52 protein-coding genes (1 of these 52 cut by a window edge) are annotated in these 57671 nt (G+C 45.4%); 27 read left to right on the forward strand and 25 right to left on the reverse strand.

The window, feature by feature from the left end; all coding sequences use genetic code 11:
• Nucleotides 1-282: 282 nt before the first annotated feature.
• From recC to recD, 3 genes are all read left to right on the forward strand, one after another.
• Nucleotides 283-3759, forward strand: a complete 3477-nt coding sequence (gene recC / locus QMY49_RS01875) for an exodeoxyribonuclease V subunit gamma (RefSeq protein ID WP_283314026.1) — start codon at nucleotides 283-285, stop codon at nucleotides 3757-3759.
• 612 nt (nucleotides 3760-4371) lie between these two features.
• Nucleotides 4372-8010, forward strand: a complete 3639-nt coding sequence (gene recB / locus QMY49_RS01880) for an exodeoxyribonuclease V subunit beta (RefSeq protein ID WP_283312594.1) — start codon at nucleotides 4372-4374, stop codon at nucleotides 8008-8010.
• Nucleotides 8010-10187 carry an exodeoxyribonuclease V subunit alpha gene (recD, locus tag QMY49_RS01885; protein WP_283312595.1) on the forward strand — a complete coding sequence of 726 codons (2178 nt, stop codon included), beginning with the start codon at nucleotides 8010-8012 and terminating at the stop codon, nucleotides 10185-10187. The genes recB and recD overlap by 1 nt, the downstream gene beginning before the upstream one ends.
• 33 nt (nucleotides 10188-10220) lie before the next feature.
• Here recD and QMY49_RS01890 read toward each other — a convergent pair whose 3' ends face one another.
• Both QMY49_RS01890 and argA read right to left on the reverse strand, forming a co-directional pair.
• Nucleotides 10221-10406 (reverse strand): hypothetical protein, encoded by a 186-nt coding sequence (locus tag QMY49_RS01890; RefSeq protein ID WP_005450921.1) that lies wholly within the window; start codon nucleotides 10404-10406, stop codon nucleotides 10221-10223.
• Nucleotides 10407-10658: 252 nt separating this feature from the next.
• Complete coding sequence (gene argA, locus QMY49_RS01895) at nucleotides 10659-11996, reverse strand: amino-acid N-acetyltransferase (protein WP_283312596.1); 1338 nt, start codon at nucleotides 11994-11996, stop codon at nucleotides 10659-10661.
• A gap of 164 nt (nucleotides 11997-12160) precedes the next feature.
• Here argA and QMY49_RS01900 point away from each other — a divergent pair, with 164 nt between their 5' ends.
• The 4 genes from QMY49_RS01900 to csdE all read left to right on the forward strand — a co-directional run bounded on the left by QMY49_RS01900 (nucleotide 12161) and on the right by csdE (nucleotide 15349).
• Nucleotides 12161-12616 carry a DUF2850 domain-containing protein gene (locus QMY49_RS01900; RefSeq protein ID WP_005450924.1) on the forward strand — a complete coding sequence of 152 codons (456 nt, stop codon included), beginning with the start codon at nucleotides 12161-12163 and terminating at the stop codon, nucleotides 12614-12616.
• A 265-nt stretch (nucleotides 12617-12881) separates the two neighbouring features.
• The gene (mltA, locus tag QMY49_RS01905; RefSeq protein WP_005450926.1) at nucleotides 12882-13988 is read left to right on the forward strand and encodes a murein transglycosylase A; all 1107 of its coding nucleotides are present in this window, start codon (nucleotides 12882-12884) and stop codon (nucleotides 13986-13988) included.
• A 102-nt stretch (nucleotides 13989-14090) separates the two neighbouring features.
• Nucleotides 14091-14900, forward strand: a complete 810-nt coding sequence (gene tcdA / locus QMY49_RS01910; protein ID WP_005427322.1) for a tRNA cyclic N6-threonylcarbamoyladenosine(37) synthase TcdA — start codon at nucleotides 14091-14093, stop codon at nucleotides 14898-14900.
• A 20-nt stretch (nucleotides 14901-14920) separates the two neighbouring features.
• Complete coding sequence (gene csdE, locus QMY49_RS01915) at nucleotides 14921-15349, forward strand: cysteine desulfurase sulfur acceptor subunit CsdE (RefSeq protein WP_239970012.1); 429 nt, start codon at nucleotides 14921-14923, stop codon at nucleotides 15347-15349.
• Nucleotides 15350-15450: 101 nt separating this feature from the next.
• Here the strand turns inward: csdE and csdA are convergent, their stop codons facing one another.
• The 4 genes from csdA to QMY49_RS01935 all read right to left on the reverse strand — a co-directional run bounded on the left by csdA (nucleotide 15451) and on the right by QMY49_RS01935 (nucleotide 19056).
• Nucleotides 15451-16662: a cysteine desulfurase CsdA gene (csdA, locus tag QMY49_RS01920; RefSeq protein WP_050932571.1), complete on the reverse strand. Its 1212-nt coding sequence runs from the start codon at nucleotides 16660-16662 to the stop codon at nucleotides 15451-15453.
• Entirely contained in the window at nucleotides 16662-17261 is a 600-nt protein-coding gene (locus tag QMY49_RS01925; RefSeq protein ID WP_005450930.1) for a DJ-1 family glyoxalase III, read from the reverse strand. The genes csdA and QMY49_RS01925 overlap by 1 nt, the downstream gene beginning before the upstream one ends.
• A complete protein-coding gene (panE, locus tag QMY49_RS01930; protein ID WP_283312601.1) occupies nucleotides 17258-18148 on the reverse strand; it encodes a 2-dehydropantoate 2-reductase in 891 nt (296 codons plus the stop codon). The genes QMY49_RS01925 and panE overlap by 4 nt, the downstream gene beginning before the upstream one ends.
• A gap of 107 nt (nucleotides 18149-18255) precedes the next feature.
• The gene (locus QMY49_RS01935) at nucleotides 18256-19056 is read right to left on the reverse strand and encodes a nucleoside-specific channel-forming Tsx family protein (RefSeq protein WP_015297182.1); all 801 of its coding nucleotides are present in this window, start codon (nucleotides 19054-19056) and stop codon (nucleotides 18256-18258) included.
• A gap of 323 nt (nucleotides 19057-19379) precedes the next feature.
• On the opposite strand from QMY49_RS01935, the gene QMY49_RS01940 reads away from it, so the two are divergent.
• From QMY49_RS01940 to QMY49_RS01955, 4 genes are read left to right on the forward strand one after another with little or no spacing between them, the layout of a single operon-like run.
• Nucleotides 19380-19976, forward strand: a complete 597-nt coding sequence (locus tag QMY49_RS01940; protein ID WP_005450933.1) for an LON peptidase substrate-binding domain-containing protein — start codon at nucleotides 19380-19382, stop codon at nucleotides 19974-19976.
• Nucleotides 19973-21310: a DUF4397 domain-containing protein gene (locus QMY49_RS01945; protein WP_029790421.1), complete on the forward strand. Its 1338-nt coding sequence runs from the start codon at nucleotides 19973-19975 to the stop codon at nucleotides 21308-21310. Before QMY49_RS01940 ends, QMY49_RS01945 begins: the two co-directional genes overlap by 4 nt.
• Before the next feature lie 44 nt (nucleotides 21311-21354).
• The gene (locus QMY49_RS01950; protein ID WP_005450938.1) at nucleotides 21355-21939 is read left to right on the forward strand and encodes an RNA polymerase sigma factor; all 585 of its coding nucleotides are present in this window, start codon (nucleotides 21355-21357) and stop codon (nucleotides 21937-21939) included.
• On the forward strand, nucleotides 21936-22598 hold the full coding sequence (locus QMY49_RS01955) for a ChrR family anti-sigma-E factor (protein ID WP_029790422.1): 663 nt from the start codon (nucleotides 21936-21938) through the stop codon (nucleotides 22596-22598). Before QMY49_RS01950 ends, QMY49_RS01955 begins: the two co-directional genes overlap by 4 nt.
• A 58-nt stretch (nucleotides 22599-22656) precedes the next feature.
• Here the strand turns inward: QMY49_RS01955 and QMY49_RS01960 are convergent, their stop codons facing one another.
• The 4 genes from QMY49_RS01960 to QMY49_RS01975 all read right to left on the reverse strand — a co-directional run bounded on the left by QMY49_RS01960 (nucleotide 22657) and on the right by QMY49_RS01975 (nucleotide 26392).
• On the reverse strand, nucleotides 22657-24009 hold the full coding sequence (locus QMY49_RS01960; RefSeq protein WP_009698664.1) for an AmpG family muropeptide MFS transporter: 1353 nt from the start codon (nucleotides 24007-24009) through the stop codon (nucleotides 22657-22659).
• A 71-nt stretch (nucleotides 24010-24080) separates the two neighbouring features.
• Entirely contained in the window at nucleotides 24081-24626 is a 546-nt protein-coding gene (locus QMY49_RS01965) for a peptidylprolyl isomerase (protein WP_005450945.1), read from the reverse strand.
• Entirely contained in the window at nucleotides 24626-25195 is a 570-nt protein-coding gene (locus QMY49_RS01970) for a YajG family lipoprotein (RefSeq protein ID WP_047512771.1), read from the reverse strand. Before QMY49_RS01970 ends, QMY49_RS01965 begins: the two co-directional genes overlap by 1 nt.
• Nucleotides 25196-25234: 39 nt before the next feature.
• The gene (locus QMY49_RS01975) at nucleotides 25235-26392 is read right to left on the reverse strand and encodes a methyltransferase (protein WP_045488889.1); all 1158 of its coding nucleotides are present in this window, start codon (nucleotides 26390-26392) and stop codon (nucleotides 25235-25237) included.
• 205 nt (nucleotides 26393-26597) lie between these two features.
• On the opposite strand from QMY49_RS01975, the gene bolA reads away from it, so the two are divergent.
• The 9 genes from bolA (at nucleotide 26598) to nqrM (ending at nucleotide 34647) form a co-directional block, all read left to right on the forward strand.
• Nucleotides 26598-26906 carry a transcriptional regulator BolA gene (gene bolA / locus QMY49_RS01980; RefSeq protein WP_005436644.1) on the forward strand — a complete coding sequence of 103 codons (309 nt, stop codon included), beginning with the start codon at nucleotides 26598-26600 and terminating at the stop codon, nucleotides 26904-26906.
• Nucleotides 26907-27377: 471 nt separating this feature from the next.
• Nucleotides 27378-28718, forward strand: coding sequence for a Na(+)-translocating NADH-quinone reductase subunit A (locus QMY49_RS01985; RefSeq protein ID WP_005450950.1), 1341 nt, complete (start codon nucleotides 27378-27380; stop codon nucleotides 28716-28718).
• Nucleotides 28719-28721: 3 nt separating this feature from the next.
• Nucleotides 28722-29963, forward strand: a complete 1242-nt coding sequence (locus QMY49_RS01990; protein WP_005427308.1) for an NADH:ubiquinone reductase (Na(+)-transporting) subunit B — start codon at nucleotides 28722-28724, stop codon at nucleotides 29961-29963.
• Nucleotides 29953-30738: a Na(+)-translocating NADH-quinone reductase subunit C gene (locus tag QMY49_RS01995; RefSeq protein ID WP_005450952.1), complete on the forward strand. Its 786-nt coding sequence runs from the start codon at nucleotides 29953-29955 to the stop codon at nucleotides 30736-30738. The genes QMY49_RS01990 and QMY49_RS01995 overlap by 11 nt, the downstream gene beginning before the upstream one ends.
• Nucleotides 30738-31370: an NADH:ubiquinone reductase (Na(+)-transporting) subunit D gene (locus QMY49_RS02000; RefSeq protein ID WP_005450954.1), complete on the forward strand. Its 633-nt coding sequence runs from the start codon at nucleotides 30738-30740 to the stop codon at nucleotides 31368-31370. Before QMY49_RS01995 ends, QMY49_RS02000 begins: the two co-directional genes overlap by 1 nt.
• Before the next feature lie 7 nt (nucleotides 31371-31377).
• On the forward strand, nucleotides 31378-31974 hold the full coding sequence (nqrE, locus tag QMY49_RS02005) for an NADH:ubiquinone reductase (Na(+)-transporting) subunit E (RefSeq protein ID WP_005436652.1): 597 nt from the start codon (nucleotides 31378-31380) through the stop codon (nucleotides 31972-31974).
• 33 nt (nucleotides 31975-32007) lie between these two features.
• Complete coding sequence (gene nqrF / locus QMY49_RS02010; RefSeq protein ID WP_005450955.1) at nucleotides 32008-33231, forward strand: NADH:ubiquinone reductase (Na(+)-transporting) subunit F; 1224 nt, start codon at nucleotides 32008-32010, stop codon at nucleotides 33229-33231.
• 155 nt (nucleotides 33232-33386) lie between these two features.
• Nucleotides 33387-34391, forward strand: coding sequence for an FAD:protein FMN transferase (locus tag QMY49_RS02015; protein ID WP_017817737.1), 1005 nt, complete (start codon nucleotides 33387-33389; stop codon nucleotides 34389-34391).
• Nucleotides 34392-34413: 22 nt separating this feature from the next.
• Nucleotides 34414-34647, forward strand: coding sequence for a (Na+)-NQR maturation NqrM (gene nqrM / locus QMY49_RS02020; protein ID WP_005436655.1), 234 nt, complete (start codon nucleotides 34414-34416; stop codon nucleotides 34645-34647).
• A gap of 105 nt (nucleotides 34648-34752) precedes the next feature.
• Here the strand turns inward: nqrM and QMY49_RS02025 are convergent, their stop codons facing one another.
• On the reverse strand, nucleotides 34753-35967 hold the full coding sequence (locus QMY49_RS02025; RefSeq protein WP_005450957.1) for a diguanylate cyclase: 1215 nt from the start codon (nucleotides 35965-35967) through the stop codon (nucleotides 34753-34755).
• Nucleotides 35968-36144: 177 nt separating this feature from the next.
• Between QMY49_RS02025 and dinB the strand changes: the two genes are divergently transcribed.
• The gene (gene dinB / locus QMY49_RS02030; protein ID WP_029790427.1) at nucleotides 36145-37209 is read left to right on the forward strand and encodes a DNA polymerase IV; all 1065 of its coding nucleotides are present in this window, start codon (nucleotides 36145-36147) and stop codon (nucleotides 37207-37209) included.
• Here the strand turns inward: dinB and QMY49_RS02035 are convergent.
• The gene (locus tag QMY49_RS02035; protein WP_009698657.1) at nucleotides 37206-39131 is read right to left on the reverse strand and encodes a RecQ family ATP-dependent DNA helicase; all 1926 of its coding nucleotides are present in this window, start codon (nucleotides 39129-39131) and stop codon (nucleotides 37206-37208) included. The genes dinB and QMY49_RS02035 overlap by 4 nt on opposite strands.
• Nucleotides 39132-39207: 76 nt before the next feature.
• Here QMY49_RS02035 and QMY49_RS02040 point away from each other — a divergent pair, with 76 nt between their 5' ends.
• The gene (locus QMY49_RS02040) at nucleotides 39208-39687 is read left to right on the forward strand and encodes a GreA/GreB family elongation factor (RefSeq protein ID WP_283312609.1); all 480 of its coding nucleotides are present in this window, start codon (nucleotides 39208-39210) and stop codon (nucleotides 39685-39687) included.
• A 60-nt stretch (nucleotides 39688-39747) separates the two neighbouring features.
• A complete protein-coding gene (locus QMY49_RS02045) occupies nucleotides 39748-40491 on the forward strand; it encodes a YggN family protein (protein ID WP_283314028.1) in 744 nt (247 codons plus the stop codon).
• A gap of 77 nt (nucleotides 40492-40568) precedes the next feature.
• On the opposite strand, the gene QMY49_RS02050 is transcribed toward QMY49_RS02045, so the two are convergent.
• Nucleotides 40569-43109 carry an Ig-like domain-containing protein gene (locus QMY49_RS02050; protein WP_283312611.1) on the reverse strand — a complete coding sequence of 847 codons (2541 nt, stop codon included), beginning with the start codon at nucleotides 43107-43109 and terminating at the stop codon, nucleotides 40569-40571.
• A 370-nt stretch (nucleotides 43110-43479) separates the two neighbouring features.
• Here QMY49_RS02050 and QMY49_RS02055 point away from each other — a divergent pair, with 370 nt between their 5' ends.
• The gene (locus QMY49_RS02055) at nucleotides 43480-44844 is read left to right on the forward strand and encodes a sodium-dependent transporter (RefSeq protein WP_005446225.1); all 1365 of its coding nucleotides are present in this window, start codon (nucleotides 43480-43482) and stop codon (nucleotides 44842-44844) included.
• 93 nt (nucleotides 44845-44937) lie between these two features.
• On the opposite strand, the gene QMY49_RS02060 is transcribed toward QMY49_RS02055, so the two are convergent.
• The 5 genes from QMY49_RS02060 to tsaA form a co-directional block, all read right to left on the reverse strand.
• Entirely contained in the window at nucleotides 44938-45129 is a 192-nt protein-coding gene (locus QMY49_RS02060) for a DUF4250 domain-containing protein (RefSeq protein WP_009698654.1), read from the reverse strand.
• Nucleotides 45129-45335: a YaeP family protein gene (locus QMY49_RS02065; protein ID WP_005446221.1), complete on the reverse strand. Its 207-nt coding sequence runs from the start codon at nucleotides 45333-45335 to the stop codon at nucleotides 45129-45131. The genes QMY49_RS02060 and QMY49_RS02065 overlap by 1 nt, the downstream gene beginning before the upstream one ends.
• A 113-nt stretch (nucleotides 45336-45448) precedes the next feature.
• Nucleotides 45449-46117, reverse strand: coding sequence for a tellurite resistance TerB family protein (locus QMY49_RS02070; RefSeq protein ID WP_283312613.1), 669 nt, complete (start codon nucleotides 46115-46117; stop codon nucleotides 45449-45451).
• A 171-nt stretch (nucleotides 46118-46288) separates the two neighbouring features.
• Entirely contained in the window at nucleotides 46289-48004 is a 1716-nt protein-coding gene (locus QMY49_RS02075; RefSeq protein WP_005446216.1) for a proline--tRNA ligase, read from the reverse strand.
• A 111-nt stretch (nucleotides 48005-48115) separates the two neighbouring features.
• Complete coding sequence (gene tsaA / locus QMY49_RS02080) at nucleotides 48116-48811, reverse strand: tRNA (N6-threonylcarbamoyladenosine(37)-N6)-methyltransferase TrmO (RefSeq protein WP_009698652.1); 696 nt, start codon at nucleotides 48809-48811, stop codon at nucleotides 48116-48118.
• Between the two features lie 122 nt (nucleotides 48812-48933).
• Here tsaA and QMY49_RS02085 point away from each other — a divergent pair, with 122 nt between their 5' ends.
• The 3 genes from QMY49_RS02085 to QMY49_RS02095 all read left to right on the forward strand — a co-directional run bounded on the left by QMY49_RS02085 (nucleotide 48934) and on the right by QMY49_RS02095 (nucleotide 51138).
• Nucleotides 48934-49194 carry a type B 50S ribosomal protein L31 gene (locus tag QMY49_RS02085; protein ID WP_005446212.1) on the forward strand — a complete coding sequence of 87 codons (261 nt, stop codon included), beginning with the start codon at nucleotides 48934-48936 and terminating at the stop codon, nucleotides 49192-49194.
• Nucleotides 49195-49197: 3 nt separating this feature from the next.
• The gene (gene ykgO, locus QMY49_RS02090; RefSeq protein WP_004744821.1) at nucleotides 49198-49323 is read left to right on the forward strand and encodes a type B 50S ribosomal protein L36; all 126 of its coding nucleotides are present in this window, start codon (nucleotides 49198-49200) and stop codon (nucleotides 49321-49323) included.
• Nucleotides 49324-49551: 228 nt separating this feature from the next.
• On the forward strand, nucleotides 49552-51138 hold the full coding sequence (locus QMY49_RS02095) for an AbgT family transporter (RefSeq protein ID WP_005446209.1): 1587 nt from the start codon (nucleotides 49552-49554) through the stop codon (nucleotides 51136-51138).
• A gap of 56 nt (nucleotides 51139-51194) precedes the next feature.
• Here the strand turns inward: QMY49_RS02095 and QMY49_RS02100 are convergent, their stop codons facing one another.
• From QMY49_RS02100 to QMY49_RS02130, 7 genes are all read right to left on the reverse strand, one after another.
• Entirely contained in the window at nucleotides 51195-51920 is a 726-nt protein-coding gene (locus QMY49_RS02100; RefSeq protein WP_283312618.1) for a MipA/OmpV family protein, read from the reverse strand.
• A gap of 164 nt (nucleotides 51921-52084) precedes the next feature.
• On the reverse strand, nucleotides 52085-53197 hold the full coding sequence (locus tag QMY49_RS02105) for an ATP-grasp domain-containing protein (RefSeq protein ID WP_283312620.1): 1113 nt from the start codon (nucleotides 53195-53197) through the stop codon (nucleotides 52085-52087).
• Nucleotides 53185-54453, reverse strand: coding sequence for a F390 synthetase-related protein (locus QMY49_RS02110; RefSeq protein WP_283312621.1), 1269 nt, complete (start codon nucleotides 54451-54453; stop codon nucleotides 53185-53187). The genes QMY49_RS02105 and QMY49_RS02110 overlap by 13 nt, the downstream gene beginning before the upstream one ends.
• The gene (locus QMY49_RS02115; RefSeq protein WP_005446204.1) at nucleotides 54441-55304 is read right to left on the reverse strand and encodes an MBL fold metallo-hydrolase; all 864 of its coding nucleotides are present in this window, start codon (nucleotides 55302-55304) and stop codon (nucleotides 54441-54443) included. The genes QMY49_RS02110 and QMY49_RS02115 overlap by 13 nt, the downstream gene beginning before the upstream one ends.
• Nucleotides 55273-56259: an NAD-dependent epimerase/dehydratase family protein gene (locus QMY49_RS02120; RefSeq protein ID WP_026138227.1), complete on the reverse strand. Its 987-nt coding sequence runs from the start codon at nucleotides 56257-56259 to the stop codon at nucleotides 55273-55275. Before QMY49_RS02120 ends, QMY49_RS02115 begins: the two co-directional genes overlap by 32 nt.
• Entirely contained in the window at nucleotides 56256-57245 is a 990-nt protein-coding gene (locus QMY49_RS02125; protein WP_026000230.1) for a ketoacyl-ACP synthase III, read from the reverse strand. Before QMY49_RS02125 ends, QMY49_RS02120 begins: the two co-directional genes overlap by 4 nt.
• A 196-nt stretch (nucleotides 57246-57441) precedes the next feature.
• Nucleotides 57442-57671: the 3' portion of a YaiI/YqxD family protein gene (locus QMY49_RS02130; RefSeq protein ID WP_005446198.1), read on the reverse strand. It continues 220 nt past the right edge of the window; the window shows 230 of its 450 coding nt (coding positions 221-450); its start codon lies beyond the right edge, outside the window; its stop codon occupies nucleotides 57442-57444.

Below are 57671 nucleotides of genomic sequence, written 5' to 3' on the forward strand. Positions count from 1 at the left end.
CTCCAATTGTTGGTTTCAAACCAATATTCAATATGATGGGTATTGTTATAAAAATTTGTGATGATTATAAAACAGTGTTTTTTATCATGAAATACTTGTGACTGATGTCACGCTTTGTATTTGCATGTAAGACGTTGCTTACAAATGTCAGTTGTTGGTTATTTGAGCACAGTTTGAGTGTTCTCTAACCTTTTGTTATTTAAGCTATCGAGATCGCTCTAGGAATAAATGCGGCTGTGCTAAGCTTGCTAGCAGTTTCCATTGGCATTCGGTGCACTTACTTTGTTTACTGTCTATCACTCCAATCAGGTCGATGTTCTCAAATCACTTCTTGTTGAACTGATTCGCATCAACCCATTAGAAAACCCATTCGAAAAAGAGCAAATTCTGGTGCAGAGCCCGGGTATGTCTCAGTGGTTAAAAATGGAATTGGCGAAAGAGTTTGGTGTTGCGGCAAACCTAGAGTTTCCGCTGCCAGCGACCTTTATCTGGGAAATGTTTACCCAAGTATTGGCTGATGTGCCAAAACGCAGTGCCTTCAACAAAGAAGCCATGACGTGGAAGCTGATGCACTTGCTTCCGGGTTTGTTGAACGAAGCGTCATTCGAACCTTTGGCACGTTATCTTCAAGACGACAGTGACAACTCCAAGCTGTATCAATTAGCAGAGAAAATTGCCGATATCTTTGATGGCTATTTGGTGTACCGACCAGAGTGGATTGCAAGCTGGGAAGCAGGAGAAACGGTGCCTGAACTTGAAGACGAGCATCCATGGCAGCCGATTTTGTGGCAGGCATTGTACGACCACACGGTTACCCTTGGGCAATCGCCTTATCATCGTGCCAATTTGTACGAACACTTCATTGATACGCTCGAAAACTTCAACGGCAATTTTGATCATCTGCCGAAGCGTCTGTTTGTGTTTGGTATCTCTTCACTGCCACCACGTTACATGGATGCGCTAAAAGCTATTGGTGAACATATTGATGTCCATCTAATGTTTACTAACCCCTGCCGTTATTATTGGGGTGAAGTACGCGACCGTAAATTCCTAGCTCGCTTAGCAGCAAAACATCGTCAGCACGTGGTGTGGCAAGAAGACCATTCTGAAGTGCAAGGTGAGACTGAGCAGCTAAAAGGTTCACTAGAAGAAAACGTGGTGGATGAGCTGCATACCGATGTGGTGGGTAACAGTTTGTTGGCTTCGATGGGCAAACTTGGACGCGATAACATGTATCTGTTGTCGCAGCTTGAATCCCATGAGATAGAAGCTTTTGTTGATGTTGAGCGCGACAGTCTGCTCCATCAACTTCAAGCTGACATTCTTAATTTAGAAGAGCACCAAGACGACGAGCAAATCGACAGCAGTCAGCACAAACAAGTGGTGAGTTTGGGTGATAAATCTCTGAGCTTGCACTCTTGCCACAGCCCAATGCGAGAAGTGGAAGTGCTACATGACCAGCTTCTGGCGATGTTCGATGCCGATCCGACACTGAAACCGCGCGATATTATTGTCATGGTGGCAGACATCAATGCCTACAGCCCTGCGATTCAGGCGGTGTTCGGCAATGCGCCGGGTGAGCGATTTATTCCTTACTCGATTTCAGACCGAACGGCCGATCAAGAAAGCCCAATTTTGGCGGCTTTCATGCAACTTGTTAATTTACCGAATACACGTTGTTTGGCTTCTGAATTACTTGAGTTGTTAGAAACGCCGGCGATTTTGAAGCGATTCGACTTAAGCGAAGATGATTTCCTTCAAGCCAAACTATGGGTGGAAGAATCTGGTATTCGCTGGGGGCTAGATAGCCATACGGGCAGCGAATTTGAACTGCCAGAAACACGCCAAAATACATGGCAATTTGGTATTCAGCGTATGTTATTAGGCTACGCGATGCCAGAATCTGCCGGTTTGTTTGAAGCGCAAGAAGGTAGCCTCTCACCATACAATGAAGTGCAAGGCATGGGCGCAGAACTTGCTGGTAAGTTAGCCCACTTTATTCAACAAATTAGCCAATATCGCCGCAAACTTTCCCATGTTCAGTCGATTGATGCATGGCGTGAAACCTTGGTGGCAATGTTGGATGACTTCTTCTCTGTTGAGTTAGAAGGGGAAATGGCGCTTAAGTCGATTCGAGATACCCTGAGCCAACTGAAAGAACAGCTAGCTGATGCGGCATTTGATGATGCCTTGTCGCCTTCCATTGTTAGCCAGTATCTACAAAACAAGCTGTCAGGGACGCGGGTCAGCCAGCGCTTCCTTGCTGGACAAGTGAACTTCTGTACGCTGATGCCGATGCGCTCGATCCCATTTAGAACCGTATGTTTACTCGGTATGAACGATGGTGTGTACCCGCGCTCAATGCCACCAGAAGGTTTTGACCTAATGACAGGGCGTACTAAACCGGGCGACCGTTCACGTCGAGACGATGACCGTTACCTATTCTTAGAAGCCGTGCTGTCTGCACAGCAAAGTTTGTACATCAGTTATGTTGGACGTTCTATCCAAGACAACACTGAGCGCGTGCCGTCTGTGCTGGTGTCGGAGTTGATGGAATATTGCCACCAGAACTACTGCTTAGATGGCGATCAAGACCAGCCTGTTGATGACTCCGGAGATAAACTACTCAACGAGTTAGTGAACGTACATGCCATGGTGCCATTCAGCCCAAGCGCATTCCAAGGTTCTCATTCAAGCTATGCCAAAGAGTGGATTCCAGCTGCGTTGACCCAAAGCAATCAATCGCAAGGTCATGCGCGTGGCGAGTTTAACCGCGCATTGGATGATTACTTACTTGGCGCAACCTTCCCAATCGAATTGGACTTGGTGGAATTACAACGCTTCTGGCGTTTGCCTGTACAGTATTTCTTTAACCGTCGTTTGAAAGTGATGTTCGAGCCGCCGTTACCTGTGATGGAAGACGATGAGCCGTTTGTTTTAGGTGGCTTAGAAAGCTATCAGATGCGCGATGAGTTATTAGAAACCTTGCTCGAAACCGCCATTACTCAACCGTCCGCAAAAGCAGACGTACTCAAGCACTTCATGAGTGAGCAACGCGCGCAGGGCAAATTACCGGTTGGCGCATTTGGTGATATCGAGTTTGAAACCAACCGCGTGCAAGCGGAAGAGTTGGTGGATAAGTTGGCGTTTTTATCCGGTGCGCCGCAAGACGATTTAGAAATCGACCTTACCTTCGATGTGCTTGGTGAAGGAAAAAACATCCGTCTAACCGGTTGGCTAACTCAGTGTTATCAGTCTGGGTTGATTCGCTACCGAAGCGGTAAAATTCGTGCGCAGGATTATCTTGCTGCATGGATTGATCATCTTGCTATGTCTGCCTCTGGTCAGGCTAGAAAGACCCACGTTATCGGTTATGACCGCAAGGAAGGCGCGGTGCATTTAGTTTACCCTGCAATGGCAGACGCTGATCAAGCGAAACAATTTCTTGCTGAATTAGTACGTCTGTTTTTTGAAGGCATGACTAAGCCATTGCCATATTTCCCGAAAACAGCACTGGCGTGTGTCGAGGCGGGCTTTAGTCGTGGCCACTGGGCTGATGACGAAGAGAAATCGCTGAAGAAAATGGCGGACGCATTCAATGATGGGTACATGAGCCCAGGCGAAGGAAACAATGCGTATATTTCGCGTATTTGGTCTGCTTGGAATGATGAGCTTGCAGCAGAAGTTCGCACACTGACTGCATTGGTTCTTCAAGGCGCAAGATTGACGGCGATGGATGCTGAAAGTATACCCAAGTAACCTCAAGATGCTTGGTTCAGCGAGATTGACTTGGCTTGTAGGCGAGGCGATGATTTGAAGATCTAGTGGCTCTAAATTAAAAATCGTCAACGAAGTATACGAGCCAAGACAACTCGCCCTTCGGGAGCGTGTCACTGAAGCAATTTCATCGTCAAACAACTTGGAAAGAGTAATCTATTACACAGCGTTGTTTTCCTTGCTTATTTTCGATAAACAGGGAATCAGTGACAACGCTCTGAATCCTGTATCTTGAAGTCACTTGGGTATAAGAATAAGTTGGATTATTTAGATAAAGAAGAGAGTAGGGTGGCCGCCAGAAAATCATTATTTTTTGTAGGGCGTTCGCTGTACGGCCACAAGGTCAGAGGGACCATGATTCGTTTGAGTGTAGCCGCCTGAATGGCTTGGCTTATCTCGTGAGGCGCATACTAACGGTACTCCGTAATGATAACCGTGAGTGAGATCCCACAAAGGTTTAAATATTCCAACCTATTAGACTCATTAATAAAATTTTTAACGATAGATCACATTATAGGGTTTGTTGATCTTTAGATGCGAAACGCCTTTGAAGATCTACATGTCCTTGTTGAATACTTGGAGAGATTCAGCGTTATGGCGCAAATGTCAGTTCCAACTCCACTGCAAACCATGACTTTTCCGCTGCATGGTGCAAGGCTAATTGAAGCATCTGCGGGTACGGGTAAAACCTTTACCATCGCGGGTTTGTATCTGCGACTCCTACTAGGGCATGGCACGACTGATACCAAACATCGCGTGCCGTTGACTGTGGATCAAATTCTGGTAGTGACTTTTACCGAAGCCGCAACTGCAGAGTTACGTGATCGTATTCGTGCGCGTATTCACGACGCGAGGATCGCATTCGCTCGCGGACAAAGCTCAGATCCTGTGATTCAACCTTTGCTGGAAGAAGTCGAGGATCATAAGCAAGCCGCTGAGATCCTATTGCAAGCAGAGCGCCAAATGGATGAAGCCGCGGTGTACACCATTCACGGTTTCTGTCAACGCATGCTGACGCAAAACGCATTTGAATCTGGTAGTCGTTTCAATAATGAGTTTGTGACAGACGAAAGCCATCTTAAAGCGCAAGTGGTTGCCGATTACTGGCGTCGTAACTTCTATCCTCTGCCATTCGCTTTGGCAGGAGAAGTGCGTCAACTATGGGGCTCGCCATCGGATCTACTTTATGACATCAGTAACTACCTCACGGGTGCGCCGCTAAGTCTCTCTGTTCCTGCAATGCAAGGTAGCCTTGCCGATTTGCATGAGCAAAATTTAAAGCAAATTGATGCTTTGAAAGCCCAATGGTGTGATAGCCAGGAGGATTTCCTCGCACTGATTTCTGATTCCGACGTCAACAAACGCAGCTACACCAAAAAGTCTTTACCGACATGGTTAGAAGCGGTCAACGTATGGGCTTCGACAGAAACCACGGGCTATGACTATCCAGATAAACTGGAGAAGTTCGCGCAGAATGTGTTATTTGAGAAAACCCCGAAAGGCACTGCGCCACAGCACCCGGTGTTTGAGGCGATAGAAGCCTTCCTTGCCAACCCAATCAGCTTAAAAGCGCCATTGTTAGCTCATGCGATTGAGCATTGTCGCGTGATGCTGGCAAAAGCAAAAAATCAGAAACAATGGTTGTCATTCGATGACTTGCTGACTCAGCTTTCTGCCTCGATTGATACCGATGAAACCGCACTACTGACAGAGCGTATCCGTACGCTTTATCCGGTTGCGATGATCGATGAATTCCAAGATACCGACCCACTGCAATACAGTATTTTCAGCCGCATTTATTTGGATAATCCTGAGTGCGGTTTGTTTATGATCGGTGACCCGAAGCAGGCGATTTACGGTTTCCGTGGGGCGGATATCTTTACCTACATCAAGGCGCGTAACCAAGTTAGTGCTCACTACACGCTTGGTACCAACTGGCGCTCAAGTGCCGATATGGTATTGGCAGTGAACCAGATTTTTGCTCTGCCAGATAGCCCGTTTATTTATGACTCTGACATTCCATTCCATTCTGTGGATTACAGCCCAAGTGCCGACAAACGCGTTTGGACCATGGGTGGTCAAAAACAGCCTGCACTGACTTATTGGCTGCAAGAAGCGGAAGATAAACCTCTGCCAAAAGGTGACTACCTCACCGCTATGGCAGAGGCGACAGCAAGCCAAATTCAAACCATTTTGACCTCCGCGCAACAAGGCCAAGCGTGTCTGGTCAATGGCGAGAAGCAGAAGCCAGTTAAAGCGGGCGACATTGCAGTATTGGTGCGAACGGGTAGCGAAGGTCGCATGGTCAAGCAGGCGTTAGCAGACCAAGGCATTGCCAGTGTGTACCTTTCTAACCGCGATAGCGTGTTTACCAGTTCTGTGGCGCAAGACTTACAGCGTTTGCTGCAAGCGGTGTTAACGCCAGAAAACGACAGAGCATTACGCGCCAGCCTAGCATCAGAATTATTTGCTCTGGATGCAGCCAGCTTAGACGCCCTCAACAACGATGAAACCGTGTGGGAAAACGCGGTTAACGAGTTCAAAGAATACCGTAAGCTTTGGGTGCAACGTGGTGTGCTTCCTATGCTGCGAGCAGTGATCAGTAAGCGTCATATTGCTGAGCGTTTGCTAGAAGAAGGGGCGAGCTCGCAAAGTGAGAACGGTGAGCGAGTACTTACCGATTTGATGCACATTGGTGAACTATTGCAGCAAGCGAGCAACGAATTAGACAGCGACCACGGTTTGCTGCGTTGGTTAGCGCAATCCATCAGCGATGCAGAACATGGCCTAGGTGGCAGTGATGACCAAATTCAGCGTCTGGAATCAGAGCGTAACTTGGTGCAAATCGTCACCATTCACAAATCTAAAGGTCTGGAATATGACTTGGTCTTCTTGCCATTTGTGTTCGGTTACCGAGAAGCGAGTGAAGCCAAATACTACGACGCAGAGAACGATCGCACCGTACTCGATATCACTGGCAATGATGCGTCGTTAAAACAAGCAGATAAAGAGCGCCTTGCTGAAGACTTGCGTCTTATATACGTAGCGCTAACGCGAGCCGTGTATGCCTGCTTTATTGGCGCTTCGCCGCTACGCAATGGTCGCTCAACCAAAGAGCCAACCGGCGTGCATCACAGTGCGATTGGTTACTTGGTGCAAAATGGTCAAGAGGGTGGCATCAACGACCTGTTTGTTGGGTTGAAGAAGCAACAAGAGAATCTTGATAACGTCGCGATTTGTGATCCTCCAAAGCAACACGACGAGATGTATGTTGCGGAGCAAACCGAGTTGGAAGCGTTGACAGCTAAAGAGCTGCAAAACCCAATTGATAGAAACTGGCGAATCACCAGTTACTCGGGCTTGGTTAAACAAGGTTCTCATCATGCTGAACATGACGCGACGATTGAAATCATTGGCTTTGATATCGACTCTTCAGAAGAGCAAGATGAAGCTGAATTGGTTGAGCCAGAACGCTCTATCTTCAACTTCCCGCGTGGCGCACGTCCGGGTACTTTTCTGCACAGCTTATTTGAGGAAATTGAGTTTACTCAGCCCGCGACAACGGAAGAGAACACCCAAATCATCCTCGGCTTGATGGAAAGTGAACAGCTTGATGAAGAGTGGCTGCCAATCCTGCAACAGTTGATTGATACCGTGCTGGCAACGCCGTTGGATAGCAAAGCCCTGCTGCTCAATCAAAAAGGTCCGGCGCAACGTTTGGTTGAGATGGAATTCTTATTGCCGATTGAAGTGTTGTCTGCACCTGCATTGAACCGCGTGATTCAACGTCATGATCCGCTGTCTGCCAAAGCGGGCGATTTGGGTTTCCAAACCGTGCAAGGCATGTTGAAAGGCTTTATTGACTTGGTGTTTGAGCACCAAGGCAAATACTACGTCCTCGACTGGAAATCGAACCACTTAGGTGATGATGTATTCCATTACCATGGCGATGCGTTGAAGTCGGCGATGGCGGATCATCGCTACGATCTGCAATACCAAATCTACGCTTTGGCGCTGCATCGTTTCTTGCGTAGCAGATTGCCAAATTATGATTATGAACAGCACTTTGGCGGCATTTATTACCTGTTCTTGCGTGGCATGGATGGGCAAAGTGATCATGGTGTTTTTTCTGCCAAGCCAACCTTTGAATTTTTACAAGAGATGGATCATTTGATTGATGGTCAAGCACCTGACACGCGATCCAGCGAATCGGGTCAGATGGAGTTAATTTGATGAAAACCAATGATCTTCTTTCTGAGCAAAACAGCCTTGTGGCAACACGAGATCTAGCGGCAACACCAGATCTATTGGCAACTTTAGAATCGTTAGCAAATAAAGGGGCGATTCGCCAGTTGGATTTCCAGTTCGCGCGCTTTATCTATTCGCAAGTTGAGCAACAAGCGAACAGCCAAGAACTGGCATTTATTGCTGGCGTGGTCAGCAGTGAGTTGGGGAAAGGACACATCTGTTTGCCTCTGTTTGATAGCCAAGGGCAACCAGCGGACCTTGCCAGTAAGCTTGGTCTGTTTGGTGAATCTGCGTTAGCGCTTAATACTCGGCTGCAAGGTGTTAACTGGGTTGAGCTTTTGCAAGCGTCAGCCTTGGTTGGTGCTCAAGGTGAAGCCTTGCCAATGATGTTTGATGGTGAGCGTCTCTACTTACATCGTTACTGGCACTATGAAGTGACGTTGGCGGACAAGCTCAATCAACTCAGCGCGGCTGTAAATCTACAGCCTCAAGAGTTCACACGTTTGTCTGAGTTGCTGCATCATTTATTCGCTCGTCAGTACCACTTTCTGTTCAATGCATTAGCCAAAGCGGCAGAGGCAGGAACCAGTAACCAAGTTCTACGCCAGCAATTAGTTTGTGACCATTTGGATGTGGTTACTGTAGACAGTCTCGATTGGGCTGCCATTGATGCGGCAGTCTGCCAAGCGAAACAAGTTCACGATCTACAAGTGCTGGACAAGCTTGTACCATTATCGGCTTGTGTTAACTGGCAGAAAGTCGCTGCTGCGGTGGCACTGACGCGTCGTTTTGCGGTGATTTCCGGTGGTCCGGGTACGGGTAAAACCACTACGGTAACCAAACTGCTTGCCGCATTGATTGAGCAAGCAGGACAAGAGAAAAACCTCACCATCAAGCTGGTGGCGCCAACAGGTAAAGCGGCAGCGCGTTTGACGGAATCTATTGGTAAAGCGATTCAAGAGTTGCCAGTGGAGCCTGAGCTTAAAGCGAAGATTCCAACCGAATCGAGCACTTTGCATCGCCTGTTGGGCGCGATCCCGAACAGTGCAGAGTTTCGTCACAACAAACAAAATCCGCTGCACCTCGATATTTTAGTGGTGGATGAAGCCTCCATGGTCGATCTGCCGATGATGTACAAAGTCGTCGATGCGCTGCCAAAGCATGCACGTTTGATTCTACTGGGAGATAAAGACCAGTTGGCATCGGTAGAGGCAGGTGCGGTGCTAGGTGATATCTGTTCGTTCCACGCATTTGGCTTCAGCAAAGAGCAGGCGTCTGCAGTCGCGAAGTTAACAGGCTTTGACACCTTGGCGTACAGCACCAACAGTAATGCTTCGATTGCCAATAGTTTGTGTATGCTGCAAAAGAGTTACCGATTCGATGCCCGTTCTGGTATCGGTCAGCTAGCGAAAGCGGTCAATGCAGGCTCAGCCGCAAAAGTAGACGACGTTTGGAATCGTGATTTTACTGATATCGAGCATTTCGCACTGAGTAGCCAAAACTACAATCAGATGATGCAGACTTTGGTTGCCGAATATGGTCGTTATTTAAAACGCATCGGACAGCAAGAGATTGACCAGAAGACTGGGGAGCCAGAAACACTGACCCACAAAGCCAAAGCCGTGTTGGATACCTTTAATCAATGCCGATTATTGTGTGCCATTCGTGAAGGTGACTTTGGTGTGACGGGTTTAAACCAACGCATTGAAAAAGCACTAGCAGCACGTAAGTTGATTCAAACCCAAGATGAACTTTGGTATCACGGTAGACCAGTAATGGTCACGCGTAATGATCATGGCTTGGGGTTGTATAACGGTGACATCGGCATTTGTATGCGAGATGACAGCGAAGGTGAATCGCGTCTTAAAGTGTTCTTCGAATTGCCGGATGGTAGCGTGAAGTCGGTGCTGCCAAGCCGAGTGCCTGAGCATGAAACCGCATATGCGATGACCATTCACAAATCACAGGGCAGTGAGTTTGAATACACGCTAATGATTTTGCCGCCAGATTTCAGTCCAATCCTCACTCGCGAGCTGATCTACACAGGAATTACTCGCGCGAAAAAACGCCTTGCGATGTACGCTGAGATGAATGTCCTCAAGCGTGGTATTAAGGTGAAAACTACCCGATCGAGTGGGTTAGTATCTCGCTTGTCTAGTTAAAACAAAAAGACCGAGCACCATGCTCGGTCTTTTTTAATTTTGTGTAAACGCATTGGTAAATGACACGCTGCGAATTTTGTACTGCTGCTGATAAGCCAAGATAAAATCTCTGATGGCATCATTGACGGGGAACACGCAATGGACATCAAGCCCTTCCAAAAACTGGTTGTCTGCCATATCCCAAAAGCTTTGAAGCGAATTGCAAATAATGGTTCTCATAACAGTGCTCATCTTATTCATTTTAAGAGTAACAGCTGTCCTTGATGTATCGTGCTGAGTTGTCAAAGCTCTCAGCACTTTAGGGTGAAGAACGTTCACCTAGATCCATACTGTTGATTGATTAAAGCTCAATCAAACATTGAACAGAGTATAACCAACAGTATGTATATTGAAAAGGTTAAATTGCGACCAGTGTCAATGTAATGCTTTGCATAATAAGATATGTAGTTTTCGTGCCCTTGCTCGTTGTTTCTACAGATCTAAAGCTAAGATTTTTGACTTGCGCTGGAAGTTATACAAACCTTGCTTTGCTCCTGGTAGGTAATCGACGCCTACTTCATAAAAGCCTTGTTCTCTGAACCAATGTAAGCTGTGCGTAGTGAGCACAAAGATTTGGTTGATGTCGTCAGACTTAGAGCGATGCTTCATATAATTCAGCAATAACAATCCTCGATTGCCATCGCGATAGTCTGGGTGGATCGCCACACAAGCCATCTCCGCTTTTTGCTCCTCAATATATGGGTACAAAGCTGCGCAACCGATGATCAGGCCATCTTTCTCGATGATGGTGAATTTATTAATTTCTTGCTCAAGTTGTTCGCGAGAACGCCTTACTAGCACGCCTTGCTCTTCTAATGGGCGAATTAGATCTAAAATACCGCCAATATCGTCGATGTCCGCTTCACGTATCTGTTCGGCACTGGCCATCACTACTTGTGTACCGATACCATCAAAAGAGAACAATTCTTGGATAAGTGCGCCATCCACCTTGTAACTAATAAGGTGGCTTCGAGGTACTCCAGCTCGGCAAGCTGCAATCGAACCGTTAAGAAAACGCAGAGTTCCAGAGTGGTAATCGCTGTCTGGGGATGTATTTTCAGTGAGTTTTTTAATGACATGTTCGGCTTCGATAGGGAATAATTCCGCCACCGCATTGCCATTGTCATCAATGACCCCTTGTTCTGAACAGAACCCAATCAATTTATCTGCTCCTAACTTGATCGCAAGTTGAGTCGCCACTTCCTCAGAAAGCAGATTAAAACATTCACCAGTTACTGAGCTGGCAATAGGACCGAGTAACACAATCGAACCTTGATCGAGTGTACGGTGAATAGCATCGGTATCGATTCGACGGATACGACCGCTATGGCAATAGTCGACGCCATCATCAACACCAAGAGGTTGAGCGATGACAAAGTTACCGCTTACAACGTTGAGTTGCGTGCCTGCCATTGGTGTGTTGTTAAGGCTCATAGATAAGCGTGCGGTAATGGCTAGCTGAAGTTGTCCCGCTGCTTGCATAACTACCGAAAGTGCGGCTTCGTCGGTGATCCTGATATTCTTATGATATGGCGTAGTAAGGTCTTGTTTTTCCAGCAGTTGATTGATCTGTGGTCTAGCGCCATAGACGATGACGACTTTGATGCCAAGGCTGTGCATCAATGCAATGTCATTGATAATGTTGCCAAAGTTCTTATCAGCAACCGCTTCGCCACCTAACATCAGCACCATGGTTTTTCCACGGTGTGCGTTTACATAGGGCGTGGATTGACGGAATCCTTTAACCAGAGCAGTACTACGAATTTTCACTACAGCCATTCCTTGTGTTTATTTATGCTCTAATATTGTCTTTTTATTCAATTGTTGGCAAGGCAATTTTTTGGAATAGAGTCCAAACATCGAGAGTATGATACTTGGTTCTGTTTGGGCGAAGAGGGTACAATGCTCCGGTCTAGTTTAATTACGTGAGCCTCATGTCTTCAGTTGTAAATAAGAATGCTGCGATCACTGCTCAAACCGAGCAAAATTCATCAACCAAATCGACATTACGCAAGTGGACAGAGCGTTCTCTGATGTTAACTGCGCTTGTTGGGACAATTGCCGTTCTTTTGATGTACGGCGACTTAATTACGCGCTATGTAAATCCGCCGATTCCTAAATCTACCGTTTATGGCAAGTGGGTGGAGCAAGATGTTGCACCTTATGCCCGCGAAGAGTTCATCCTGAGTGAACGAGGGGTGATGGTTCGTGGCTCCACGGTCGCTACTGACTTTGAGTTCGATGGTGATAGCTTGTCTTATAAAGTGGGTTCAACTGTTCGCACTTTTGAGTTTGTCGGGCAGCACTATGCCGAGATGAAATTAGATGCGAATGCCCATTATCTGCCCGTTTTTCATTTAGAAGGACACTCTAACTTAGCGGTTCGATAACCCACTCTTTTAAAGCGCGATTCGTTGCATGATGGCAGGGCGTCGCGTTTTGTCACATCTTTATGTTCTTGCGACTTTTCACAAACATTTTCCGGACAATCGTTTGATTCCATTGCTGTTATTATTCTCAACCCAGTTTAAATGGATAAATTGACAGCAAACAGAGCATTTGCCTTAGCGCTGATACACTTTGTCGCAGCTTTTCAATTGCGTCGTGTGCATTTGTTTGCCATCCTTTTGCTATCTTCTTTTATGGAAAAAACACGTGCTTAAAAAACTCCTTCCTATCGTCTCTTTAGCTTTGCTATTTGGTTGTGCCGCCGATCAAAACGATCGCGCTCAACAATATTTAGATGGCGAGTTTCCAAACATCCTAAATAAAACGGATGTGGTGGAATCAAACAAACCGCAAGACTTTACTGAATTCAATAAGCAAGCAGAGCAGGTGGTGATTAACTCTCCTTCAATGGCAAAAATGTACCAACCGTTGTATGAAAAATTGAGCGAGTGGGCATTGCAAAGTGGCGATACGACAGCTTTGAGTGCATATGGCATTCAGGCTGCGCAGCTTGGTGGTGGGGATAAAAAGGGTAACGTGTTGTTTACTGGATATTTCTCTCCGGTGATGGAATTACGCCATGAGCCAAATGAAAAGTTTAAATACCCAGTGTATGGCAAGCCGACGTGTAGCTCAGATTGTCCGACTCGTGCCGAAATCTACAACGGTGCACTAGAAGGGCAAGGGCTTGAGTTGGGTTACGCGCCAAATATGATCGACCCATTTATGATGGAAGTGCAGGGCAGCGGTTTTGTTCACTTTGAAGATGATGACACGTTGGAATATTTTGCTTATGCAGGCAAGAACAACAAAGCCTATGTGAGCATTGGTCGAATTTTGATTGAACGTGGAGAAGTACCACGTGAAAAGATGTCATTAAAAGCAATCAAAGAATGGGTAATGGCAAACGATGAAGCAACGGTTCGTGAGTTGCTTGAGCAAAATCCGTCTTATGTCTTCTTCGCGCCACAAGCGGATGCGCCGGTAACGGGTTCTGCAGGTATCCCTCTATTACCAATGGCATCGGTGGCGGGCGATCGCTCGATTCTTCCTATGGGTACGCCAATTTTGGCAGAAGTACCGTTACTTAATAAAGACGGTACATGGAGTGGTGCGCACCAACTCCGCCTTCTCATTGTGCTGGACACTGGCGGAGCGGTAAAACAAAACCATCTCGACCTGTACCATGGTATGGGGCCACGTGCAGGTACCGAAGCGGGTCATTACAAGCACTTTGGTCGAGTATGGAAGTTGGGTTTGGAAAACACACCAACGCAAGCGCCTTGGGCTTTACCACCAGAGAAGTTACAATAAGCGCCTAGTGAGAGGAATCACCTCTCATCATCTAGACATTTCCTCAAAGAGTGCGTATAAATCGCACTCTTTGTTTTTCTATCGATCATCTGGAACTTCAATATGCGTGAACTCGATACTCCGGCATCTGACAGCTACAACCAACGTTTTGGTGGCACTCGTCGTCTCTACGGCAACAGCGAAGTAGAAATTCTTCGTGCTGCACACGTGTGTGTGATTGGTATTGGCGGTGTTGGTTCATGGGCGGTAGAAGCGCTGGCACGTACTGGTATTGGTGAGTTGACGCTTATCGATATGGATGACGTGTGTGTGACTAACATTAACCGTCAAATTCATGCGATGACTGGCACGGTTGGTCAAAGCAAAATTGAAGTAATGGCAGAGCGCGTTAAGCTGATTAACCCTGAGTGTAAGGTCAATCTGATTGACGATTTCATCACGCCAGATAACCAGCACGAGTACTTGAGCAAAGAGTTCGATTACGTGTTGGATGCGATCGATAGTGTAAAAGCAAAAGCGTCGCTATTGGCTTACTGCCGTAGTAACAAGATTAAAGTGATCACAACCGGCGGTGCTGGTGGTCAAATCGATCCAACCCAAATCATGGTGGCAGATCTGACCAAAACAATCCAAGATCCACTGGCTAAGAAGATCAAAGACACATTGCGTCGTCATCATAACTTCCCGAAAAATCCAGCACGTAAGTTTGGTATCGATTGTGTGTTCTCTACCGAGCAATTGAAGTACCCACAAGCCGATGGTTCAGTATGCGGCGTGAAATCGACAGCAGAAGGTCCAAAACGTATGGACTGTGCGAGTGGTTTTGGCGCAGCGACGGTTGTAACAGCAACGTTTGGTTTTGTTGCGGTATCTCGTATTGTTGAAAAGCTGATCCAAAAGCATAAGAAGTAATTCAGAGAAGAGAGCGCATCATGACTGATTTTCCTGTTTCGCCGTTTGGCACTGACATTACCAGTGAAGACATCGCTGCAACCATGCAGCAATTTAAAGGTTGGGAAGACCGTTACCGTCAGGTAATTCAATGGGGTAAAAAGTTGCCTCAAATGCCTGAAGAGCTTAAATCAGAGCAAGTTACGGTATCTGGCTGTGAAAGCCTAGTATGGCTGGTGAGCAAAGAGCAAGACGGTGTATGGCACTTCTGTGCTGATTCTGATGCGCGTATTGTACGTGGTTTGATTGCCTTGGTGATGGCGGCTTACGACGGTAAAACGGCAGAGCAAATTCAAGTGTTTGATATTGATGCTTACTTTGAAAAACTCGGTTTAATTGCTCACCTAAGCCCATCGCGTGGTAATGGTTTGAAAGCGATTGTTGAGCAGATCAAAACACAGGCTCAGTAGTTGGCGTTAGTTAAAATCGCGCAAAGAACAAAACAAAGAAAAGGATTGAAGCCAAGTGGTTTCAACCCTTTTTCTATGTATCTAGATTGGTATCTTGATTGTTAAAGCATATCGACCGCTTTCTCGACTGCTGCAATCAGCTTCTCAACATCCTCTGACGTATTGTAGATACCAAAAGAAACACGCACCGTGCCTTTGACGTTAAGTGCATCCATCAGAGGGTGAGCACAGTGATGCCCGGCGCGAACAGCGATACCTTGTTGATCAAGCAGCGTGGCAATGTCTTGGTGGTGAACGCCATCCATCACAAAGGTAAGCACTGAAGCGCTCGGTTGGTAACCGAGGATTTGAATGTCATCCAATTGGCTTAGTGCTTGGTAAGCTTTGTTCTGCAGAGAATGCAGATGTGCCTCGACTGCGGCTTGGTCGAAGCCTTGGTACCAATCGATGGCTTTCGCTAGAGCAATCGCGCCGGCGACGTTTGGTGTGCCTGCCTCAAACTTACCCGGCAAGGCAGAGAAGGTGGTTTTCTCAAACGAGACTCTTTCGACCATTTTGCCGCCGCCATGCCATGGTGGCATTGCTTCTAAAAGTTCAAGTTTGCCATACAGTACGCCAATCCCAGCGGGTGCATACAGTTTGTGACCGGAGAAAACATAAAAATCAACATCAAGCTCTGCCAAGTTCAACGGTTCATGAACGATACCTTGTGCACCATCAACAACAACAACCGCACCTGCTGCATGTGCCGTTGCGATGATTTTCTCGATAGGTTGACGAGAGCCAGTGACGTTGGTGATTTGTGCACACGCCACGATTTTACAGCGCTCCGACAACAGTGCTTCAAACGCATTGATATCGAACTGGCAATCGGAGGTCATCGGAACTTTAACGATTTTCGCGCCCGTTTGCTCCGCGACAATTTGCCAAGGCACGATGTTCGCGTGGTGTTCCATTTCACTGATCAGGATTTCATCACCGGCTTGGAGTGTGCTGCGAGCATAAGTTTGTGCGATTAGGTTTAGTGCTTCGGTTGCGCCTCTAGTCCAAATGATTTCTTTTGAACTGCTTGCTCCTATGAACTTCGCAACGGTTTCACGAGCCGCTTCAAATTGACTGGTCGCGTTGGCTGTTAAGCTGTGACTGCCACGGTGCACGTTAGCATTTTGTGCACTGTAGTAACGGCTAATCACATCGATCACGCACTGTGGCTTTTGTGTTGTTGCTGCGCTATCAAGGTAAACCAAAGGCGATTGGTTGACGTCTTGATTTAGGGCTGGGAATTGTTCGCGTACAGCGTTTACGTCAAACATTATTCGTCACCGAGTTCGTGATAATGCAGTGTTGGGATAGTGACTAACGGCTCAGCAACCATCCATCCATGTTCTTTACCGGAAAGTTTGATAATGATTTCCATCGCGAACTCAAGTGCAGTTCCTGGTCCCTGACTTGTCAGTAGGTTGTGATTCACATCCATGGTGACACGTTTAGCTCGCCATTTGTCTTCAGGAATATGAGATTGGAAGCTTGGATGACATGTCATCAGGGCTTCAGGGTAAAGGTTGTGATGTTGCAAAACCAAAGCTGGCGCTGCACAAATCGCGGCAACCAGTTTTCCTTCGTACATATGTTGTTTCAGAATCTCAATCATGATGGTGCTATCACGGAAGGTTTCTGCGCCGCCAACACCACCAGACAGAACAATTGCATCAAACTCATCGTCAGCAATATCAACCAATTTACAATCCGCTGTCAGTGTTACACCGCGAGAGGCTTTCATTGTAAGGGCACCATCGAAGTCTGCGCTTGCTACCGTCACGTCATAACCAGCACGAACCATCATATCGATAACGGTTACCGCTTCCATTTCCTCTGTGCCCGGAGCGATAGGTACTAAGATCTTTTTGTTCATTGTTCTGTCCAGCTTTGTTCAATCTGTTTGATGTGTTGATAGAGTTTTGCGTTCTCTGGCGTACTAATTTGGTGTTTTTCGGCAGCTTGCAGCAAATAACCAGTAATAAAGTCTATCTCGGTACGACGTTGGTGAAAGACATCTTGTCTCATAGAAGAGTAGTTTGCAGCTGTAGCGTTAACCACCTGCATAATTGTGGCATGTAAAGAGTCAAAATCGATCTTTATCTCTTCTTTGTTCATGACTGCTACCAACTCATAAGTGATGCTTTTTAATGTCACTGCAAACTCAGGAGCAGCAAGATCACCATTTTTGCATTGATGGATGGCCGTCAGGGGGTTGATTGCACAATTGATCGCAAGCTTGGTCCACAGCGCAGTATTGATGTTTGGGTTCCAACTGACTTCTGGTAAAGCGTGGTTCATCACTTGCGCGAGAAATTCGCATTGATTGCCTTTGGTATTAAAACCACCTAATTGGGTGTGACCATGACCAGTATGAAGAACCTGTGCTTTGCTTGGTTTATAGGCACCGTGTGTGGTGGTTGCAATCACGATAGGGTTATCAGTGAGCTTTGTTTCCAAAAGTGGTGCTGTTCCCATGCCATTGTGCATCAGCATTACAATGGTATCAGTGTTGATATACGGCAAAAGAGGGGTTATCGCTTCGTCTACTTGCCATGCTTTTACTGTCACAACAATCAGGTCTGCGGCTTGTACAGAAGGAAGGTGTTGATTAGCAAAATTAATTGCAGGAGAGTCATCAAGTTGAAGCAGTTGCTTACTATCTGAGGTTCTTCCCCACAAGGAGACGTTGTGTCCGGCAAGTTGGAATTTGGTCGCCCAGAGTGAGCCAACGGCTCCAGGTCCAAGGATAAGAATATTCACCAAACGCTCTCATTAAAAAGGTTTGCTGCAAGGATAATGAGGGAAAAAAGGAAAGCAAATAAAAATGGCGCCAGAAGGCGCCATTTTTGGGGAACTTATGGGTTCTATTAGAACTTGTAAGTTACAGCTACGTAGTGACCAAAGCCAGTTGACTTAAGTGCGTCAGAGTCTTTGATACCGTAAACGTCTTTGTAGCCTTTTAGACCGTAACCCACTGCGAAGCGGTCAGAGTGCCAGTAGATACCGTTGAACATTGCGCCACCGTTGCTAGCACTTGAGTATTTCTCTTTCATACCAAATTGGTAATCGATGTAACCTTGGTAAGAAATGAAAGAACCGTTCTCGAAGAAGTAGAATGGTTTGAACCAGTTAGTCGAGATTTGGAAACCGTTCCAATCTTTTTGGTTACCTTGGTAAGTACCGTATAGGTTAACACCTACTTTACCAAACCATGGAACCATTACGTCAGAACCGATACCAACTTTTTGGTTGTTTACTGAGAATGGGTTAGTTTTGTAATCAGTACCATCCCACTCAAATAGTGTTGCAACGTAAAGTTCTTGAACTGGACCGAAAGACAAGTCTTTACCAGTTAGACCGTCGATAGACATACGTGGAGCAAACTTCATGAAGATCTTAGGATCGCCAACTTTGTCGCTGCCTTTGTCTGACGCTAGGTTGAATACGTCAACGTAACCGTATAGGTCGAAGATACCAGAGCGACCGCCAAATTCCATTTCTAGGTAGTCGTGTGAAGACTCACCTGGAAGTTCGTCAAATGCACCCATTAGGTTGAATTGCATCCACTTGTAATCGTTCTTGTGGATGTCGCCGTCTGAGTAGTCAGCAGCCATTACAGGAGCTGAAGTAGCCGCTAGAAGGCTAAGAGCTAAAAGTGATTTACGCATAAGGGGACTCTCTATGTTTGTAATGATTCAGAACACGCAATCTTTGCTGCGCTTTCCAATTGGCGGGAATAATAGCGATAAAAATCCCAAATGAAAGTGATAAAGGATGCAAAAATGAAGGTTTTTAGTGAAGCTCGTCACGAAATAAGTTTATTTCACGGAACTTTTTGTTTGTTGCATCGTTTTGCAATAAATATGTGACGCATGTCGTTTGCGTAAACGTTTTTATGACTTTTTAAGCCAGTCGATTAACCAACATAAATCGTTAGTGATCTCTCCAATACACCGTTCGTATGAGTTTGGGAATCAAAGAGGACGATTTAATGAAAGAAGTCATGTTATTCCCTTTAACCTCGGTTGTACTGCCAGAAGGAAAAATGAATTTGCGCATTTTTGAGCCACGGTATCAACGCATGGTGAAAGAATGCAGCGTTCAAAATGTCGGGTTCGGCGTTTGCCTTGTTGGTAGTGGAGAGGATCCAAAAGCAGTAGGGAATGTGTCGTCTATTGGTACTTTGGTCACCATTGTTGATTTCGAAACACTGAGTGATGGGCTTCTTGGTATCACCGTTGTTGGTGAAAAGCGTTTTACTGTCACGCGCGTACGAGCAGATTCAGATGGTCTTCGTCATGCTGAGGTTGAGTGGATTGAAAATTGGTGCGAACCAACGCCCACTCCCAATTTTCTTTATTTGAGCAAGCAGCTCGATCATATATATGAACAGTTTCCTCAGGTGGGCAGGCTCTACCAGCATCGTTTTTATGATGATGCTTCGTGGGTCACCCAACGTTGGCTTGAATTACTGCCGCTCGACAGTGCGTTGTTTGAGAAGCTGGTTGGTGCAAAAGATTGTCTGCCAGCATTGGAATTTCTCAATCAAGCCATAGACGCCCCACCGAAAAGAGAGACTAGGATATGAAAGGACTAACTAAAACCGCAGTAACTTTGGTTGCTGTGCTAGGGATTGCTGCGTGTGGTTCAGACAGCGACTCGATTGAATATTCGAATTTACAAGCGGTACACGCGTCGGCAGATGCCCCTTTAGCAAATGTTTGGATTAACGACCAAGCAGCGTTAACTGGGGTAGATTACGGTGTGGGTTCAGGCTACGTAAAACTGCGCGAGGGTACAAACTCGGTTCAAGTTGACGTACAACTGCCAGGTGGTGAAGTTGCAACCGTGGTTGATAAGACGTCGTTGGATTTAGACTCAGACCTTAAATACACCGCATTTGTTGTTGGTGATGCTGCAATGGGGTCGGCTAATCCAGTGGAGCCATTGATCGTGACAAGAAGCGCAATGTCGATGGCTGATGAAAACAGTTTGGATGTACAAGTTGTGCATGCGGCGGCTGGTGTAGGTGATGTTGACCTGTATGTAACAGCCCCGGGCGCAGACCTTGCTTCTTCTTCGCCTATTACCACTCTTGGGTATAAAGACTCGACAGACGTCCTCAATATTGCTGCAGGTGATTACCAAGTTCGTCTTGTTGCAGGTGGTAACGTTGCTTTTGACTCCGGTACCATACCGCTCCCTGCAAACGCAGATTTGACTATTGCTGCCATTAAAACCGGCGGTACGATCTCGGGCTCACCAGTCAAGCTACTAGTGCTAGATGGTATGGGGTCGTCTATTATTTTAAATACAGGCAGTAAATCTGAGTTGAGAGTAGGGCATCTTGTCGATGGTGCACCAAATGTGGACGTCGCGCTGGATGGCAATGTCGTACTTAACGACGTGATGTTTAAAGATATCTCTAATTACCTTTCGGTTGATGCAGGTACCTACAATGCAACAGTTGATGCGGGGCTAGCTGACCCTATTATCGATGCTGATGTAACTTTGGATAGTGGCATGTCTTACAGTGTTTACGCTGTGGGTACAGCGGTACCACTTGCGGTAGAGCCTCTTGTGGTATCGGACAACAGAAGATCGATTGCGACAAGCGCGGTACTGAATGTCACTCACGCAGCAGCAAATCCAGCAGCCGCAAGTGTGGATGTTTATCTAACACCGTCGCAAGATATTTCTCAAAGTGATCCAGCATTAGCTAACTTTGCGTATAAACATAGTGCTCAAAATGTTTACGTCACTGCTGGCGATTACTTTGTAACCGTAACAGCGCCAGGTGATAAAACTCCGGTCATTGGTCCTGCGCCTTTGCCTACACTAGAAAATGGCATGGTATATCAGGCGATTGCAATTGATGACAATGGTGGTTTTGGTCTGCTTGTTGGTGACATTACCAAGTAACATAGGATGGGAGGGGCAACTCCTCCCAACAATTAAGGCTGATTATGATGAGTGAAAGCCCACAAAAATTGGGGCGAAGCGAATGGAATGAATACATGAATAAAGTGAAAGCGCGTGATAAAGACGCTTTTGCTTTCGTATTTCGTTTCTATGCACCAAAGCTTAAGCAGTTCGCCTACAAACATGTCGGTAACGAGCAAGTTGCGATGGAGATGGTGCAAGAAACCATGGCAACGGTATGGCAAAAGGCTCATTTATACGATGGTACCAAGAGTGCTTTGTCGACATGGATTTACACCATTATCCGTAACCTTTGTTTTGATTTACTAAGAAAGCAAAAGGGTAAGGACCTACACATCCATTCTGACGACATTTGGCCATCAGATTATTATCCGCCTGATTTGGTGGACCATTATTCGCCAGAGCAAGACATGCTCAAAGATCAGGTGGTGAAGTTTTTAGACATCCTGCCGAAGAATCAAAGAGACGTTTTGCAGGCAGTATACCTCGAAGAGTTGCCACACCAACAAGTCGCTGAGTTGTTCGACATACCTTTGGGGACCGTGAAATCACGATTGAGACTCGCGGTAGAGAAGTTGAGGCATTCAATGCATACGGAGCAATTATGAACAAACATCCAGATAACAACTTGTTAGAAGCTTACGCTTCCGGAAGTATTGATGCAGTTTCTGGTCTGGTGGTTGCCACACATCTAGAAAACTGTTCCAAATGCCGAGCGTATGTAAATCAGTTAGAAGCTGCACAGGCGAATGCTGTCGTTGATGACATTTCACCAGAATACGATGCAGAGTTTGACAGTATGTTTAACGACATTATTACGGCAGAGCCCAAACCAGATAGCATTATTATTAAAGATGTAGCGAAGGTGGCGGTTGCGGGTAAAGATTTCAAGCTTCCGAAAACGCTCAGTCGCTTTTCAGATTTAGTGGGGGAGTGGAAGAGTTACGGTGGAAAAGTGTATAGCGCTCAATTGGATTTAGGGGAAGATGCGCGCGTTAACCTTATGTATATAAGCGAAGATGTTCGTATTCCACAGCACACGCACAAAGGACAAGAATCGACACTTGTACTCCATGGTGGATTCAGTGATGAAGATGGTCACTACGAAGTGGGAGATATGCTGGTAAGAGATGCGTCAGTAAAACATAGCCCTTTTACTAAGCCCGGTGAAGACTGCTTATGTTTGACAGTACTGACCGAGCCAATGATATTCACACAGGGTGTCGCGAGAATCTTCAATCTGTTTGGTAAAGGCATGTATCCATAAGCTAGGAACTCGAACAAAAAGCCACCTTATCTCGGTGGCTTTCTTCATCATCTTTTCTTTAATTTCTTTGTCTTGCCTTTTCCAGCAACTCAGTAAAGTAGTGTCGCAATGAATAGAGCATGATCAAGCTTGGCACAACCATTACGGCAGTAATAACGAAGAATGTGGTCCAATCATTCAGATAATCGACCAGTTCGCCACTGAATGACGCCAATGTTGTTCGCCCAAAGTTACCTAGCGACGCCAACAATGCGTATTGAGTCGCCGAGAAAGCTTGACCGGTCAATATCGTCAAGAATGATACAAACGCCACTGTCGAGAATGCCGTCGTGAAGTTATCAACAATGATCGTCGCCAAGAACAAGTGTTCATTTGGTCCGACTTTCGCGATCCAAGCAAACATCAGGTTGCTTGCTGCCATTGCAATACCACCAATCATCAAGCCACGTACAATACCAAACTTAACGTTGAACATACTGCCGACAAAGGTGAACAGCATGGTCGCGCCCCAGCCAATGAGTTTAGAGTAGTAACCGATTTGCTCGTTGCTAAAACCTATCTCTTTATAGAAAGCGATGGACATACGACCTAAGAATGCTTCCCCAATCTTGAATAGGAAAACAAACAATAAAAGCGTGATGGCAACACGAACACCATTTCGATTGAAGAAATCTAAGAAAGGTTCTACAACGGTAACGGTAAACCAAGCGACTAATTTAGAGCCAACTACTTCTTTATGGCGCTGCTCTGCTTCCGATTGAAGCTGTTCACGTTGTGTTTTCGGTTCACCTACCAGCAAAGTGAAGAGCATCAAAATGATGACAATAAAAGCCATGCCGTAATACACGCCATTCCAACCGACACTGTCTGCATTGATGAATGCCAAGTAACCAGGTAAAGAGTAGCCAGTCCACCAACCAATTACTGCCATTGCGGAGGCTTGCGGTAATTTCGAATCTTCTGATTTTGGAAAGCTATCAATACGGAATGCATCAATCGCAATGTCTTGTGTTGCTGACGCGGTGGCAATACACAGTGCGAGCAGTGAGGTGAAAACTAGGTTTTCCGCTGGGTTTACACCTGCAATAAATAGAGTCGCGACCAGCACGACACTTTGGCATAGAAAGATCCAGCTACGACGCTGCCCTAGCAAGCGATGTAATACAGGCAGCTTGACGCGATCGACCAAAGGAGCCCACATAAAGTTGATTGCGTACACCGCAAATACACTGCCGAAGTAGCCAATAGCAGACAGAGTGAGACCTGCATCTTTCAGCCAACCCGACATATTTGAACCAATAAGTACCCATGGGAAGCCACTGGAGCAACCCAACATGAAAACCCAAAGCAGGCGTTTATCAAGGTAACTTTTTACCGTTTCCAACCAAGTGATGGAAGGCAATGAAGACATAAATCAATCCGTTAAAATTGAGCCACTAAAAGAGAAAGCCCTTCGAATATTCAAAGGGCTTATGAGTTTGGCTATTTGAGCAGTGTTGCTTTGGTGATGACGATTTGCGTATCAGGGACATCGCGCATGCGACCGACAGATTTGGTTGGCTGTTGTGCCATCTTTTGAATGACGTCAAAGCCTTCAGTGACTTCGCCAAACACAGCGTAACCCGGTGGGCGAGCGCCATAGTTCAAGAAGTCGTTATCTACTAGGTTAATGAAAAACTGGCGAGTAGCAGAGTCTGGAGCGTTGGTACGAGCCATCGCGATAGTAGCACGGTCATTGTTTAAACCATTGTTACCTTCGTTTTTAATTGGAGCGTATGTCTTCACCATTTGCATATCTTGGTTGAAGCCGCCGCCTTGTGCCATAAAGCCAGGGATCACTCGATGGAAAATGGTGCCCTCGTAGCTACCGTCTTCGACATATTTAAGGAAATTAGCGACAGTAATTGGCGCTTTTTCCTCATTTAACTCAACGGTGAAGTTACCCAGTGTTGTTTCAAACGCAACTTTCGGACCGGCGAAAACACTGCAGCTCAATAGCGCGAGAGAAAGAATAACTTTGCGTAGCATTAGAATCGCTCCTGCATGTATTGACGAAGCTCAGGGTCATTCGCGATTTCTTTCAATGTTAAAGCAACAACATCATTTAATGTTTGCTCAATATCTGCATCTGAAGCGCTTAATGTTCCCGAACGTTTAGCTGTACCAGTATAGGTCTTAACAAGCTTGCCTTGCGGAGTTTCCGCCGTGATCTCTAGTACCACTTTTGCATCCATTTGATTTTCCATCACTGAATGCTTCACGTTCACCAACGCTTCTTGAACTTGCAGCTCAATCGAATTGTCGCTGTTTAGATCAGAGTGGAAGCCCTGAGAAGAGAACTGCTTCTCTAGCGCTTCTTCAAGAGAAATGCGTAGGTTTTGCTTTGCATGAAGAGGCAAAATGTTTGAACGACCGTTGTCAACAAGTGCAACGTATTGTGCTGCGCGTACATCTTTACTGGTTAGGCTATAGCTCTTACCTTGTACGATAGGGTTTGTGCTTAATGTCGTTTCAGGCATCAGATTCAGTTGAGGTTGTTGTGGCGCTGAACATGCAGCAAGCAAAGCAACCGAAGCCGCGAGTACCAGTTTTTTCATCTTATTATTCCTTTTAAACATTTTGCTAAAGTCAGGACTTTATTGCTTTGCGCCTAATTTAGCAGGATTTTTCGTTGCCTGTAAAATCACGAACTTATTGTTAGAAGCGACTAATTTCACATTTTTGTCGCCAAATAGACGTTTTAGCTTCGCATCGTAACCAAGGTGACGGTTTCCTATGACCAATAGTTTGCCATCTTGGTTCAGTATTTGTTTGGCATCGCAGAACATTTGCCATGCAATGTGATCAGTAATCGCTTGCTGCTGGTGGAAAGGCGGGTTACACATCACCATACAAGTACTGCTTGATTTAAATCCATCCAAACAGTTGTTGGCAATGCACTGAATATCACGCTCTTCTCCTAAATTCGCCAATAAGTTTTGTTTCGCAGACTCGACAGCCATAAAGCTCTCATCGACACAAGTCAGGCGTGCTTGGGGATTCAATTGCCCCATCTTTACGGATAGAACACCATTACCACAACCAAGATCGATGACGTGTTTTAGCTCCGAATCTTGAGGGAGGTGTTGAAGCATAAAGCGTGCCCCCAAATCCAGGCTTTCACCAGAGTAAACATTTGGCAGGTTTTTGAGTTCGATGTTTTCACCGTCAACTCCCCATACTGTCATTGGGTCTACTTCCATAACAGGTTGCGCATTTGCGTGTGAGAAGACTAGACGGTGTTTTTTCCATGCTAGAGAGGTTTTTGTCTCGCCTAAGTATTTTTCGAATAATTTCAGTGTCGAAGTATGGATCTCTTTCGCTTTATTGACCGCAATAATAGGGCAGGTCGCGGGCAACGTTTTACGCAATTGACTCAACAGCCAAACAAGATGTCGGTTGCTTTTAGGTAGCTGTAACAAAACCAAGTCTGCATTCGCAGGAATCTCATCCATGGTGGTGAGAAATGCGACCTTGTTGCCACCATTTTGCTCTAGGTTTTGTTGTGCTCCCTTGTGGGAGATAAAAGAATCACTGATTAAAGTGACATTGTGTTTGTCTGAAAACCAGCAAGCCAACGCACCAAAGTTATCGTTAATAACCACGATATTTTGATTGTCAGGCAGTGCAAGTTCTTCCACGTGATTGATGAGGTATTCATCACCTGCGTCCCATGCTTGAAGAGTCTCGTTAGAGCGTATTGGGAAACGATGTAGGGTCAGGCTACGATCATGAAGATTCAATTCGGTTTTCATAACTAAACGTAAGTAGATTCGGAAATTAGTGATTATTGTCGCAAATGATGAAGATTCAAGATACAAAAAGCTGTCAAATTTACTGATTTTCACAGGCTTTTAGCGAACTACCTGGCGTTGAAGAACTCGCAGCGGGGCGTTTCGTTGATTTCATTTAGTAAACTAGAGTATATACTTACCGGATTGGCATCAATGAGGACTGAATATGATCCAAGAAATCATAGAAAAGAAACTGCACAGTGAGCTGCAACCTAATTATTTGAAAGTGATCAATGAGAGCTATATGCATAACGTTCCGCCGGGTTCTGAAAGTCACTTCAAAGTGATTGTGGTGAGTGATGCATTTGCGGGTCAGCGCCTTATTGGACGTCACCGTCAGGTACATACTGTATTGGCTGATGAGCTCGATAATCACATTCATGCATTAGCGATCCACACTTACACCAACGAAGAGTGGAAGCTTGAACAAGATGGGGCACCAGATAGTCCTATGTGTATGGGTGGCGGTCGCTAGAGCGCGATTAAAACTCTGATTTAAAAAGATGGTTTCGGCCATCTTTTTTTGTTTTACATCTTTTCGGGACAAAAATGTGGCACAAATAAAGGTTATAAAAAGTGTTAACAGTGTTTCAACAAATGAATGAAAATTAATGCATGTTTCAAAGCATGAATGTTTTTATTCCATATCAAATATATGGGAATTGGCATTTGTGCGTTCGGTCAAACTTATGACTATTCTTTAACCTTTTAGACCTTGTTCTACCGAAATAAACCCTCCTTTCCTAAGATTGGTCATGGCATCAAGTTCCTAAAAAATGCTAGACTACGGCACCTGATAAATCTCGCCTAATATTTGTGACGAGATAATTAATAGGATGTTGCGATTTTGATGTTTTAAACAACATCAAAACCGGACACTGATGTCGTGTCTAAAAGTTACGCAATCAAAAGAATCTTTTTCCCGATAAAAGTAGTGCAAGTGCGTATGATTACAATAAAGAAGGGCTTGGATCTTCCTATCGCAGGAGCTCCATCCCAGGTGATTAATGATGGTAAGACCATCAAAAAAGTCGCCTTGCTTGGCGAAGAGTACGTTGGCATGCGTCCTACCATGCATGTCCGCGTTGGCGATGAAGTGAAAAAAGCGCAAGTTCTTTTTGAAGACAAAAAGAACCCTGGCGTGAAGTTCACTGCTCCAGCAGCCGGTAAAGTGATCGAAATTAACCGTGGCGCTAAGCGTGTACTTCAATCAGTAGTGATTGAAGTAGCAGGCGAAGAGCAGGTTACATTTGATAAGTTCGAAGCAGCTCAACTAGCAGGTCTAGATCGCGAAGTGATCAAGACTCAATTGGTTGAATCTGGTCTTTGGACCGCTTTACGTACTCGTCCGTTTAGCAAGGTTCCAGCAATCGAGTCTGCTACTAAGGCTATTTTCGTAACTGCAATGGATACTAATCCACTAGCAGCACAGCCTGAGTTGATCATCAATGAACAACAAGAAGCATTCGTTGCCGGTCTAGACATTCTTTCAGCCCTGACAGAAGGCAAGGTTTACGTATGTAAGTCTGGCACTAGCTTGCCACGCTCTTCTCAGTCAAACGTAGAAGAACACGTCTTCGATGGCCCTCACCCAGCAGGTCTTGCTGGCACCCACATGCATTTCCTATACCCAGTGAATGCAGAAAATGTGGCATGGAGCATCAACTACCAAGACGTTATTGCGTTCGGTCAGCTTTTCCTAACTGGTGAGCTTTACACTGATCGTGTTGTGTCTCTAGCTGGTCCTGTTGTGAACAACCCACGTCTTCTTCGTACAGTTGTTGGTGCTTCTCTTGAAGACCTAACTGACAGCGAGTTGATGCCTGGTGAAGTTCGTGTGATTTCAGGCTCGGTACTTTCTGGTACTCAAGCGTCTGGTCCACATGCCTACCTAGGTCGTTACCACCAACAAGTTTCTGTGTTACGCGAAGGTCGTGACAAAGAACTGTTTGGCTGGGCTGTTCCTGGTAAAAACAAGTTCTCAATCACGAAATCTTTCCTTGGTCACATCTTCAAAGGTCAGTTGTTCAACATGACAACAACGACTAACGGTAGTGACCGTGCAATGGTTCCAATCGGCAACTACGAGCGCGTAATGCCGCTTGATATGGAACCGACACTGCTACTTCGTGATCTATGTGCAGGCGATACTGATAGTGCTCAAGCACTTGGTGCGCTTGAACTGGATGAAGAAGATCTAGCATTGTGTACCTTTGTATGTCCTGGTAAATACGAGTACGGTCTGTTACTTCGTGAATGCCTAGATACCATCGTGAAGGAAGGGTAATCCATGCTTAAGAAATTCATTGAGGATATCGAGCATCATTTTGAACCAGGCGGTAAGCACGAAAAGTGGTTTGCACTGTACGAAGCAGCAGCAACACTATTCTACACGCCAGGTCTAGTAACAAAACGTAGCTCGCACGTTCGTGATAGCGTTGACTTAAAACGTATCATGATCATGGTTTGGTTCGCAGTATTCCCAGCAATGTTCTGGGGTATGTACAATGCGGGTGGCCAAGCTATCGCAGCACTTAACCACATGTACGCTGGTGACCAACTAGCGACAGTTATCGCAGGTAACTGGCACTACTGGCTAACAGAAATGCTTGGTGGCACCATCGGTGCGGAAGCTGGCGTTGGCAGTAAGATGCTACTAGGTGCGACTTACTTCCTACCAATCTACGCAACAGTATTTATTGTTGGTGGTTTCTGGGAAGTGCTTTTCTGTATGGTGCGTAAGCACGAAGTTAACGAAGGTTTCTTTGTAACTTCTATCCTGTTCGCACTTATCGTTCCACCAACGCTACCTTTATGGCAAGCGGCACTAGGTATCACATTTGGTGTTGTTGTTGCTAAAGAGATCTTCGGTGGTACAGGTCGTAACTTCCTGAACCCTGCTCTTGCAGGTCGTGCTTTCCTATTCTTCGCTTACCCAGCGCAAATCTCGGGTGACGTAGTATGGACTGCGGCTGACGGCTTCTCTGGTGCAACTGCTCTTAGCCAATGGGCTCACGGCGGTAGCGGCGCATTGATCAACAACATCACTGGCGCTCCTATCACTTGGATGGATGCATTCATCGGTAACATCCCAGGCTCAATTGGTGAAGTATCAACGCTTGCTCTAATGATCGGTGCAGCGATGATCGTTTACATGCGAATCGCTTCATGGCGCATCATCGCAGGTGTAATGATCGGTATGATCGCAGTATCGACACTATTCAACGTGATCGGTTCTGACACCAACCCAATGTTCAACATGCCATGGCACTGGCACCTAGTTCTAGGTGGTTTTGCATTCGGTATGTTCTTCATGGCAACTGACCCAGTATCAGCTTCATTTACTAACGGTGGTAAATGGTGGTACGGCATCCTAATCGGTGCAATGTGTGTGATGATCCGTGTAGTTAACCCGGCTTACCCAGAGGGTATGATGCTGGCGATTCTATTCGCGAACCTGTTCGCACCTCTGTTCGACCATGTAGTTATCGAGAAGAACATCAAGCGGAGACTAGCACGCTATGGCAAGTAATAACGACAGCATTAAAAAGACGCTGGGTGTTGTTGTCGGGTTGAGCCTTGTTTGTTCAATCATCGTATCAACAGCAGCAGTGGGTCTGCGTGACCAGCAAAAAGCTAACGCTGTACTAGATAAGCAATCTAAGATCATCGAAGTTGCGGGTATCGACGCTGAAGGTAAGAAAGTTCCTGAGCTATTTGCTGAGTACATCGAACCTCGTCTAGTTGACTTCAAAACTGGTGATTTTGTAGAGAAAGCTGAAGACGGCTCTACAGCAGCTAACTACGACCAACGTAAAGCAGCTAAAGATCCTGCTGAGTCTATCAAGCTAACGGCTGATGAAGACAAAGCTAAGATCCTACGTCGTGCTAACACAGGTATCGTTTACCTAGTGAAAAGTGGTGATGACATTTCTAAAGTTATCATCCCAGTTCACGGTAACGGTCTATGGTCTATGATGTACGCATTCGTTGCGGTTGAAACTGACGGTAACACTGTGTCTGGTATTACTTACTACGAGCAAGGTGAAACTCCTGGACTTGGTGGTGAAGTAGAAAACCCAGCATGGCGTGCTCAATTCGTTGGTAAGAAACTATTCGACGAGAACCACAAACCAGCAATCAAGATTGTTAAAGGTGGTGCTCCAGAAGGTTCTGAACACGGCGTTGATGGCCTATCTGGTGCGACACTAACTGGTAACGGTGTTCAAGGTACATTTGACTTCTGGTTAGGTGACATGGGCTTTGGTCCTTTCCTAGCAAAAGTTCGTGACGGAGGTCTGAACTAATGTCTAGCGCACAAAACATTAAAAAGAGCATTATGGCGCCGGTGTTGGACAACAACCCGATCGCGCTGCAGGTTCTTGGTGTATGTTCTGCTCTTGCAGTAACAACTAAACTAGAAACAGCATTTGTAATGACACTAGCGGTAACTTTCGTAACTGCATTGTCTAACTTCTCTGTTTCTCTGATCCGTAACCACATTCCTAACAGTGTGCGTATCATCGTTCAGATGGCAATCATCGCATCGCTAGTAATCGTGGTAGACCAAGTGCTTAAAGCTTACCTATACGATATCTCTAAACAGCTATCTGTATTCGTAGGTCTTATCATCACGAACTGTATCGTAATGGGTCGTGCTGAAGCATTCGCAATGAAATCTGCGCCAATCCCATCGCTAATTGATGGTATCGGTAACGGTCTAGGTTACGGCTTCGTTCTTATCACTGTAGGTTTCTTCCGTGAACTATTCGGTTCAGGCAAGCTATTCGGCATGGAAGTTCTACCTCTAGTGAGCAACGGTGGTTGGTACCAGCCAAACGGTCTGATGCTACTAGCACCATCTGCATTCTTCCTAATCGGCTTCCTAATCTGGGTAATCCGTATTCTGAAACCAGAACAAGTAGAAGCGAAGGAGTAAGGGCGTCATGGAACATTACATCAGTCTGCTAGTTAAATCGATTTTCATCGAAAACATGGCACTGTCTTTCTTCCTAGGTATGTGTACTTTCCTTGCCGTATCTAAGAAAGTTAAGACCTCTTTCGGTCTAGGTGTTGCAGTAGTGGTAGTACTAACTATCGCGGTTCCTGTGAACAACCTAGTTTACAACCTAGTTCTGAAAGAGAACGCGTTAGTTGAGGGCGTAGACCTTAGCTTCCTAAACTTCATCACCTTCATCGGTGTAATCGCAGCACTTGTACAGATCCTAGAGATGGTTCTTGACCGTTTCTTCCCACCTTTGTACAACGCGCTAGGCATCTTCCTACCGCTGATCACAGTAAACTGTGCGATCTTCGGTGGTGTATCTTTCATGGTACAACGTGACTACAACTTTGCTGAATCTGTTGTTTACGGTTTCGGTTCTGGTGTGGGCTGGATGCTAGCGATCGTCGCTCTTGCAGGTATCCGTGAGAAGATGAAGTACTCAGATGTACCTCCAGGTCTACGTGGTCTAGGCATCACGTTTATCACTGTAGGTCTTATGGCGTTAGGCTTTATGTCTTTCTCTGGTGTTCAACTGTAAGTCGGGTAAACCGCAACAATTAAGGAATAGTCAATGGACATTATTCTTGGTGTAGTGATGTTTACTCTGATCGTACTTGCGCTAGTACTAGTGATTCTTTTCGCTAAGTCTAAGCTTGTACCAACAGGTGACATTACAATTTCTGTGAACGATGACCCTTCACTGGCGATCGTTACACAACCAGGTGGTAAGCTACTATCTGCGTTAGCTGGTGCTGGCGTATTCGTATCTTCTGCTTGTGGTGGCGGTGGCTCTTGTGGTCAGTGTCGCGTAAAAGTTAAATCAGGTGGTGGTGACATCCTACCTACCGAGCTTGACCATATTACTAAAGGTGAAGCTCGTGAAGGTGAGCGTCTAGCGTGTCAGGTTGCAATGAAAACTGACATGGACATCGAGCTTCCTGAAGAGATCTTCGGCGTTAAGAAGTGGGAATGTACAGTTATCTCTAACGATAACAAAGCGACATTCATCAAAGAGCTTAAGCTACAAATTCCAGATGGCGAATCAGTACCTTTCCGTGCTGGTGGTTACATCCAGATTGAAGCACCAGCTCACCACGTTAAGTACGCTGACTTCGATGTACCTGAAGAGTACCGTGAAGATTGGGACAAATTTAACTTGTTCCGTTACGAGTCTAAGGTAAACGAAGATACGATCCGTGCTTACTCAATGGCTAACTACCCAGAAGAAGAAGGTATTATTATGCTGAACGTGCGTATCGCTACGCCGCCGCCTAATAATCCTGATGTACCACCTGGTATCATGTCATCGTTCATCTGGTCTCTAAAAGAAGGCGACAAGTGTACGATTTCAGGTCCGTTCGGTGAGTTCTTCGCGAAAGACACTGATGCTGAAATGGTATTCGTTGGTGGTGGTGCAGGTATGGCTCCAATGCGTTCTCATATCTTCGACCAGCTAAAACGTCTGCACTCTAAGCGTAAGATGTCATTCTGGTACGGTGCACGTTCTAAGCGTGAAATGTTCTACGTAGAAGACTTCGATGGCCTAGCGGCTGAGAACGATAACTTCGTATGGCACTGTGCACTGTCTGACCCTATGCCAGAAGATAACTGGGATGGTTACACTGGCTTCATTCACAATGTTCTTTACGAGAACTACCTACGTGATCATGAAGCGCCAGAAGACTGTGAATACTACATGTGTGGTCCACCTATGATGAACGCTGCTGTAATCGGCATGCTAAAAGATCTAGGTGTAGAGGATGAGAACATCCTTCTAGATGACTTCGGTGGTTAATCCTCCCAAGTGATTGAATCTATGGCTAGCTCTATAAGGGCTAGCCATTATTTTTTGTAACAAACAAAATGATATTCAACAGTTGATATAGGAAATCGGTTTATCTCAAGAGAACCCATTTTCCATATCAATTTAACGATAATAGGAGTAAACAAGTGAAAAAGTGGCTTGTTGCATTCGCTTCTCTATTGGTTTTGGCTGGCTGTGAGCAGCCTGCGGATCAAATTCATTTAAGTGGTCCAACGATGGGGACTACTTACAACATTAAATACATCGAGCAAGATGGTTTACCTTCACCAGAAGCGCTTCAGACTGAAATCGATCGATTGCTAGAAGAAGTGAACGATCAAATGTCGACTTACCGTGAAGATTCAGAGCTTAGCCGTTTTAATCAACATAAAACTAGCGAGCCATTTGAAGTATCGCCACAAACAGCAACGGTAGTGAAAGAAGCGATTCGCTTGAACGGTCTTACTCTAGGAGCACTAGACGTAACCGTAGGTCCACTAGTGAACCTATGGGGCTTTGGTCCAGAAGCGCGCCCGGATGTGGTTCCAACAGATGAAGAGCTAGCAGCTCGTAAAGCGAATACTGGTATCCATCACCTTTCTGTTGAAGGTAACAAGCTGTCGAAAGATATTCCAAACTTGTACGTTGACTTATCGACGATTGCCAAAGGTTGGGGTGTGGATGTTGTGGCAGATTACCTGCAATCAGAAGGCATTCATAACTACATGGTGGAAGTTGGCGGTGAAATGCGTTTGAAAGGCATAAACCGTGAAGGTGTGCCATGGCGTATTGCGATTGAAAAACCAACCGTTGATGAGCGTTCAATTCAAGAGATTATTGAACCAGGTGACATGGCAATTGCAACAAGCGGTGACTATCGTAATTACTTTGAGAGCAATGGTGTGCGATACTCTCATATCATTAACCCGCATACGGGCAAACCAATCCATCATAAGGTGGTGTCTGTAACGGTACTGGATAAATCGTCGATGACAGCTGATGGTCTTGCAACTGGTCTTATGGTGCTAGGTGAAGACAAAGGCATGGAAATCGCAAATGAGAATAATATTCCTGTTTTCATGATTGTGAAAACGGATGATGGTTTTAAAGAGCTGGCTTCGGAAGCATACAAGCCGTTCATGAAGAAATAACAACAGAAGTGAGCATGTCCTTATGAGTACATTTCTAATTACTTTTGCTGTCTTTGTTGCGGTAATTGCAGCGATGGCAGTTGGTTACATCTTCCAAAAGAAGGTCGTAAAAGGCAGCTGTGGCGGTCTAGGTGCGGTTGGTATTGAGAAAGTATGTAACTGCCCAGAACCATGTGATGCACGTAAGAAGCGCGAAGCACGTGAAGCAGCCCGCGCAGAGAAGCTTGCTGCATGGGAAAAAGATCGCATTGCTTAATATGCGATAATAAGAATGATAAAACCCAGCCAATGGCTGGGTTTTGTTTTTTCGGCTTTGGTTTCTGTTTGAGTATTGAATTAGGTTGGTGACATTAAGTGCCGTCTACTGAGATACGGTTTGATTCCGCCCGTTTCCTTTCGCTTGATACAAACGGTCATCCGCGACTTTAATTTGCTGATCTAAATTGCCCTTGATGTTTGAAACACCGACGCTGATGGTTACTTGAATCTGGTCATCTTGATAAGGAATCGGAGTTTTCTCTACGCGTTGACGCATTTGCTCTAAACGTGTCACAAAGTCGTCGTAGCTGCCGTAGGCTTGGATGCAAAACTCTTCGCCCCCAAATCGTGCAATCACATCATCAGGAAAATAGATTTTTAATATATTGGCGACCATAACAAGTGCAGCATCGCCACCATCATGACCATAGTTATCATTCACTTTCTTAAAGAAATCGATATCTAGCATAGCAATATTGCGTTGCTCATCGTTGTCACATGTTTGCCCAAATAAAAAGCGACGGTTCCATAAGCCAGTGAGTGAATCTTGGTTCGCCATTCTAAATAAATCTGTTGTGGCTTCTTTCATATCCAAGATTTGATGGACCCGACAAAAGAACTCTTCTTGATTAAAAGGCTTGTACAGAAAGTCGTTTGCTCCCGCTTTTAGAAAGCGCGCTGTCATTGAGTGGTCATCACTTCCAGAGATCCCAAGGATCGCCAATTGGTTTTTATCGAGCTTTTGGCGAAGCTCTCGGATCATAGTGATGCCATCTTTGATTGGCATATCATGGTCGGTCAGAACCAAGGTAATATCTGGATTTTGTTCAATAACTTCGATTGCTTGTTGACCATTCTCGGCTTGCAATGTCTGGATGTATTGATGCTCAAGTAATTGTACGACATGGCGGCGAACCGTCATTGAGTCATCAACAACCAGACATTTGTGTTGCTGGTTGTTGGTCAGGCGTTTAATCAGAGGAAGAAGGTAAGAAACGGAGGCCATGCTGTCTTTTAAGATGTAATCGAGTACGCCTTTTGCCAGCATCTTTTCACGAGCATCATCTTGTAACATCGCCGTAAGCACGATGACTTTTTGTTGGTGAGAAAGGACTAAATCGATGATCTCACCGTCCTGCGCATCCGGTAAGCAGTAATCTAAAACTGCACAGAGAAGCTCAGGCTGAGACGTTAAAATAGATTGTGCTTCCGCATAGCTTTCGGCAGCAAGTACTTCATAACCCGCCTGATTTAAGATTTGTTGTAAGTAGTTATTAAAGGCGCGACTGTCTTCGACGACCAGTATTTTATTACTCAAAAAGTTTCCCTACTTTCGTATATAAATCAACTTTAGTGTTATAGAAGTCAATAATAATGAAATGTCACTTTAATGCCATGAAAAATTGTTGCTACCTGACTCCAGATAACACTATTTCCAATACGTGTATTTAGAGCTATACTGTTTTTTTAAACAGTGTTTATTTGTGTGCGGAACGTGATTGAGCGAGTCAGAAAAATAATTCACGTTGATATGGATTGCTTTTATGCAGCGGTCGAGATGCGTGACAACCCCAGTTATCGTGGTATTGCGCTTGCCGTTGGCGGTCATGAGAAACAACGCGGCGTGATCAGCACCTGTAACTATGAAGCGCGTAAATTCGGTGTGCGCAGTGCGATGCCAACAGCCAGAGCGCTTCAACTTTGCCCCCATTTGCTCGTCGTCCCGGGACGAATGCACGTATACAAACAAGTGTCCCAACAGATCCGTACCATTTTCGAGCGATACACGCCACTTATCGAGCCACTATCACTTGATGAGGCGTATCTTGATGTGACTGACTCGACTGCTTGTCGGGGTTCTGCAACCTTAATCGCAGAATCGATCCGCAATGATATCTGGAATGAGCTTGGACTTACTGCATCGGCAGGTATTGCACCGATTAAGTTTCTTGCCAAAGTGGCTTCAGACATGAATAAACCCAATGGACAATTTGTTATTCCGCCAGAAAAGGTTCAAGAAGTCGTAGACAAACTGCCGTTAGAAAAGATTCCAGGAGTTGGTAAAGTGAGCTTGGAGAAGCTACATCAAGCGGGCTTTTACCTATGTGAGGATATCAAAAACAGCGACTATCGTGAGCTGCTACGTCAATTTGGACGCCAAGGTGCTTCGCTTTGGAAACGTAGTCATGGCATCGACGATCGTGAAGTGGTGGTTGAGCGTGAACGTAAGTCGGTTGGGGTCGAGCGCACCTTTAGCGAAAACATTGTGACTTACGATGAATGCTGGCAGGTGATTGAAGACAAGCTCTACCCTGAACTAGAGAAACGTTTGGAAAAAGCCAGTCCAGATAAGTCTATTATCAAACAGGGTATTAAACTCAAATTTGCCGATTTTCAACTCACGACAATTGAGCACATCCACCCTCAGTTAGAGCTCGATGACTTTAAAGAACTGTTAAGAGATATACTCAAGCGCCAAAATGGTCGAGAGATACGCTTATTAGGCTTAAGTGTGATGCTAAAGCCTGAGCAACAAGCGCGTCAATTGAGTTTCTTCTAAGCTCGCGCTAATTCAACCTGCTTTAGTACTTGTTCAAAAGAAACATTTGCCATTGACCCATAACCGCGTAACTTGCTCGCTTTCAGTTGCGTGATAATTGGTGTGCTAATTCCACATAAGAAGCGTGCGACAGCTGCATTGCTAATCGCCGTTGGTGAAAGCTGGACAAATTCATCAACCCAAGTGGATAGGTGTGCCAATTCAGGTTGTGTTTGTTGTGGTTGAGGAAAAGATGCGACTTGTCCACGACACACTGAACAGTGACCACACTGAGTTGGAGCATCGTGATCGGCAAAGTACTGCGCCAGTTGGTGACTTAAACAGTCTGACGATTGGAACAGACTCAACATAGTATGAATTCGTTCAATGTCCTTGTGTTCTTTGGATTGGAACAACTCAATTAAATGCTGAGAGATAGCTTCTTGGCTTTGAGTGGCTGGGAGAACCGAGTACACATCCGTAAGCTGTTTGCTTTCTAATTCAATCCAGCCATTTTGGTGGAAGTAATCTAGCGCCGCAACTACACGGCTGCGCTCAGACTGATAGTTCATCCATAATGCTTCTAAATCCACTTGGCACCATACTTTGGCTTTGGTTGAACAAGCAAAAATGGCTTCAACAAACTGACGTCTCTCGCCTTGGAACTGATTGAGGATGAAACTTTGTTCTTGTAAAAACTTGAAGCGATATTCTGCGAAATAACTGTATTTGGCTTCAATTACTTTTGCCAGCTCTAGGTAAACTAATAAGGTTTTTAGCGGAAGTTGGCGAATGTTGCTGTCGCGAGACAATCGCAACGCCATCACCTCCCACTGCGGAGTGTTCTCGCGAATTTGCTCCAGTACATAATTGATTGAGCTTGGCTCTGGCGTGTCACCGTAAACAAAGTTCTCTAATACCGTTAAGCCGGAGGTATTGCCCAAAAGAATACACTCCGAACGCTGTCCATCACGTCCGGCGCGCCCAATTTCTTGTGCGTAGTTTTCGATAGATTTTGGTAAATCGAAGTGAATAACACGGCGAATATCAGATTTATCTACCCCCATCCCAAATGCGATTGTTGCGACAATGCAGTCGATTTGCGAGTCCATAAACTGTTGTTGAATTTTCTCACGAATGTCGCTCTTCATACCCGCATGATAAGCGTGAGCATTGATGCCTAAACGGATAAGAGAGCTGGCAACTTGCTCAGCGGTCTGTTGCTGAGTGACATACACGATGCTCGGTAGTTTAGGTGTTGCAGCAATGATGTCATTCAGTTGCGTTTGCTTATTTTCTTCGTCGCAAGGCACCACAGAAATATCGAGATTAGGACGATAGAAGCCAGTAACCGTAATGTTCTCACCAGCGATATTAAACTTGTTTTGCATGTCCTCGATAACCGCTGGCGTTGCCGTTGCGGTTAGCAAGAGCGTTTGAGGGATATTCAGTTCACGTTGGTATTGTGGCAGTTTAAGGTAGTCAGGACGGAAGTTATGACCCCATTCCGAGATACAGTGTGCTTCATCGACCACCATCAAAGAGAGCGGAATCTGACGAATGAATTCACGAAAACGTTCGTTCTTGAGCCGCTCTACCGAAATCATCAAAATCTTAATCTGCCCATTCTTCACGCCAGCCATAACTTGCTGCGCTTCTTCTCGGCTTTGGCTACTGTCGATAGATGCCGCAGCTATGCCTTTACTTTGCAGGAAACCGAGCTGATCTTTCATCAGAGCAAGAAGTGGTGAAATCACCAGTGTTAGGTGTGGTAACTGGGTTGCAGGAAGTTGGTAGCAAAGTGATTTCCCCGAACCAGTCGGAAAGATGGCTGCTGCCGAGTGTCCGTTCATTACTGCTTCAATCACCGGCTGTTGACCGGGTCTTAATGAGTCAAATCCGAACACAGATTGAAGCGTTTGCTGAAGCGAGGCACTTTGCATAATAGGGAAACCTTGGTTTGATGATAAACTGGGTTACATTAACACACCCTGAGTGCCTAACGCGCGCCCTAAAAGTATGAACAAAGCTGATTTAGTCCAAATAATCATTCAACAACTTGAAGATAAATTGCACGTTGCTCACGCCTCGACACAAAGAGCCATTGACGCCGCGACCGATGAAGAAACAGTGCCAGAGCACAAGTACGACACCCTAGCACTTGAAGCTTCGTATCTGGCGCACGGGCAAGCGATGCGTGTGCAAGAAAGTGAAGAAGAGCTTCGTCAGTACCGTACTCTTGTCCTACGTGATTTTGTCGATGCTCGTATCGCGGTTGGTGCTTATGTGGAATTAGTCGACGAGAACGATGTTGAAAAAAACTTTTTTATCGGTCCTTGCTCTGGTGGACTGACTGTTAAATGGCAAGGCAAAGAGGTATTTGTACTTACTCCAAAATCTCCCCTTGGTCGTGCTTTGATTGGCAGAGAAGAAGGGGAAGAGATTGATGTGAAAATTGGTGATAAAACAAATTGTTATGAAGTCGTGACGATTTGCTGACATCGTATCCATAGTTGGTTGTTATAGTTAAGCGGAATAATCATGAAAAAAGAGAAAGTAATGAAGAAACTGCTCACACTCTCATTGTTGACCATCAGCGCCAGTGGCTATGCAGCCCAGTGTCGCATCGATATTAACAACGAAGTTCGTATGGATGGTCAGAACTTAGAAATCGTACATACCAATGGTGAAAAAGCGGTTGTCGACGAAGACAATAACCTGTTCATTAAAGGCGAACTGATTGAGCTTGATGATGATCAGAAAGCGGCAATCGAGAATTACCGCGAGAAGATGAATGCTTATATTCCCCAAGCGAAACAGCTGGCAAGTGATGGCTTAGCATTAGCGAACGACATTATTGATGACATTGCGGTCAGTCTTGATGCGCCAGACTCGTTTGATAATGTTAAAGTCGCGATAAAGGACTTCTTCGCAGATGTGGAAGCGCGTTACTACAAAGATGGTGATTTTATTCTGCCTGCTGACAGCTTTGAGTCGATGACAGAATCGTGGTCAAAGGACTTCGAGAAGGCACAAGAAATTTTCAACAAAGAATTCCTAGCCAGCGCTTTTGATGCGTTGTCTGCCAAGATGAAAGAAGATGGTGGTTTGAATTTAACTGCACTGTCTGAAAGCATGACAGAACTGCAAGCTAAGGTACAAGAACGCCTAGCAGAGCACTCGAAAGACGTAGAGAAACAAGCGGAAGATTTGTGTGAATCACTGGATGATATGGCTGGTGAAGAACAGGATCTGCTGAAGAAAATTCCAGAGCTAAAAGACTATCAAGTCTTCACGATTTAATTTGCGAAGCAGAAACAACAAAGAGCGCCTATTATCGGCGCTCTTTTTACATGGGTACTATTCAGTATCTATTCGAGTTATTCAGCATTCATTTGAGTTAACTTGTCTCCCACTGGTTTTGAGAAGTTAAAGCCATCGTGCTCATCCCAATTGATTGACCATGTCATCACACCAGCGTAGTTCGGGTAGTTGAACGCTGGTTTCACTGTGCCACATGAAGTGCCCTTGGTTAAGCAATCTAACGCATCAAGGATGTTCTGTGTTGGTGCTTGACCAGAGTTAGCTGAGCTCGGTCCCGATGGCAAGCCAATCGCGACTTGGTCATCACGCAGTGGCTCAAACATGGTGCCATCTGCTAATTCAAAGCCCTCAATCAACATCTTAGATTGCGCCACCATCATATCCACTGAGCCTTCTGGTGCCGATCCTGGTAAGTAAGGGTTTGGCAAACCACCATTGTTGTACAACTGTACGTGTAGTAGGTCGAGCGTGCTGCGCGTCTCATTGATCACTGGAATGTATGCGCCCCAGATGCCGCTGTAAGCCACATAGCCACCTTGCACGTAAGGGTGTTCTGGTGCCATGGTGAGGTACATATCGCCGCCCATGTTCTGTTCAATTTGCAACAAAGCTCGACCTAAACGCGCTTGGATTTGTGAACCATGCAGTAGGTTAGAGCCACTTTCTAGATCCACATCCAAACCATCGAAGCCCCATTCGGCAATCAGTGCGGTCAGGCTCGATACAAAGTTTGCTTCATCTTGGTCGGTGTTCAGTGTAATCGTACCTTCAGCGCCACCAAGAGATAGAACAAACTTCTTACCTTTGGCTTGCAATGCAGCCATGTCTTGTTTGAACTGGGTTGGATCTAATGCAGGACAATCACTATAGATGTCTCCAGAGTACAAGTTGAAATGTACGGTACCATCGCTGTTGCGGTCATTTTCTGCAAAGGCAATATCAATCACATCCCATGCATCAGACATATCAGCTAAGCGGATAGGGCAGCCTGCGCCGTTCACGAAGTTGTGCCAGTAGCCAATCAACTTGTGGCGTTTCTCGGTTTTCTCGACCACGGCAATAGAAGCGGCATCAGAAAGTGCTGTTGTGCCTGAAAGGTCGGTGGCTTGAGCGCTTACCGTAAAGTTGCCTATCGCGGCTGGTGTCCAGTTCGTCGAGTAAGGTGCAGTCGTGTCTGTTGCGACAATTGTTCCGTTCACCATAAAGTCGACGTGTTTAACGCCAGAGGTTAATGAGGTTGCATCCGCGCTTAGGACGAGATTTTTACCTAAACCTACGGTTTGACCTGCACTCGGTGACGTCAATGAAATCACCAAGTCTTGGTCACTCACTGTCACGTTAACAACAGACTCGGAAATATTATTATCGTTGTCTGTTGCAACGGCTTTAAGTTGATTTGTGCCAACTAGCGTTGCATTCCATAAAACGGAATATGGCGCTTGAGCGACCACGCCTAAGCTGGTGCTATTAGCAAAGAACTCAACTTGACTCACGTTACCATCTGCATCACTGGCATCTGCTGAGATCTCAACATTGCTACCAGCAAGTAAGACTTGACCTTCACTTGGTGCGGTAATAGCAACTTGAGGCGGCGTTGAGCAGGCTCCTAAGCCAGTCCACGCATCTTGCCAGTACAAACCTTCACCCGGCTCATAAGCCCAGGCTGCATCAGAAGAACACCAACCTGCAACATCACAGCGGTATTTCTGGTTGAGGTTAGAGACTAGTGTACCGACTTCATAGCGGTTACCGGCAACATAAGGCACGGCGTCTGCACAACCACCAGAGTTGGAGTCACTGACGACGAGTGAGACTTCTTGACTCATGGTCGATAGGTTTGAATCGTCGGTTGCTTGCGCTTTAAAGGTATGAGTTCCAACTGCTGCAGTCCAGACGTATTCGTACGGTGCAGTGGTATCGACAGCAACCGATTGGTTGTTTATGAAGAACTCAACTTGGGTGACTAAACCATCGCTGTCTGCTGCATCGGCGGTTACCGAAATAGTGTCACCTACACTTGGTGTTTCTGTGCCTGTTGGGTTCGTTAGAGAAACGACTGGCGGTGGTAGTTCGGTTTGTGGTTGAACGAAGATAGACACATTGGTTGTGGTTACGGCACCTTCATTGTCGGTTGCGATCGCCGTTAACTGAGAGACCCCCTCCAATGCTGTCCAGTCAGCTTGGAACGGGGATTGGGTTACAATAGCCACGGTTTGGTTCCCGGCAAGAAATTCAACTTGAGCGACTTGACCATCTTCATCTGCGGCATTGGCTAATAAGGTGATCACGCTGCCTTCTGGGATTTGCGCATTATTCGCGGGAGAAGAGAAGGACACCGTAGGAGGTAGGTTTGTACTGCCACCATCACATTGACCAAGACCTTTCCAAGCCTCCCATGGACCTGAATTGTTTACCGGATCATTACCTTGTGTCCAGTACGCCGCTTCATACGCAGCCCCTTTGGTTTGCACTTGGTCACCGGAGTTGTAAACCGTTGTGTTATCCCATACAGGTAAAGTTTGGCAATTGTAGGCTTGAGCTTGATAGCTAACACTAAGGGTCGCTATCACTGCACCATGCAGTAGAGTGAACTTCATTTTTCTCTCCTTGAGTTACTCGATGTTCGCAAGAACATGAACAGATATAGTTAGATAACTAGTTGATAAATAGACCTCAGGAGAGAAAATCGAAGCGTTATGTTTCACTTTTCAACACGAAATCACGCTGAACTATTCATGCTTTACAAGCCGACTCATTATTTTTCGGCTCACTTCACGCTGATTTATAAATTCATCAAAAGGACAAAAACGGATACGTGGTGAATATGAGATGTACGTGGAAATTTACAAACTGAATGTCTGCTAATTGATCCGATTGTCGAGTAATTAACCTAATCACTCTTGTTGAGTAGACGATATTGCTATAGTGTACTAGTCAGCTAGTTCATTGATATTTTGTGCGAGTGGTATGACACAACAAACTTCTTCTCAGCCTCGTGAGCATTTTGGCTCTCGTCTTGGATTCATCTTAGCGGCAGCTGGTGCTGCGGTGGGTCTAGGTAACATTTGGGGTTTTCCTACTCAAGCAGCAAGTAACGGCGGTGGTGCCTTCTTGTTGGTTTACTTGGTGATGATTCTTATCGTTGCATTTCCAATGCTGGTGGTTGAAATGGCGATCGGTCGTCATGGTCAAGCCAACCCAGTTGATAGTATGCGCTCTCTAACAGGCAACCCAATAGGCAAAAAGCTTGGTGGTCTTGTTGGTTGGATTGGTCTGAGTGTGCCAAGTGCTGTTTTGGCATTTTACTCGATTGTTGGCGGCTGGTTGATTTGCTTTATGTTGGGGGCTATTACCGACATTATGGGCATGGAGGCAGCAACACAATGGTTGAAAGGCTTCAGTGTTGAGCGCAATTTGTTTGGTACGATTACATTTTATGTATTAACCATTTTGATCGTACAAGGCGGCGTGAAGCAAGGCATTGAGAAATGGTCTACACGACTAATGCCTGCACTGTTTGTTCTATTTGGTCTGCTGTTCATCTACATCATGACGCAAAACGGTGCGATGGAAGGTTTGAAGCATTACCTAGTGCCTGATTTCGAGAAAGTATGGGATCGCAAGCTTATTCTTGCAGCAATGGGACAAGGTTTCTTCTCTCTGACCATTGGTGGCTGCTCGATGCTTATTTACGGCTCTTACTTAAGCAAGAAAGAGAACCTACCGAAGATGGCAATGAACGTAACCATGGTAGACACCGCAGTTGCCTTTATTGCGGGTCTAGTGGTGATGCCTGCGATGTTCGTTGCGATGCAAAAAGGCGTTCAAATCTACGCAGAAGATGGTTCGCTATTGAGTTCTGATACGCTGGTATTTACTGTTCTGCCATTGATGTTTGATAGCTTAGGTTTGCTTGGTCAACTGTTCTCAATCGTCTTCTTCTTACTACTGACGATTGCGGCACTGACATCATCTATCTCGATGCTTGAATGCCCAGTGGCATTGGTGGGTGAGCGATTTAACACCAAACGTAGCACGACGAGTTGGGTTTTAGGTGGTCTGATTGCGCTATTTAGTGTGGTTATCGTATTTAACTTTGGTGCTCTGTTTGGCATGGTTGCGACTATCGCAACGCAATACTTACAGCCTATGGCGGCGCTATTGTTCTGTTTATTTGGTGGTTGGGTATGGAACCGTCACTCGAAGATTAAAGAACTTGAGCAAGGCTGTCCGGAGTTCACTCAAGGTTGGTTCGGTAAGCTGTGGCCGGCATACGTGAAGTTTGTTTGTCCGATTCTGGTCGCGACAGTTATCTGGGCTTCGTTCGGCTAATCAGCTTACGCAAAGCACAAAAGAAAAGGGCTTGATGAATGCATCAAGCCCTTTTTTCTATTCGTTGCTTACGTTGTCCGTATTGGTTAGCGATTAACGGAACTGACCAGCGTCAGGCAGAAAGTCAAAGCCCGCCGTAGCTAGTTTTGCTTCAAGTGCTGCTCGGTCGATATCAAAGAATGCAACCAACTTATCCAGATCACCACCAAAGTCATCACGCAGCTTCATGTTGACGATGCTCATCAGCATGATTGGATCCATGGATTCGAAGTTCGTTAGATTCATTACTTATCCTCGAAATCAGAGATCAGTAGGTTTGCAGCAGCAAATGCTGCTTTATCACGAACGTCTTTTGGTAAAGACTCGTCAGCAGCAACATCATTTAGTGCTCTTACTGCACATGAGATTGCTTGAGGAACGTAAGCTTGATCGCCACTACCAATTTGAGCGTAAAGCTCACGAACCAAATCACAACAGCCGTATACTTGCATGGCTAAATCCTTAATAAATGATAACTGCTCTCAAATATACACATAGCCGTTTTGAAACTCAAAGCAGAGAATTGTTTTGGCTCAAATTCACAGACAACTTGAGCAAACATTCATCACTGTAATTGTGCTTCCAATTGAAGTGTGACTTCTGGAGAAAGATTGAGCTGCTTCGCAAGCTCTTGTAAGTAGGCTTTTTCCATAAAGTTTTGTTCATCTGCCACAATCAATGACGCGAGATAAATTTCTGATGCTTGTTGCGGTGATGTTGCCAAGCGCGCAATTTCTGCAGGCTCAAGAGGCTTGTGAAGTTCTTGATGAACCAGTTGTCTTACGTGTTCGTCCGCGCCCATTTCTGTCAGGGCTTGTTCGATACGAGCCATCTCTTGTTCATCGACATGACCATCAGCTTTGGCTGCACCAATCATGGCTTTAAGGATCAGTTTCGCGTGTTTGTTGTCATCAGGATCGAAGGTTTCGTTGACGCCTTGCGTATCCTGCTTCGCTTGCCAATCGTTGTAGACTTTGTAAGCCAGTGCACCTAACGCCGCTGCGCCACCGACTTTTAGAGCTCCAGTGCCCACTTTCTTCGCCATCTTTTTGCTTTTCTTAGAGCCCATTAGCATGCCGATAAGACCGCCACCAATTGCGCCCGCACCAAGTGTTTTCAGTTGGTTAGAGCTCGATGAAGATTTGATATTGTTAGTTTGTTTACCAAGAGCATCGGCGCCTTGCTTGAGTAGGTCTGATTTGAGCGCTTGGTTAAGAAGACTTTTTAGATCCATGAGTGACCTCCTTACTAGATTAAATCCAGTGTAAGGTGATGAATCTGAACCAAAGATTAACAACGCAAATATCAGAGAGGGTCTATACCCATAAAAACAGACGTAAAAAAGGGCTGACCGAAGCCAACCCTTTTCATCGCTATGTATTCAGCACAATGTGCTTAGTGCAGCTTATTGAAGTTGAGCTTTAACGTGCTCAACGATGTCTGCCATTGCAACTGCGGTTTTCTCACCAGTGCGGCGGTTCTTATACTCGAAGTTGCCTTCTTTCATTGAACGATCGCCGATCACGATAGTGTGAGGAATACCGATAAGTTCCATATCAGAGAACATTACGCCTGGGCGCTCTTTACGGTCATCGAATAGTACTTCGATACCCATAGCCGTCAGTTCAGCGTACAGCTTCTCAGCCGCTTCTTTCACTTCTTCAGACTTGTGCATGTTCATAGGAACGATAGCTACTTGGAAAGGCGCTAGTGCGTCTGGCCAAATGATGCCGTATTTGTCGTGGTTTTGCTCAATTGCAGAAGCAACAACACGTGAAACACCGATACCATAGCAACCCATTTCTAGGATTACGTTTTTACCGTCAGGACCAAGAACACCACAGTTCATTGCTTCTGAGTAAACATTACCTAGTTGGAAGATGTGACCAACTTCGATACCACGCTTAAGCATTAGCGTACCTTGACCACATGGGCTTGGATCGCCTTCTACTACGTTACGCAGATCTTCAACTTGACCTAGTTCAACGTCACGACCCCAGTTGATACCGAAGTAGTGTTTGCCGTCGATGTTTGCACCCGCGCCGAAGTCACTCATTACTGCAACAGAGCGGTCAACGATGAATGGTAGCTTAAGACCTACAGGACCTAGAGAACCAGCGCCAGCACCGATAAGTGCACGCATTTCCTCTTCTGATGCCATCTCTAGTGGAGAAGCAACTTGAGGTAGGTTTTCTGCTTTCACTTCGTTTAGCTCGTGGTCACCACGAACGATAAGAGCGATGATGTCAGCATCAACTTCGTCAGACGCTTTCACGAATAGAGTTTTAACCGTCTTCTCGATTGGTAGACCGTGCTGCTCTACAAGTTCAGCGATTGTTTTCGCGTTTGGTGTATCAACCAGTGTCATCTCTTGAGTTGGCTCTGCGCGATCACCCGCAGGCGCTGCTGCTTCTGCTTTTTCAATGTTCGCTGCGTAATCAGACTCAGTAGAGAATGCGATTAGGTCTTCGCCGCTTTCAGCAAGTACGTGGAACTCTTGAGAGCCGCTACCACCGATAGCGCCAGAGTCAGCAAGTACTGGACGGTACTCAAGACCCATGCGATCGAATGCTTTACAGTAAGCATCGTGCATCGCTTGGTAAGATTTCTCTAGACCTTCTTTGTCGATGTCGAAGCTGTATGCATCCATCATGCAGAATTCACGTGCACGCATTACGCCGAAACGTGGACGACGTTCATCACGGAATTTAGTCTGGATTTGGTACAGGTTTAGCGGAAGCTGTTTGTAAGAGCTCACTTCGTTACGCACAAGGCTAGTGATCACTTCTTCAGCTGTAGGGCTAAGAACAAACGGACGAGTATGACGGTCAGTAAAGCGAAGTAGCTCAGGACCCATCTTCTCAGAACGACCTGTCTCTTCCCATAGTTCAAACGGCTGAACAACGGGCATCAAAGTTTCGACTGCACCTGCATTGTCGATTTCTTGACGAACGATGTTTTCGACTTTACGCAGCACACGTAGACCAGTAGGCAGCCAGGTGTAAAGACCTGAAGCCAGCTTACGGATCATACCCGCGCGTAGCATGAGCTGGTGGCTCACTACTTCTGCGTCGTTTGGAGTCTCCTTCAGAGTAGAAAGAAGATAATTACTGGTACGCATTAAATTTATCCGTTTATTAAAGTTAGATACTCAAGCCAAAATGGGCAGGAGTATGAAGGTCCCACGAGGGGAAAATTGTTAGCCGCCTATAATATCAGCCAAATGCCTTTGTCAAAAGCTTTCAATCGCAGTAACTGTTATTAAGTTATCGCTAACCGTGAACTTGACGTTTAAATCGAACAAATTTACCGCATATTCCTTGCTGTCAGGCTTGTTTTTCTTGTAAGCCGGACGAGGATCTTGTGCCAGAACTTGCTCGAGAACTGTTTTCACATACCCAGTATCGTTACGCTTTTCGAGTGTTTCCAGTGCAATGGAAGAGAAGTCTACCTGAGATGTTTCAGGCTCTTCTTCTGCGTAACCACCCTGTGCTTCTGTAATCGAATCCGAGTAAGGGATATATGGCTTAATATCGATAATTGGTGTGCCATCGACTAGGTCTACGTTACCAAGATCTAAATAGATCTGGTCGCCTTTCTTACTGATACCTTTGACCTCCACTGCGGACATGCCGATACCGTTGGGTCTGAAGGTAGAACGTGAAGCAAACACGCCAATACGTTCGTTTCCGCCCAAACGAGGGGGACGTACCGTCGGCTTCCATCCTGCTTCTAAATTCTGATCAAACAAAAACAGTAACCATACGTGAGAAAATTGCTCTAATCCACGCACGGCTTCGGGGCTATTTGCCGCACCTTGTAGTTTAACGCGCGAGCGTGCTGCGGGTACCAAACGAGGCTGGCGAGGAACGGCGAATTTCTCTTTATAAGGGCTTTCGATAATGCCAATCGGCTCAATGGAATACATGAGTAGGATCTTTAACTGGGGTTTAAGGAGCAAAGTATCACAAATTTTGCTTGCTTTTATTGTTGAGAATGATTATTAATTAAAATGTTATAACATAACAGTTAATCAAAAGGACAAGTTATATGAAACCAGGTATCCATCCTGAATATCGACCTGTGGTATTTCATGATACTAGCGTAGATGAATATTTTGTTGTGGGTTCAACGTTGCAAACCGACCGAACGATTGAATGGAAAGATGGCAAAACTTACCCATATTTCACACTCGATGTATCGTCTGCGTCTCATCCGTTCTATACCGGGAAGCAACGTGTAGTACAAGCAGAAGGTCGTATTGCGAACTTCAATCGTCGTTTTGGACAATTTGGCAAAGATAAGGATTAAGAGATGAAAGTCGTTAAGTCATTAAAGAGTGCAAAAAACCGCCATCCTGATTGTCAAATCGTCAAAAGAAGAGGGCGTTTATACGTGATTTGCAAAACGAATCCACGTTTTAAGGCGGTGCAGAAATAACCATAAATATGGTGGTAATTTATGGAATGCGATGAGTTATAATTCTGATTTATGATCTATATGTGGGTGATATAACTATATTTTTATCGATTATAGGTCATAAGTTCGACTGTTCGTTACATTCTGTAACGTTTTGAACTTTCACTTAACCCTTGTGTCGAGTACCCTGCGCAAGCTTTGTGACATTTTTGTCACAAACGCGCAGGAATAAATACAAGGAGGGAACAGATGAGTTCATCTGCTTCAATGAAACAAAACTCGCCAAAGAAGCCACTATTTACGCGCTTCTTAGATACAGTTGAATATTTGGGGAACCTATTACCCCACCCAATCACACTTTTCGCCATTTTCTGTCTCGCAATCCTAGTTATGTCCGGCATTGCTGGTTACTTTGAAGTTTCCGTTGTTGACCCTCGCCCTGAAGGTGCTCCGGGTCGCGCTGCAGATGGCATGATCCAAGTTGTAAGTTTGCTAAATGCTGAAGGTTTACAACTGATTGTAACTAACCTAGTGAAAAACTTCGTAGGCTTCGCACCGTTAGGTACCGTACTGGTTGCGATGCTTGGTGTTGCCATTGCAGAACATTCTGGCCTACTTTCTGCTGCAATGCGCGGTCTTGTAATGGGCGCATCTCAGCGCATGGTTACAGTAACGGTTGTTTTCGCTGGTATCATTTCAAACACGGCTTCTGAGCTTGGCTACGTGGTACTGATTCCACTAGCGGCGATGCTGTTCCACTCTTTAGGTCGTCATCCACTTGCTGGTCTAGCCGCTGCGTTTGCTGGTGTATCTGGCGGCTATTCTGCCAACCTACTTATCGGTACGGTTGACCCTCTGTTGTCTGGTATTACTGAAACAGCAGCGCAGATGATTGACCCAACTTACACCGTTGGTCCAGAAGTAAACTGGTACTTCATGTTTGTTTCTACCTTCTTCATCGCGATTACAGGCGCATTTGTAACTGAAAAAATCGTTGAGCCAAAACTTGGCAAATACAATGATGAAGAAGCGGCAGAAGACCTATCTCAAGATAAAATGGGTGGTTTGACTGACGTAGAGAAGAAAGGTCTTAAGCTGGCGGGTATCGCAGTACTGGTCGTTTCTGCACTACTGGCATGGACTATTGTTCCGGCTGATGGTGTTCTGCGTTCTGATGCAGGTACGGTTGCGGGCTCTCCATTCCTAAAGAGTATTGTTGCGTTTATCTTTGTTTTCTTTGCAGTACCAGGCTTTGTTTATGGTCGCGTTGTAGGCACTATGAAGAATGATCGCGATGTGATTGATGCAATGTCGAAGTCAATGTCTTCAATGGGTATGTACATTGTTTTGGTATTCTTCGCCGCTCAATTTGTTGCTTTCTTCAAGTGGACAAACTTCGGTCAGGTATTTGCGGTTGCGGGCGCAAGCTTCCTGCAGGAAATTGGTCTAACTGGTCCAATGTTGTTCTTCGCCTTCATCCTAATGTGTGGCTTCATCAACTTGATGATTGGTTCGGCATCAGCACAGTGGGCAGTAACAGCGCCAATCTTCGTACCTATGTTGATGCTGGTGGGCTACGCACCTGAAACTATTCAAGCGGCTTACCGTATTGGTGACTCAACAACGAACATCATTACACCGATGATGAGTTACTTCGGTCTTATCCTCGCGGTAGCCACACGCTACATGAAGAACTTAGGTATCGGTACGCTGATTGCGACCATGCTACCTTACTCAATTGTCTTCATTGTTGGCTGGAGCGTTCTATTCTACCTATGGGTATTCGTATTCGGTCTACCAGTAGGTCCAGGTGCAGCAACGTACTACACGCCTTAACTAGAAGCTTCACTCAGCTCAATCAAAGCCTGCGTTTATCGCAGGCTTTTGTCTACTTATAGCCCTGCAAAACGATACGTCAGCCCGACTTCCAATGACCAACCGACATCACGCTGAATCAAAGGACTCTCACTATCATGATGAATGAATTCAGCCTTTGTAATGCCTATCCAAGATGGTGTGAACTCATACAAACCAATAACTCCGGCTTGATAAACAAAAGTAGAATCGGCCTTAAATTCTTTTAGTCCTGATGCTGCCGCTTCTTGTGCTGAAACACTGTATAGATGGTTAGAGTGTTTTTTATCTCGGTAATCGACTTCTAGAAAGGGGGTGAGGGTAAACGGTGGTAACCAAGTTTCTAGCGTCCGACCGAGATGCAGTTGAACTTCGTAGCCATTATGTTCTGAGGTGACATCATGCAGATAAGTCAATCTCGCGCCAACAGTGCCTAAAGTAATACCAAGCTCACCATTCCCATCACGATCGTCAATACCGTTTGGCAGATCGGCAAACGTATCGGAGACTTCCGCGAAACGCCAGTTTGCTGATAGCCCCACATAAGGTAACGCTTGCCAGTTTGCTAAGCTACCATCGACAAAACCGATAGGACCGGAATAGAACAAGTTAGGGGTGGCACCAAACTGAGGTTTGTCTTTGACGGAAAAGACGTTTTCGCCATAGGTAACGCTGCCTCCCACAATGCCAAAAGATTCTTGATTGGCAAGTGAAGTGGCAGAGACAAAAAGTAATGATAGGGGAAGGACGATCCGTGCATTCATAAATAAAACTCCATTCTTGTTATAACTACAGAGAACGGAGTTTTCGGATTTATATTTCATTGGTGAATTATTACAACGGAGAAGTAGGCGTCGCTTTACGTTTGATAAGGAGCTAACTGGCGAGACCATTTCCTCACTTGATAACCTGTTTTGATGGAAAGGCATTATGAAGGCAATTCTTCACCATTCCACTCTATATCAACAGTCGAAGCCGCAGCCAATTTCACTTTGTTCTTCCTTGCTAATTGAAGCAGTTCAAAAACGCTCAACATTTGGCTCCTGATCGGAAAGTTGTGTTGCTGCATTACGTTGACGCCAGATAGCCAATCCCGCCAAGTATTTGTTTTAAAGAGAGATAATAAGCCTTGTGCGATAAGCGAAACCGCACCTAAATGGTGTAACTGCGGTTTTGTAGGAAAAGAGAACGCAAGTTCGGGAAACAATTGAATACATTGCGGTGAGAGCAGGTGTAAACCACTAGTGGCTCTTGGGTTGCACTCGATTATATATAGCTCATTGTTTGTCTGGATAAAATCAAATGAAACTTGACCATGGTAGCGATGCCGGTGTCCAAAAGCAGTCATAAATGCATCTAATCGATCATCAAATACTGGTTGAAATGCACTAGCGGCAGAGCCATTTACGCAGTTTTTGGGTAAATAAGCTTGGTGCGCTCTCATTTGACCATGTTCAAAAATCGCGTAGTTGCAAATAGGTGCTCCGTGGATTTTTTCTTGCTGTACCCAAGGGTGTTGAGCCGACATCGTGAGAGTGGAAATAGACTGACGGGTAATATCTCGTATCACTTCACCGCCGAATCGAGAGTAAACTGGTTTGAGTACTGAGCCAGCATCAATCTCAATGTCATGTTTATCGGTAACCAAACGAGTTTTAGGTAGGGAAATCTTGGGTAAATCTCGAAGTTGGTCAAAGACGGTAAACTTGTTGTGCAGTGAGCGCAGTAATGTCGAATTGGGTAGAAAAAAATGGACTCTCGGACACTGTTGGGCGATGTGTGCCAAATAGTACACTTCTTCACAAGTCGGTATCACCATATCAATGCGCTGCTGAGTTAGTAAATTGAGGATCTGTTGCTGGTAAGTAGGAAACGAAAATCGAGGTGAAGCCGTTTTTACGTAATGCTCAATGCCTCGTAAAAACGCCCCCAGAGGTTGTGCTAATGAATCAGTGAGAACGACATCGTGTCCATGGTTCATACACATTGCTGCCCACTCTAATGCGACGGGGGCTCGGGCGCCAGTGATTAAAATCCGCATGTATTCACCACTCGTCGTTGTTTGTTCATCGGAGTCCAAATCGGAGCGGGGCGATAATTGAATGTGACTGGATCAAGCTTTAGTTGATCAAACAGTTTTACTAAGGCTCGATAAATGCTCGGGTGGTGGTAAACATCCGCCTCGATTTGAATAGCCTGCGCTCCGGTTTGGGTGATTCGGTAATCGACACGATCCTGAATTTCTAAAGTGATGGATCGGTAAATAAGATCAGGCAGCACCGACACTGGTACTTGGCTTGCGTTCAATGTTAGGCAGTCGCCACATCGCCCGGCAATCGCTCCGAGTGGTTCAAATACGCCGTCGTCCTGTTTGCTCTCAATGATATCGTCAAGCTGGTAGCGAATAATTGGCTGAGTTTTACGACGAAAATCAGTGATTATAGGGCTGTAATGAGTGCGTTCAGCGTTTAGCCAATGTTTTTCAATATAGACAATATCTTGATTCCATCGCATTTGCCCTTGTTGGTCCGTGCACGCAAGAAAACCTTCAGTACATTGATAGACTTCATGCAATTCACTATCGAATTTTTGAGAAATATAGTGACGGTCGCTCTTGGTTAGCACCTCTGCTCCAGAAATGATCCGCTTTGGCTGGATCGCTGGCTGACCAAACTGACCACTGAACTGAGCACAGAGTTGAAGGGCTTGAGCGCTACCAACCAAAAGCGTGGGTTGAAACTCATCTAGTTCCTTTATCCACTCTTGGTAAGGTTTGTTTAAATCAGCATAAAAGAACGTAACGGGACCTTTTGCTACGGATTTATACAACGGGCTGTTGACTCGCAGGGCAAGAGCAATTCGATGTTTTCCCCACAAGCCGGGTAAGAGGCGACCCAAAATGTTGCCTGCCCAGAGTTGCGTTTCTTGTTTATCCGCGAGGAACAATCCACGCATACCAGAGGTGCCCGAAGACAATCCAACAGTTACATTGCCAACTTTTGAAGCTGCGAAATTACGTGATTGTTCTGCCTCTAACGCCTGTTGCATTAATGAGTTTGCATCCAAACCCTTTGTGTTTAACTCAGAAAGATTTTCCATCATGGTTTGCTTATTCATGATTGGGAAATCACAGAGTGACGCTCCTTGAAATGAATGATAATAAGGAGAATGACGACATACCCAATCCAGATGTTGTGTTATCTGTTTTTGTTGCCACTTTTCAACATGTGTTCTTGAGCTAAAAGGGCGGTAGCGTGTACGCCAAAACTCAGAGAGAAAAGTTCTCACACTATCCATCCTTCTGTAATTAACTGCTGGATTGTCGCTTGGCAATGAGAAGGCACAAAGCGCACAAAGTGATGGGTATTCTGGTAGCAATTTCTCAACTCAGAGAGTGTTTGTTTGTAAGCTTGGGTATCATCGCAAAGCATGTTCGCGAGCCAATGTTGATCGATGTTTTCACTCAAGCTCTCGATTAACCAACAGGCATCTGCTAATAAGAACAGCCAACCTTGCTCTCTCTTCGTTAAAAGCCCTACTTGACCAGCAGCATGCCCGGGTAAACTCACTATATAAATTAAGCCGTCGTTGAACATATCTTTACAAAGCAGATCAACGCCTTGGCAATGGGGAAGGATTTCACCAATTGGTATGGAAAAATCACGGTGCATGACCAAGTTGGATTCGAGTTGTTGAGGGAGTAGCGCTTTTAGGTATCCTTTTCTTACGCCTCCCACTCGACCACTCTTAGTTAGGGCGTCCACTCCTTTTTGTTGGCAATGTAGTTGAGAGTGCGCAAACTCAGACACGGCAGCGATGTGATCAGCATGGAAATGAGAAAGAACCAAGTGTTCAATCTCATGAGGTCCGATTTTCTCTTTTGCTAACTGAGCCACAATTCCGTGCTCTTTTTGATAGTGACATGGGGTTGTCCAAGCATAAAAGCGTTCAGGGAAGGGGCGAGTGGCACGAAAAAAATGCTCGTGATACCCCGTGTCAAACAGAATGTTACCTTGAGTTGGGTGTTGAATTAACGCGACAGCCGCTGGAAACGATCTTGGTTTTAACCCAGAGCCGGGCTTGACGACAAAACCAGGGTGTACGCAGTGCCCAGCCTCAAAGATTTTTATTTTTAGACCAGTCTGCATACTGTTGGATTCCTTCTTGAACTGAAAAAAGTGGTTGGTAATTCAGCTTTTGTTGCGCCTTACTGATATCTAGAGTTTGGTGATAGTTAAATAGCCCTGCGCTGTATGAAGTGAGCTTTGGCTCCGGTTGGTGTGGTAAGCGCATCCGTATTTGCTCACTGAGTTTTAATAACGGCAACACAAAGCGGTATGGGAGTGATGTTAATTTAACGTTTATGTCCAATGCTTCACATAAAGCTCTTAGCACGGTCTCAATCGGCATTGGCTCATTATTGGATATATTGAAGATGTCACCATGTTGAAGTTGTTCCGCTTGAGAACAAGCAAGCATGGCAGCATGGGCAACATTATCGACATAAGTCAGATCAACAACCGGATTTCGCCCGGATGGCAGAAGTAGTGTGTCGTTTTTTATCGCTTTAAGTACCCTTGGGATAATCGCGCGATCGTTCGGACCGAAAATACCACGAGGTCTTAAAATGATCGTTTTGCTGTGCCCTTGTATGGCTTCAAGTTCAGATAAGTATTTAGTGTGCGCGTAATCATTACACCAACGCGAAGCAATATCGTCTGTTTCTCGGATGTTCCACCTGTCTTTGTGGTCAAAATAGACGCTGGTGGAGGAGATATGGATAAAACGTGGTACCTGATGTGCATTCGCTGCGCAGATAAGGTTTTTTGTGGCATCTACATTGGATTGATAAAATGCTTCCCACTTACCCCAAGGGCTTGAGAGTGCTGCGCAATGGATGATCCCATCCATACCTTGGCATACTTCATGAACCGCTGATTTATCCTCTAAATTGATTAAATGCGGTGTGACATTGAATTGGTCTGTGAGTTGTTTTGCGATGACAGTATTTCGCGCAGTAAAGTGCAGTTCATGTTGCTGGTGAAACATTCGTAGAATCGCACTACCCAGCATACCACTGCCACCTGTGACTAATATTCTCATAATTTAAGTACGCCCATCCCCAACGAGAGCCCAGCAGCAGTGCCCGCCAATAACACATGTTTCCCTTGTGTGCCTGGTTGGTTGCGTAGCCAGTGCAAATTTATCGGCAGTGACGCAGCGACTTGGTTACCCAAAGTAGAAAAGTGATTAACGGTTTTCTCTTTTGGTAAACCGACAAGTGAGGGTAACTTCTTTAAACCGTGAGCACTCGCTTGGTGTGGAAGAAAGTAGTCAATATCGCGAAGAGTGACTGGAGAGGAGCTAAAGCCTTTTTCAAGAAACGCTGGCAAAGTTTTGCGCACATGCTTAAACAGTGCTTTGCCTTCCATCTCAAATTGGCAGTTTTTCAAATAGGCTTGATGCTCTGAAGTATGCGGGTTGATATGACTGCCTCCCCCCTTAATTTGACAGAATGAATACCCAGCGTGATGCGTTTCAAAGTGGCTTGTGATCAGCCCTTCATTCTCTGTTTGCTCTAGTAAAAACGCTGCTGCACCATCGGCAAATAAGGTTGCAACTTCAGGTTTGAGTGTGAAGCTGCGATTCAGTGTGATGCCCGTAGCAAGCTCACTGGTGACAATAATAATACGTTGGTAGCGTTTTGCTATGAAAAGGTTCTGAGCAAGATTGAGAGCTGAGAGAAAAGACAAACAGGTACTGTTTAAATCAAAACTTTCTAGTGATGTCGGGGCGTCTAATGCAGCTAAAACTGCTGAAGCATCATAAGGTAAAGCCTGATGATGTGTGCCACTGGCATAAATAAGGAGGTCAACAGAACTTAGCGAGTGTGTGTTGCCGAGACATTGCATTATCGCTTGCATTGCCATATATACAGCGGTTTCTTTCGTGCTGGCTACATGACGATATTCAACATCAAATTTGTTTCGACAAGTCCCTGAGGGTAATTTTAGGAAGCGGTCCATCTCCCGATCTGACCATTGATTGACTGGCAGATAGCTTCCACTGGAAAGGATATTAAAGCCCATTATTTTCTACAAAGTTATTAAAAACGCCGTTCAAAATAATTTAAGTTGCATATTGGGTCTATATCGAAAAGGTTAAAAAAATAAGTGAGACAATGCGAATGGGAGTGATAACACGCTTTGTATGCAAGACTGAGTACAAAATATTCACTAATGAGCCAGGTGTTGATCAACTGGCTCAATTTAAAAGGTGAGAGTTTTACTTCTTAAATTTGGCTAAAATACGATCCAAATGGTTAGCAAACTCTCTGCGTTCAGTTTGAGACAGAGCCGCAGGACCGCCTGTTTGAATACCGCTTGAGCGCATGGTGTCCATGAAATCACGAATGTTCAAACGCGCTTTGATGGTGTCTTTAGTATATAACTCGCCTCGTGAACTTAATGCTTGAGCTCCTTTGCTGATCACTTCGTCTGCCAATGGAATATCAG

Source organism: Vibrio harveyi (assembly GCF_030060435.1).
Classification (GTDB): Bacteria; Pseudomonadota; Gammaproteobacteria; order Enterobacterales; family Vibrionaceae; genus Vibrio; species Vibrio harveyi.

Excerpts from the sequence above, each read along its gene's own strand:
- QMY49_RS02000 (WP_005450954.1), top strand. The coding sequence starts at position 30,738 with ATGTCTAGCGCACAAAACATTAAAAAGAGCATTATGGCGCCGGTGTTG.
- QMY49_RS02105 (WP_283312620.1), bottom strand. The coding sequence starts at position 53,197 with ATGCGGATTTTAATCACTGGCGCCCGAGCCCCCGTCGCATTAGAGTGG.
- QMY49_RS01975 (WP_045488889.1), bottom strand. The coding sequence starts at position 26,392 with ATGAAAACCGAATTGAATCTTCATGATCGTAGCCTGACCCTACATCGT.
- QMY49_RS02085 (WP_005446212.1), top strand. The coding sequence starts at position 48,934 with ATGAAACCAGGTATCCATCCTGAATATCGACCTGTGGTATTTCATGAT.
- tsaA (WP_009698652.1), bottom strand. The coding sequence starts at position 48,811 with ATGTATTCCATTGAGCCGATTGGCATTATCGAAAGCCCTTATAAAGAG.
- QMY49_RS01965 (WP_005450945.1), bottom strand. The coding sequence starts at position 24,626 with ATGCTACGCAAAGTTATTCTTTCTCTCGCGCTATTGAGCTGCAGTGTT.
- recB (WP_283312594.1), top strand. The coding sequence starts at position 4,372 with ATGGCGCAAATGTCAGTTCCAACTCCACTGCAAACCATGACTTTTCCG.
- QMY49_RS01955 (WP_029790422.1), top strand. The coding sequence starts at position 21,936 with ATGAACAAACATCCAGATAACAACTTGTTAGAAGCTTACGCTTCCGGA.
- QMY49_RS02095 (WP_005446209.1), top strand. The coding sequence starts at position 49,552 with ATGAGTTCATCTGCTTCAATGAAACAAAACTCGCCAAAGAAGCCACTA.
- QMY49_RS01985 (WP_005450950.1), top strand. The coding sequence starts at position 27,378 with ATGATTACAATAAAGAAGGGCTTGGATCTTCCTATCGCAGGAGCTCCA.
- QMY49_RS01925 (WP_005450930.1), bottom strand. The coding sequence starts at position 17,261 with ATGAACAAAAAGATCTTAGTACCTATCGCTCCGGGCACAGAGGAAATG.
- QMY49_RS02100 (WP_283312618.1), bottom strand. The coding sequence starts at position 51,920 with ATGAATGCACGGATCGTCCTTCCCCTATCATTACTTTTTGTCTCTGCC.
- QMY49_RS02050 (WP_283312611.1), bottom strand. The coding sequence starts at position 43,109 with ATGAAGTTCACTCTACTGCATGGTGCAGTGATAGCGACCCTTAGTGTT.
- QMY49_RS01950 (WP_005450938.1), top strand. The coding sequence starts at position 21,355 with ATGATGAGTGAAAGCCCACAAAAATTGGGGCGAAGCGAATGGAATGAA.
- QMY49_RS01995 (WP_005450952.1), top strand. The coding sequence starts at position 29,953 with ATGGCAAGTAATAACGACAGCATTAAAAAGACGCTGGGTGTTGTTGTC.
- QMY49_RS02060 (WP_009698654.1), bottom strand. The coding sequence starts at position 45,129 with ATGAATCTAACGAACTTCGAATCCATGGATCCAATCATGCTGATGAGC.
- QMY49_RS01990 (WP_005427308.1), top strand. The coding sequence starts at position 28,722 with ATGCTTAAGAAATTCATTGAGGATATCGAGCATCATTTTGAACCAGGC.
- bolA (WP_005436644.1), top strand. The coding sequence starts at position 26,598 with ATGATCCAAGAAATCATAGAAAAGAAACTGCACAGTGAGCTGCAACCT.
- QMY49_RS01890 (WP_005450921.1), bottom strand. The coding sequence starts at position 10,406 with ATGAGAACCATTATTTGCAATTCGCTTCAAAGCTTTTGGGATATGGCA.
- QMY49_RS02075 (WP_005446216.1), bottom strand. The coding sequence starts at position 48,004 with ATGCGTACCAGTAATTATCTTCTTTCTACTCTGAAGGAGACTCCAAAC.
- csdA (WP_050932571.1), bottom strand. The coding sequence starts at position 16,662 with ATGTTTGACGTAAACGCTGTACGCGAACAATTCCCAGCCCTAAATCAA.
- QMY49_RS01900 (WP_005450924.1), top strand. The coding sequence starts at position 12,161 with ATGTCTTCAGTTGTAAATAAGAATGCTGCGATCACTGCTCAAACCGAG.
- QMY49_RS01960 (WP_009698664.1), bottom strand. The coding sequence starts at position 24,009 with ATGTCTTCATTGCCTTCCATCACTTGGTTGGAAACGGTAAAAAGTTAC.
- QMY49_RS02055 (WP_005446225.1), top strand. The coding sequence starts at position 43,480 with ATGACACAACAAACTTCTTCTCAGCCTCGTGAGCATTTTGGCTCTCGT.
- QMY49_RS01940 (WP_005450933.1), top strand. The coding sequence starts at position 19,380 with ATGAAAGAAGTCATGTTATTCCCTTTAACCTCGGTTGTACTGCCAGAA.
- QMY49_RS02065 (WP_005446221.1), bottom strand. The coding sequence starts at position 45,335 with ATGCAAGTATACGGCTGTTGTGATTTGGTTCGTGAGCTTTACGCTCAA.
- recD (WP_283312595.1), top strand. The coding sequence starts at position 8,010 with ATGAAAACCAATGATCTTCTTTCTGAGCAAAACAGCCTTGTGGCAACA.
- QMY49_RS02035 (WP_009698657.1), bottom strand. The coding sequence starts at position 39,131 with ATGCAAAGTGCCTCGCTTCAGCAAACGCTTCAATCTGTGTTCGGATTT.
- QMY49_RS02070 (WP_283312613.1), bottom strand. The coding sequence starts at position 46,117 with ATGGATCTAAAAAGTCTTCTTAACCAAGCGCTCAAATCAGACCTACTC.
- tcdA (WP_005427322.1), top strand. The coding sequence starts at position 14,091 with ATGCGTGAACTCGATACTCCGGCATCTGACAGCTACAACCAACGTTTT.
- QMY49_RS02045 (WP_283314028.1), top strand. The coding sequence starts at position 39,748 with ATGAAGAAACTGCTCACACTCTCATTGTTGACCATCAGCGCCAGTGGC.
- QMY49_RS02110 (WP_283312621.1), bottom strand. The coding sequence starts at position 54,453 with ATGGATAGTGTGAGAACTTTTCTCTCTGAGTTTTGGCGTACACGCTAC.
- QMY49_RS02125 (WP_026000230.1), bottom strand. The coding sequence starts at position 57,245 with ATGGGCTTTAATATCCTTTCCAGTGGAAGCTATCTGCCAGTCAATCAA.
- QMY49_RS01935 (WP_015297182.1), bottom strand. The coding sequence starts at position 19,056 with ATGCGTAAATCACTTTTAGCTCTTAGCCTTCTAGCGGCTACTTCAGCT.
- nqrE (WP_005436652.1), top strand. The coding sequence starts at position 31,378 with ATGGAACATTACATCAGTCTGCTAGTTAAATCGATTTTCATCGAAAAC.
- QMY49_RS02120 (WP_026138227.1), bottom strand. The coding sequence starts at position 56,259 with ATGAGAATATTAGTCACAGGTGGCAGTGGTATGCTGGGTAGTGCGATT.
- ykgO (WP_004744821.1), top strand. The coding sequence starts at position 49,198 with ATGAAAGTCGTTAAGTCATTAAAGAGTGCAAAAAACCGCCATCCTGAT.
- nqrF (WP_005450955.1), top strand. The coding sequence starts at position 32,008 with ATGGACATTATTCTTGGTGTAGTGATGTTTACTCTGATCGTACTTGCG.
- QMY49_RS02040 (WP_283312609.1), top strand. The coding sequence starts at position 39,208 with ATGAACAAAGCTGATTTAGTCCAAATAATCATTCAACAACTTGAAGAT.
- csdE (WP_239970012.1), top strand. The coding sequence starts at position 14,921 with ATGACTGATTTTCCTGTTTCGCCGTTTGGCACTGACATTACCAGTGAA.
- nqrM (WP_005436655.1), top strand. The coding sequence starts at position 34,414 with ATGAGTACATTTCTAATTACTTTTGCTGTCTTTGTTGCGGTAATTGCA.
- QMY49_RS01945 (WP_029790421.1), top strand. The coding sequence starts at position 19,973 with ATGAAAGGACTAACTAAAACCGCAGTAACTTTGGTTGCTGTGCTAGGG.
- QMY49_RS01970 (WP_047512771.1), bottom strand. The coding sequence starts at position 25,195 with ATGAAAAAACTGGTACTCGCGGCTTCGGTTGCTTTGCTTGCTGCATGT.
- QMY49_RS02115 (WP_005446204.1), bottom strand. The coding sequence starts at position 55,304 with ATGCAGACTGGTCTAAAAATAAAAATCTTTGAGGCTGGGCACTGCGTA.